This is a genomic window from Kitasatospora sp. UYEF31 (assembly GCF_057291755.1).
On the sequence record NZ_JBXAWK010000016.1, the window covers coordinates 57,672 to 109,813 of the forward strand.

General features: G+C 69.5%; 44 protein-coding genes and 2 pseudogenes (1 of these 46 only partly in view). 27 read left to right on the forward strand and 19 right to left on the reverse strand.

What is annotated here, in order from left to right; all coding sequences use genetic code 11:
* A protein-coding gene (locus tag AC0Z36_RS10805; RefSeq protein ID WP_485462555.1) for a PaaX family transcriptional regulator crosses the window boundary here: on the forward strand, positions 1–635 show its 3' portion. The gene continues 196 nt to the left of window position 1, outside the view; only the last 635 of its 831 coding nucleotides appear in the window; its start codon lies off the left edge, out of view; the stop codon is at positions 633–635.
* Here the strand turns inward: AC0Z36_RS10805 and AC0Z36_RS10810 are convergent.
* Positions 610–1,878, reverse strand: coding sequence for an ROK family transcriptional regulator (locus AC0Z36_RS10810; protein ID WP_485462556.1), 1,269 nt, complete (start codon positions 1,876–1,878; stop codon positions 610–612). The genes AC0Z36_RS10805 and AC0Z36_RS10810 overlap by 26 nt on opposite strands.
* A 449-nt stretch (positions 1,879–2,327) precedes the next feature.
* Between AC0Z36_RS10810 and AC0Z36_RS10815 the strand changes: the two genes are divergently transcribed.
* Positions 2,328–4,553 carry a carboxylesterase/lipase family protein gene (locus AC0Z36_RS10815; protein WP_485462557.1) on the forward strand — a complete coding sequence of 742 codons (2,226 nt, stop codon included), beginning with the start codon at positions 2,328–2,330 and terminating at the stop codon, positions 4,551–4,553.
* A gap of 223 nt (positions 4,554–4,776) precedes the next feature.
* Here AC0Z36_RS10815 and AC0Z36_RS10820 read toward each other — a convergent pair whose 3' ends face one another.
* The 3 genes and pseudogenes from AC0Z36_RS10820 to AC0Z36_RS10830 form a co-directional block, all read right to left on the reverse strand.
* Positions 4,777–4,980, reverse strand: a complete 204-nt coding sequence (locus tag AC0Z36_RS10820) for a hypothetical protein (protein ID WP_485462558.1) — start codon at positions 4,978–4,980, stop codon at positions 4,777–4,779.
* 35 nt (positions 4,981–5,015) lie between these two features.
* Positions 5,016–5,203 (reverse strand): annotated as a pseudogene (locus AC0Z36_RS10825) (hypothetical protein); the annotation flags it as partial.
* Between the two features lie 34 nt (positions 5,204–5,237).
* A complete protein-coding gene (locus AC0Z36_RS10830; protein ID WP_485462559.1) occupies positions 5,238–5,900 on the reverse strand; it encodes a GOLPH3/VPS74 family protein in 663 nt (220 codons plus the stop codon).
* A 107-nt stretch (positions 5,901–6,007) separates the two neighbouring features.
* On the opposite strand from AC0Z36_RS10830, the gene AC0Z36_RS10835 reads away from it, so the two are divergent.
* The gene (locus AC0Z36_RS10835) at positions 6,008–6,991 is read left to right on the forward strand and encodes a C-terminal binding protein (protein WP_485462560.1); all 984 of its coding nucleotides are present in this window, start codon (positions 6,008–6,010) and stop codon (positions 6,989–6,991) included.
* 20 nt (positions 6,992–7,011) lie between these two features.
* Here AC0Z36_RS10835 and AC0Z36_RS10840 read toward each other — a convergent pair.
* Positions 7,012–7,170 (reverse strand): annotated as a pseudogene (locus AC0Z36_RS10840) (hypothetical protein); the annotation flags it as partial.
* Positions 7,171–7,333: 163 nt separating this feature from the next.
* Here AC0Z36_RS10840 and AC0Z36_RS10845 point away from each other — a divergent pair.
* The 5 genes from AC0Z36_RS10845 (at position 7,334) to AC0Z36_RS10865 (ending at position 11,174) form a co-directional block, all read left to right on the forward strand.
* The gene (locus AC0Z36_RS10845; protein WP_485462561.1) at positions 7,334–7,942 is read left to right on the forward strand and encodes a sigma-70 family RNA polymerase sigma factor; all 609 of its coding nucleotides are present in this window, start codon (positions 7,334–7,336) and stop codon (positions 7,940–7,942) included.
* A complete protein-coding gene (locus tag AC0Z36_RS10850) occupies positions 7,939–8,799 on the forward strand; it encodes an anti-sigma factor family protein (RefSeq protein ID WP_485462562.1) in 861 nt (286 codons plus the stop codon). The genes AC0Z36_RS10845 and AC0Z36_RS10850 overlap by 4 nt, the downstream gene beginning before the upstream one ends.
* Before the next feature lie 384 nt (positions 8,800–9,183).
* Positions 9,184–9,654: a MarR family winged helix-turn-helix transcriptional regulator gene (locus tag AC0Z36_RS10855; RefSeq protein WP_485462563.1), complete on the forward strand. Its 471-nt coding sequence runs from the start codon at positions 9,184–9,186 to the stop codon at positions 9,652–9,654.
* Between the two features lie 8 nt (positions 9,655–9,662).
* Positions 9,663–10,034, forward strand: a complete 372-nt coding sequence (locus AC0Z36_RS10860; RefSeq protein WP_485462564.1) for a hypothetical protein — start codon at positions 9,663–9,665, stop codon at positions 10,032–10,034.
* A 42-nt stretch (positions 10,035–10,076) separates the two neighbouring features.
* The gene (locus AC0Z36_RS10865) at positions 10,077–11,174 is read left to right on the forward strand and encodes a TIGR03617 family F420-dependent LLM class oxidoreductase (protein ID WP_485462565.1); all 1,098 of its coding nucleotides are present in this window, start codon (positions 10,077–10,079) and stop codon (positions 11,172–11,174) included.
* 81 nt (positions 11,175–11,255) lie between these two features.
* On the opposite strand, the gene AC0Z36_RS10870 is transcribed toward AC0Z36_RS10865, so the two are convergent.
* The 4 genes from AC0Z36_RS10870 to AC0Z36_RS10885 are packed head-to-tail and all read right to left on the reverse strand — an operon-like array spanning position 11,256 to position 15,430.
* Complete coding sequence (locus AC0Z36_RS10870) at positions 11,256–11,921, reverse strand: response regulator (protein ID WP_485462566.1); 666 nt, start codon at positions 11,919–11,921, stop codon at positions 11,256–11,258.
* Positions 11,922–11,936: 15 nt separating this feature from the next.
* Positions 11,937–13,289, reverse strand: coding sequence for a sensor histidine kinase (locus AC0Z36_RS10875; RefSeq protein WP_485462567.1), 1,353 nt, complete (start codon positions 13,287–13,289; stop codon positions 11,937–11,939).
* Positions 13,290–13,299: 10 nt separating this feature from the next.
* Positions 13,300–14,433, reverse strand: a complete 1,134-nt coding sequence (locus tag AC0Z36_RS10880) for an acyltransferase family protein (protein WP_485462596.1) — start codon at positions 14,431–14,433, stop codon at positions 13,300–13,302.
* Between the two features lies 1 nt (position 14,434).
* The gene (locus AC0Z36_RS10885; protein WP_485462568.1) at positions 14,435–15,430 is read right to left on the reverse strand and encodes an alpha/beta hydrolase; all 996 of its coding nucleotides are present in this window, start codon (positions 15,428–15,430) and stop codon (positions 14,435–14,437) included.
* Positions 15,431–16,086: 656 nt separating this feature from the next.
* Between AC0Z36_RS10885 and AC0Z36_RS10890 the strand changes: the two genes are divergently transcribed.
* Entirely contained in the window at positions 16,087–17,730 is a 1,644-nt protein-coding gene (locus AC0Z36_RS10890) for an MFS transporter (protein WP_485462569.1), read from the forward strand.
* A gap of 205 nt (positions 17,731–17,935) precedes the next feature.
* On the opposite strand, the gene cysC is transcribed toward AC0Z36_RS10890, so the two are convergent.
* Complete coding sequence (gene cysC / locus AC0Z36_RS10895) at positions 17,936–18,514, reverse strand: adenylyl-sulfate kinase (RefSeq protein WP_485462570.1); 579 nt, start codon at positions 18,512–18,514, stop codon at positions 17,936–17,938.
* A 190-nt stretch (positions 18,515–18,704) separates the two neighbouring features.
* Between cysC and AC0Z36_RS10900 the strand changes: the two genes are divergently transcribed.
* Positions 18,705–19,856 (forward strand): LLM class flavin-dependent oxidoreductase, encoded by a 1,152-nt coding sequence (locus AC0Z36_RS10900; RefSeq protein ID WP_485462571.1) that lies wholly within the window; start codon positions 18,705–18,707, stop codon positions 19,854–19,856.
* A 662-nt stretch (positions 19,857–20,518) separates the two neighbouring features.
* On the opposite strand, the gene AC0Z36_RS10905 is transcribed toward AC0Z36_RS10900, so the two are convergent.
* The 4 genes from AC0Z36_RS10905 to AC0Z36_RS10920 form a co-directional block, all read right to left on the reverse strand.
* Positions 20,519–20,851: an AAA family ATPase gene (locus tag AC0Z36_RS10905; protein ID WP_485462572.1), complete on the reverse strand. Its 333-nt coding sequence runs from the start codon at positions 20,849–20,851 to the stop codon at positions 20,519–20,521.
* A 145-nt stretch (positions 20,852–20,996) separates the two neighbouring features.
* Complete coding sequence (locus AC0Z36_RS10910) at positions 20,997–22,445, reverse strand: MDR family MFS transporter (RefSeq protein WP_485462573.1); 1,449 nt, start codon at positions 22,443–22,445, stop codon at positions 20,997–20,999.
* 313 nt (positions 22,446–22,758) lie between these two features.
* Positions 22,759–23,079: a DUF2470 domain-containing protein gene (locus tag AC0Z36_RS10915; protein ID WP_485462574.1), complete on the reverse strand. Its 321-nt coding sequence runs from the start codon at positions 23,077–23,079 to the stop codon at positions 22,759–22,761.
* Positions 23,080–23,150: 71 nt separating this feature from the next.
* A complete protein-coding gene (locus AC0Z36_RS10920; RefSeq protein WP_485462575.1) occupies positions 23,151–23,810 on the reverse strand; it encodes a neocarzinostatin apoprotein domain-containing protein in 660 nt (219 codons plus the stop codon).
* 285 nt (positions 23,811–24,095) lie between these two features.
* Between AC0Z36_RS10920 and AC0Z36_RS10925 the strand changes: the two genes are divergently transcribed.
* From AC0Z36_RS10925 to AC0Z36_RS10945, 5 genes are all read left to right on the forward strand, one after another.
* Positions 24,096–24,827 (forward strand): biliverdin-producing heme oxygenase, encoded by a 732-nt coding sequence (locus AC0Z36_RS10925; protein WP_485462576.1) that lies wholly within the window; start codon positions 24,096–24,098, stop codon positions 24,825–24,827.
* 142 nt (positions 24,828–24,969) lie between these two features.
* Positions 24,970–25,932: an ABC transporter permease gene (locus tag AC0Z36_RS10930; protein WP_485462577.1), complete on the forward strand. Its 963-nt coding sequence runs from the start codon at positions 24,970–24,972 to the stop codon at positions 25,930–25,932.
* Entirely contained in the window at positions 25,929–26,894 is a 966-nt protein-coding gene (locus AC0Z36_RS10935; protein WP_485462578.1) for an ABC transporter permease, read from the forward strand. Before AC0Z36_RS10930 ends, AC0Z36_RS10935 begins: the two co-directional genes overlap by 4 nt.
* Entirely contained in the window at positions 26,891–28,435 is a 1,545-nt protein-coding gene (locus tag AC0Z36_RS10940) for an ABC transporter substrate-binding protein (protein ID WP_485462579.1), read from the forward strand. The genes AC0Z36_RS10935 and AC0Z36_RS10940 overlap by 4 nt, the downstream gene beginning before the upstream one ends.
* Positions 28,432–30,006, forward strand: coding sequence for an ATP-binding cassette domain-containing protein (locus AC0Z36_RS10945; protein WP_485462580.1), 1,575 nt, complete (start codon positions 28,432–28,434; stop codon positions 30,004–30,006). The genes AC0Z36_RS10940 and AC0Z36_RS10945 overlap by 4 nt, the downstream gene beginning before the upstream one ends.
* Positions 30,007–30,187: 181 nt before the next feature.
* Here AC0Z36_RS10945 and AC0Z36_RS10950 read toward each other — a convergent pair whose 3' ends face one another.
* Positions 30,188–30,610: a pyridoxamine 5'-phosphate oxidase family protein gene (locus AC0Z36_RS10950; RefSeq protein ID WP_485462581.1), complete on the reverse strand. Its 423-nt coding sequence runs from the start codon at positions 30,608–30,610 to the stop codon at positions 30,188–30,190.
* Positions 30,611–31,667: 1,057 nt separating this feature from the next.
* Between AC0Z36_RS10950 and hpnC the strand changes: the two genes are divergently transcribed.
* The 7 genes from hpnC to AC0Z36_RS10985 are packed head-to-tail and all read left to right on the forward strand — an operon-like array spanning position 31,668 to position 39,815.
* Positions 31,668–32,489, forward strand: a complete 822-nt coding sequence (gene hpnC, locus AC0Z36_RS10955; RefSeq protein ID WP_485462597.1) for a squalene synthase HpnC — start codon at positions 31,668–31,670, stop codon at positions 32,487–32,489.
* Between the two features lie 14 nt (positions 32,490–32,503).
* On the forward strand, positions 32,504–33,454 hold the full coding sequence (hpnD, locus tag AC0Z36_RS10960) for a presqualene diphosphate synthase HpnD (RefSeq protein WP_485462598.1): 951 nt from the start codon (positions 32,504–32,506) through the stop codon (positions 33,452–33,454).
* Between the two features lie 22 nt (positions 33,455–33,476).
* On the forward strand, positions 33,477–34,865 hold the full coding sequence (gene hpnE, locus AC0Z36_RS10965) for a hydroxysqualene dehydroxylase HpnE (RefSeq protein ID WP_485462582.1): 1,389 nt from the start codon (positions 33,477–33,479) through the stop codon (positions 34,863–34,865).
* Complete coding sequence (locus AC0Z36_RS10970; protein WP_485462583.1) at positions 34,862–35,920, forward strand: polyprenyl synthetase family protein; 1,059 nt, start codon at positions 34,862–34,864, stop codon at positions 35,918–35,920. The genes hpnE and AC0Z36_RS10970 overlap by 4 nt, the downstream gene beginning before the upstream one ends.
* A complete protein-coding gene (gene shc / locus AC0Z36_RS10975; RefSeq protein ID WP_485462584.1) occupies positions 35,921–37,846 on the forward strand; it encodes a squalene--hopene cyclase in 1,926 nt (641 codons plus the stop codon).
* Positions 37,846–38,439: a phosphorylase family protein gene (locus AC0Z36_RS10980; RefSeq protein ID WP_485462585.1), complete on the forward strand. Its 594-nt coding sequence runs from the start codon at positions 37,846–37,848 to the stop codon at positions 38,437–38,439. Before shc ends, AC0Z36_RS10980 begins: the two co-directional genes overlap by 1 nt.
* Complete coding sequence (locus AC0Z36_RS10985) at positions 38,439–39,815, forward strand: aspartate aminotransferase family protein (RefSeq protein ID WP_485462599.1); 1,377 nt, start codon at positions 38,439–38,441, stop codon at positions 39,813–39,815. Before AC0Z36_RS10980 ends, AC0Z36_RS10985 begins: the two co-directional genes overlap by 1 nt.
* A 62-nt stretch (positions 39,816–39,877) precedes the next feature.
* Here AC0Z36_RS10985 and AC0Z36_RS10990 read toward each other — a convergent pair whose 3' ends face one another.
* Positions 39,878–41,431, reverse strand: coding sequence for a DHA2 family efflux MFS transporter permease subunit (locus AC0Z36_RS10990; RefSeq protein WP_485462586.1), 1,554 nt, complete (start codon positions 41,429–41,431; stop codon positions 39,878–39,880).
* A 280-nt stretch (positions 41,432–41,711) separates the two neighbouring features.
* On the opposite strand from AC0Z36_RS10990, the gene AC0Z36_RS10995 reads away from it, so the two are divergent.
* Both AC0Z36_RS10995 and AC0Z36_RS11000 read left to right on the forward strand, forming a co-directional pair.
* Positions 41,712–42,572, forward strand: coding sequence for an amidohydrolase family protein (locus AC0Z36_RS10995; RefSeq protein ID WP_485462587.1), 861 nt, complete (start codon positions 41,712–41,714; stop codon positions 42,570–42,572).
* Positions 42,573–42,645: 73 nt separating this feature from the next.
* Positions 42,646–42,945 carry a hypothetical protein gene (locus AC0Z36_RS11000; protein ID WP_485462588.1) on the forward strand — a complete coding sequence of 100 codons (300 nt, stop codon included), beginning with the start codon at positions 42,646–42,648 and terminating at the stop codon, positions 42,943–42,945.
* A 77-nt stretch (positions 42,946–43,022) separates the two neighbouring features.
* Here the strand turns inward: AC0Z36_RS11000 and AC0Z36_RS11005 are convergent, their stop codons facing one another.
* Both AC0Z36_RS11005 and AC0Z36_RS11010 read right to left on the reverse strand, forming a co-directional pair.
* A complete protein-coding gene (locus AC0Z36_RS11005; RefSeq protein ID WP_485462589.1) occupies positions 43,023–43,526 on the reverse strand; it encodes a nitroreductase/quinone reductase family protein in 504 nt (167 codons plus the stop codon).
* A gap of 42 nt (positions 43,527–43,568) precedes the next feature.
* A complete protein-coding gene (locus tag AC0Z36_RS11010; protein WP_485462590.1) occupies positions 43,569–44,981 on the reverse strand; it encodes an acyl-CoA synthetase in 1,413 nt (470 codons plus the stop codon).
* A 169-nt stretch (positions 44,982–45,150) separates the two neighbouring features.
* Here AC0Z36_RS11010 and AC0Z36_RS11015 point away from each other — a divergent pair, with 169 nt between their 5' ends.
* Positions 45,151–45,960 carry a hypothetical protein gene (locus AC0Z36_RS11015; RefSeq protein WP_485462591.1) on the forward strand — a complete coding sequence of 270 codons (810 nt, stop codon included), beginning with the start codon at positions 45,151–45,153 and terminating at the stop codon, positions 45,958–45,960.
* Positions 45,961–46,108: 148 nt separating this feature from the next.
* On the opposite strand, the gene AC0Z36_RS11020 is transcribed toward AC0Z36_RS11015, so the two are convergent.
* Complete coding sequence (locus AC0Z36_RS11020; protein WP_485462592.1) at positions 46,109–46,753, reverse strand: sigma-70 family RNA polymerase sigma factor; 645 nt, start codon at positions 46,751–46,753, stop codon at positions 46,109–46,111.
* A gap of 242 nt (positions 46,754–46,995) precedes the next feature.
* Between AC0Z36_RS11020 and AC0Z36_RS11025 the strand changes: the two genes are divergently transcribed.
* Together AC0Z36_RS11025 and AC0Z36_RS11030 are read left to right on the forward strand one after the other, a co-directional pair.
* The gene (locus tag AC0Z36_RS11025) at positions 46,996–48,123 is read left to right on the forward strand and encodes a carboxylate-amine ligase (protein ID WP_485462593.1); all 1,128 of its coding nucleotides are present in this window, start codon (positions 46,996–46,998) and stop codon (positions 48,121–48,123) included.
* A 416-nt stretch (positions 48,124–48,539) separates the two neighbouring features.
* Positions 48,540–51,917, forward strand: coding sequence for a pyruvate carboxylase (locus AC0Z36_RS11030; RefSeq protein ID WP_485462594.1), 3,378 nt, complete (start codon positions 48,540–48,542; stop codon positions 51,915–51,917).
* Positions 51,918–52,142 lie beyond the last annotated feature (225 nt).

A 52,142-nucleotide genomic window follows, 5' to 3' on the forward strand; every position in this document is an offset into this window, starting at 1 on the left:
GCACCGGCTACCGGCTGAGCCCGTCCACGGAAGCCGTCTTCGACGTCGGCGACCGGCGCATCTTCGGTGCGCTGGAGCCCGCCCGGCTGGCGGACGGCTGGGTGATCGCGGTCTTCTCCGTCCCCGAATCCGAACGCGCCCACCGGCATCAACTGCGCTCCAAGCTGACCTGGCTCGGTTTCGGCAACGCTTCGCCCGGCGTGTGGATCGCGCCCGCCCGGCTCCTCGACGACGCCCGGCAGACCCTCACACACGCCGGGCTCGGCGACTACGTCCACCTTTTCACCGGCGACTACGCGGGTCTCGCCGACCTGCCGCCCACGGTGAGTTCGTGGTGGGACTTCGAGGCCATCGAGAAGCAGTACGCCGCGTTCACCGACACGTACGCGCCGATCGTGGAACAGGCCCGCCGGGAGACGGTCGTCGACCCCGACTGGGCCTTTCGCGCGTACGTCCCGATGCTGACCCAGTGGCGCCGGCTGCCCTACCTCGACCCGGGACTGCCCGCCGAACTCCTCCCGGACGACTGGAACGCGGTCGCCGCCCGCCGGGTCTTCCTCGACCTGCACGGGATGCTGGCCACGCCGGGACTGAAGCACGTGGAGAAGGTCACCGGCCTGGTGCCCGCGGGCTGACCGGGCTCTGCGGTTCCCCGGCGACGCCGGCCGGACAGCGGTCGCGCGCACTCAGCAGCGCCCCGCGCAGGGGCCCTTCCTCGCCGAGCCCGGCCGTGGTCACGTCGATCGTCGATGTGCGCAACCGGCTCACGTACAACGTGAGCCGGGCCCGGACCGCCTCAAGCAGCAGCGTCCCGGCACCAGCCAACGCCCCGCCGATCACGACGAGTTCGAGGTCCAGCGGGGTGGTGGCACCGGCGACCACTGTGCCGATCGCAGTTCCTGCGTCCCGTACGGCCGCCCTGCACCGCGGGTCCCCGGCCAGGGCGCCCGCGACGACATCACCGATCCCGCGCGGGCCGTTCTCAGGCCAGCCCAGCTCCAGCCGGTCCAGCTCAGGTCGGTCCAGCTCAGGTCGGCCCAGCTCCGCGAGCAGCGCCGCCTCGCCGATCAGGGTCTCCAGGCAGCCGTGGGCACCGCACCAGCAGGCCGCGCCGCCCGGGTCGACGACTGTGTGCCCGAACTCGCCGGCGACGCCCGTAGCCCCGCGGTAGACCACGCCGTCCAGGACGAGCGCACCGCCGACGTACGTGTCCGCGAGGAGGTACATGAAATCGCGGCTGCCCCGCGCGCTGCCCGCCCGGAGTTCCGCCAGGGCCGCCAGATTCGCGTCGTTGTCGACGTGCACCGGCACACCGAGCACGGCGGTCAGGTCGCGGGCCAGCGGCACGCTGCCCCAGCCCACGGCCTGGTGGTAACCCTGGCCGAGCAGCGCGCGGGCGGTGTCCTTCGTCGGCGTCCGTACGAGACCGGGGACCGAAACGACCGCCACGACGACGTCGGACAGCGGCAGTTCCCGCTCCGTGCGGACGACGCGGGCGAGTCGGCCGATCGTGTCGAGGGCCTGCGAGTACGAACAGGGGCTGGGGATCGGTGCCGTCCGGTCCCAGATTTCTCCGGTCGGTGACATGACGCCGACACTGATCGACGTCCGGCCGAGGTCGACACCCATGACCCACACGGAACGATGACCGCCGAGCCGGACGAGCTTGGCGCGACGGCCGTTCCTGACACCGGCCTCCAGGACCACTAACTGATCCTGCGTCAGGATCCTGACGAGGTTCGACACGGTGGCCTCGGAGAGCCCGGAGACGCCCGCCAGTTCGGTCTGCGACATGGGCTCGGTCCGCAGGCAGGCCAGCAGGTGCCGGAGATTCCCGGCCCGCAGTGACGCCTGGGTGCGGCCTCGGCTCTCGGTCATGCGGGTCATGCTGGGCAGCGGCGCGGGGCGGCGTCAAGCGCCGACCACGCCGCCTGGAATTCCCCCGGGTGACGCGATTCTGTCCCCTGCGGGGATTCCCGGCACCGGGCTTTCCGGAAATACACAGGACCAAAATCGGCCATCGTACGGTCATCGTGCGGTCGGCAGCCGGTCGATGGCTTTCCCCGATACGCCCCGAAAACCCTTCATGTCTTCAAGTGGCGGATGCTCCGCGCTGTGCTCAATGGTGCGTCAAAGTGTCGCTGAGCTGGACTGATGTCAGGGTGTGAAGATTCTCCCGGGTTCATCCGGTGGATTCAGTCTTTGAATTCAAGCATTCCTCAATAACGAACGTGTTTCGCAGTTCAGAATTCCGGGATCACCTCTTGTCCGGCGAGTGTGGAGTGGGGTAGCCATAGCACTCCGACCGCGAACCCGAGGAACTTCTCATGACCAACGTCGAACACGAACGCGCCCCAGTGGCGAAGCTGCCCGCAGGCACCCTGCGCGGGACGCATGAGGACGGGCTCGCAGTCTTCCGCGGCATCCCGTACGCGGAACCGCCCGTCGGTGACCTGCGCTGGCGTCCGGCCCGGCCGCACCCCGGCTGGGACGGCGTGCGCGACGCGTCCGGCTTCGGCCCGAGCGCGCCGCAGCCGTTCGGTCCGGACCCGGTCCTGGGCGGCCACGGCGCACCGCCGTTCGACGAGGACTGCCTCACGCTCAACGTGTGGACGCCCGGCCCCGACGACGCCCGCCGACCGGTCCTCGTGTGGATCCACGGCGGCGGATTCGTCAGCGGATCCAGCACCCTGCCGATCTACGCGGGGGACACCTTCGCCCGCGACGGCGACCTCGTCGTCGTGACGGTGACGTACCGGACCGGCGCGCTCGGGTACCTCTACCCCGGCCCGGACGGCCGTGCGGACGACAGAGCGGACGGCAATACCGAAGACGGCGTGGACGACGGCGCGGACGGCGGAACCGAAGGCGACCCGGGCACCGGCAACTTCTGGCTCACCCACCCACCCACCCACTCACTCACTCACCCACCCAGGAGGGACCCCGTGCACCAGCCCACCCCCCGCAGACCAAAACTCCTGCTCCTGATCGCCGCCGTACTCGCCCTGTCCACAGTCGGCGGCACCCAGGCTTCAGCCGCGGACGCGCGCGTTGAGAAGTCCAGCCCGGCCCCGGTCGTCAGCACCGCGGACGGCCGCCTCCGCGGCCACGCGCAGGACGGCGCCGAGGAGTTCCTCGGTGTCCCCTACGCCGCGCCGCCGACCCGGGACCTGCGCTTCCGCGCCCCGCAGCCGCCCGCCCGCTGGTCCGGGACCCGCGACGCCACCCGCCAGGCCCCGGCGTGTGTGCAGTTCGCACCCTTCGGCGTAGCCGACGAACAGGCCACCAGCGAGGACTGCCTGTACCTCGACGTCTACCGCCCGCGCAAGGCGCCCCGCAAAGCGAAACTCCCGGTCCTGTTCTGGATGCACGGCGGCGGCTACACCCAGGGCACCGGAACCCAGTACGGCGGCCGGACGATGGCCGACCTGACGGACTCGATCGTCGTGAGCGTCAACTACCGGCTCGGCGAGTTCGGCTACCTCGCGCTGCCCGCACTCGACGGCGAGACCCCGGCCAGTTCCGGCAACTGGGGCCTCCTCGACCAGATCGGCGCACTCGACTGGACCCGTGGCAACATCGGGTCGTTCGGCGGTGACCCGGACCGGATCGCCATCGACGGTCAGTCCGCCGGATCCGGATCGGTGTGCGCGATGCTCGCCTCGCCGCTGGCCAAGGGCAAGTTCGCGACCGCCGTCCTGCAGAGCGGACCGTGCGGCTTCCTGAACGGCACTCCCATGCAGCAGGCCGCGGCGGACGGCCGCGCCTTCGCCGCCGACGCCGGCTGCCCCGACCCCGCCGCCGCCCCGGCCTGCCTGCGCGCGGCCTGGGCCCCCGACCTGGTCGCCGCGGCGCGCAAGCACACCGCCGCAGGGCCGACCACCGGTGGTGGCGCGCTCCCGGTCCCCCCGGCCCAGGCCATCGCGTCAGGCAACTGGAACAAGGTCCCGGTCCTGATCGGCAGCACCCGGTCCGAGGGCAAGCTCTTCCTGGTCGGCCAGCAGGCGATGACGGCCGGGCAGTACGCGGGCGCCCTCAACGCGCAGTTCGGCCCGCTCGGCCCGCGGATCCTCGCGCGCTACCCGGCCGCTGACTACCCGGCACCCTTCTACGCCATGGCCCAGGTGCTCACCGACTCCACCTTCGGCTGCGGTACCTACCGCACCGCGGCCGACCTCGCGGGTCAGACCCCCACCTACGTCTATGAGTTCGACGACCCGCAGTCCCCGACCCTCAAGGGCGCCCAGCTGCCGGGCGTCGACATGTCCAACGCGCACAGCGCCGAACTCGCCTACCTCACCGACTTCACCATGGGCGACCGTCCGCTGACGCCGATTCAGCTCAACCTCGCGACACAGATGAAGCGTTACTGGGGAGCGTTCCTGCGCACCGGCGACCCGAACGTCCGGTTCCAGACCCCGTGGCCCCGCGCCGGAGCGGCGCACGAGCTGCTGACCCTCCGCCCGACCGGCCCCACGGTCGCACGCGACTACGCCGCCAAACACCAGTGTGACTTCTGGGCGGACCCGGCCGCGGACGCCACCCGGACCTGACTCTGAATCAGCTTGATCCAGTGACGGGTGATCGCGGAAAGCCGCGATCACCCGTCACTGGATCGAGCAGCCCCCGGGCTCCGCGCCGGCACCTGGCGCCCCCGCCCTGATCTTTGAAGGTTCTTCCATCGCGTCGGCCGGGCTCGCTGGATACGTACGCGCCATGACAGATTTGCCGGAGAAAACACGCAAAGACCTGTATGTCGGGGATATTCAATTCTTCTTAAAAAGGCGCATACGTGAGCGCCTCGCCCGCAGCGGTCCCGGCCAGGCTCATCGCCAGGGCGACCGCGGCCACGACTCTGGCCGGGCGGCGGTGCTTGCGAGGGACCGGCGGCGGGCTGCCCGACGGCTGACAGAACTCCGCATGCTCGTTAGAGCTCTTCAGCCCGGGGAAGTATTCACTGTTCCGCATCCTCGTATCCATGCATCGAACCATGCCCGACGAATCTGAGAATCACCTTAGGGTCCGTCAACAAAGTCGCCCGCAGACTCGTCCGCGAGGTACGGCGGAGCCGGCTCGCACGCGATGTAACGCCGCACTGCCCGCGAGTGGTCCCGCCGTGCAGCCGCCCGATCAGCCGCCCGATCAGCCGCCCGATCAGCCGCAACGCCAAATCGATGCCCGCGGAAACCCCCTGGCTGAAAACCGGGCCCGGGAGCCGGCCGCCGCCACACCTGGCATCAGGACGAACCGGCGGACCCGGCGGACCCCGCGGTGACGCTCGCGATGACCGCCGCGTTGACCACGGCCTGGGCGGCTGCGATGGCCTTCCGTACGGCGGCACCCGCCCACTCGCCCTCGGCGAGTTCCTTCAGCCGTGCCTTGACCTGCCTGCGGTCAGCCCGCGGGAACAGGTGTTTCTGCAAGTCGACGGACAGGACCAGACTCGCGAGGGCAGCGGTGCGGGCATCGGGTGTGGTGCGGTCGAGGACCGTCGACTCAAGCCGGGCGACCACGGCGTCGCGCACAGCGCGATCGGTCTGGACGTACCGCGTGCTGGAGAAGACCCCCAGGCGGGTGCGTCTGTCCACGCGCACGGTCCCGGCGAGCGTGCCCGCCACCGCCTTGCACCCGGCCGGACCGCGCAGTTTGCGCATCCAGTCGGCCGGCTTGCGCGGCTTCGACGCGGCGATCAGGCCAAGCGCGGTGTCCTGCGGCTCCGCGCCGGTCGGGAGCCCGTCGATGAGGACAAGTTTCCTCGCGTCGAAACCGATGCGCCCGGCAAAGGTCAGTTCGAGCATCGAGCCGCCGATCAGCCCGTAGTCCAGCTTGTCGCGCTTACTGACGTGCCCTTCGTCGTCGAGGGCGAGAAGGAACAACTCCTGCGCAATGGTGGGGTTCATACGGGTTCCCCTGCCCACTGCCCGGCGGATGCCACACCCGGCGCCGGATCAGCGGGAGCACCCGTACGGTGGGAGATCAACAGAAGAACACGACAGGGAGGCCGTCGGTGAGCCGGACAGTGCTGGTGACGGACTACTACTGGGCCGACCTGGACGTGGAGCGCCGCATCCTGGCCGACCCCGGCGTCGAACTCGTGACAGCGGCCCCGGACGAAGACCTCGCCCCGCTCGCGGCCCGCGCCGACGCGATCCTCACCTGCTGGCGGCCCGTGGACGCACGCGTCCTGGACGCCGCCGTGAACTGCACCCTCGTATCCCGCTACGGCGTCGGCGTCGACAACATCGATGTGGAACACGCGACATCCCTCGGGATGATGGTGGCCAACGTCCCCGACTACTGCACCGACGAAGTAGCGGACCACACGATCCTCCTGCTCCTGGCAGTCGTCCGCCGACTGGGTCCGCTGACGTCCGCCGCCCGGGGCGGCATCGGCACCGGGGGCAAAGACGTGCCCCCGCGCCTGCGCGGCATGACCCTGGGCCTGGTCGGCCTCGGCGCGATCGCCCGCGAAGTCGTCACCCGCGCCCAGGCCATGGGCCTGGAAGTCCTCGTCTACCGACGAGGCGGCCGTACGGATGACATGCCGTCAGGCGCGCGCGCCACCGGCGACCTGAAAGAACTCCTGGCCGGGTCCGACATCGTCTCCCTGCACTGCCCGCTCACGGCCGGGACCCACGGGCTCATCGGCGAAGCCGAACTGGCGCTCATGAAACCCGGCTCCTACCTCATCAACACCGCCCGGGGCGGCCTGGTCGACACCGACGCGCTCACCGCGGCACTCGAATCCGGGCACCTGGCCGGAGTCGGCCTCGACGTCACCGAACCGGAGCCGCTGCCTGCCGGCCATCCGCTGCGCCGCCACCCGGAGGCGCTGATCACCCCGCACGTGGCCTATCTGTCCGCGGGCGCGGCGGTGGAGATCCTGGAGAAGGCGGCCAGGAACGTGGCGGAGGTGCTGCGCGGACGCCTTCCGGCGGGGCTGGTCAACCGGGAAGTGCTGGACTCGGCCACGCTCCGAGCGCAGCGGTAACCCGGACGGTCCGCGTCACCCGGCTTGGCGTCCTTGTCGAAGCGGTAGAGCGTACGGCCGTCACTGTCGACCACGAACGGCCCGATGACGTTGGACGCCTGACCGACGAAGCAGCCGAGCACCGTCTCCCCGACAATGCGTCGGTATTCGTCCCTTGTCGTACACCTACAGATACGCACCCGGCCCGTGTGCGGGTTCAGCTCCGGCCGATGATTTTTCCAAGCTGTACGGGACCGCAGGTCGCGGTGCTGATCCCCAGCAGACCTTTGCCTCAGGACTCACCGGGCGGCCGCACGGCGGCTACGCTCAGGAACCTCAGGCCGAGCGTTCGGGGAGGTGGCGATGCTCAAATCGGTGTTCCGGCGCGGCTCGTCCACAGTCGGACAGGGACCGCAGTCCGCTGAACCGTCGGACGCCACGCCGCCCGCACCTCCCACCGACGCGGACGAACTCGCCTACCGGCTCTACCGGGAATACCACGGACTCCTCCTTTCCTACGTGCTGCGGCAGACCGGCGGGGACCGGCACTGGGCCGAGGACATCGTCCAGGAGACCCTCCTGCGCGCCTGGCGCAACGCGGACCGCATCGACCAGCAGGCCCAGTCGCTCATGCCCTGGCTGGCCACCGTCGCCCGACGTATCGTCATAGATGAGAGGCGCAGCCGCGCGGTCCGTCCCCATGAAGTCGGCGAGGAGCCCCTGCACACCGCCCCCGGCGCGGTCACCGGCGACGGCGTGGACGAACTCCTGCACAGCATGGAAGTCGCAAAGGCACTGCTGACGCTGAGTCCGGCCCACCGCGAGATTCTGGTGGAGACGCTGCTGCGGGACCGGACGGTCAACCAGGCCGCCGAGGTGCTGGGCATCCCGGTCGGCACGGTGAAGTCCCGGGTGTACTACGCGGTCCGCGCGCTGCGAACGGCGTTGGAGGACAGGGGCGTGACGGCATGACCAGCACACCGGTGGAGCACACGGATGTCGGCGCGTACGCCCTCGGTCTCCTGACGGACGGGGACCGCGCGGCCTTCGAGGAGCACCTGCGGTCCTGCCCGGCCTGCCGGGCCGAGGTCGCGGAGTTCTCCGGCATCGGGGCCGCGCTGCGCGGTCTCGACCCGGCGGAGTTCGGCTCCGGCGGTTTCGACATCCTCGCGGATTCGACGGTCGTGCCCGTCCGCTTCGGCAGCAACGGCCGCAACGGCAGTGGCGACACCGGTGTCGCCGCGCTGCCGCCGGTCAGCCCCGGGCGGGCAGATGAGCAGACGGTTGAGCCGACGGGCACGGCCGGGGACGGTGTGCTCCTCGACTTGCTGCGGCACCGGGCCGAACGCGAACGGCGGCGAAAGACCGGCCGTGCGCTCACGGCGGTCGCCGCCGCGGCGGCCCTCGTCGGGATGAGTTTCGGGATCGGCTCGGTGGTGTTCGGCGCCGAGGACACGAAGTCGGCCTCCGCTTACGACCCGATGTATCCGGGCGCCGCCCCGGGGCAGCCGGGGGAGTACTTCTCCGCGGGCAACACCACGACCGGGGCCTCGGCGAAGGTCCTGCTCGAATCGAAGGGCTGGGGCACACACCTCGGCCTCGACCTGTCGGGTGTGACGGGCCCCCTGACCTGCCGCCTGATCGCGGTCGGCAAGGACGGCAAGGAGGAGGTCGCGTCCGGCTGGACGGTCCCGCCGAAGGGCTACGGCGTCTCCGGGCAGCCCAATCCCCTGACCGTGCACGGCGCGGTGCCGACCCAGCGGGCGGACATCAGACAACTCGACGTACGGACCGACGACGGCCGGACGTTGCTCAGTGTCCCGGTGTGAAACAGATCCGTGCTCAGCGTCGCGGTGTGAAACAGATCCGTGCTCAGCGTCGCGGTGTGAAACAGATCCGTGCTCAGTGGGTGGAAAACCCCGTCGTGCGGACGCCCGCTGTGGAACTGGTCCGGACCCATTGGCGCCATCAGCCCGTTGGCCATTGTGTGGGCGCGGTCACACTGTCATAGTCGCAGCTGTCCGCTCCGGTCCCGGTCCTCCGTCGGGACCGGGGTGGTCGCACACCTTCGCGCGCACTGTCGCGATTCGGAGTGGAACCCCCGCCGGGAGTAGGCTTCCTGAAGAACCGGCCTGCTCATCCGTCTTAACAATCTCCGGCATTTGTACTTGAACGATAAAATTGACGGAGTCAAGCACTGGTATCATGTTCCGGTGAACTCCACCGAGAACGTCGATACGATCCAGCGGGCGCTGGAGACCCTCCTGCGGCGGCACGCCAGCCGCCGGGTGTACGCCCGCCAGGCGGAAGCGGCCGGTGCCGGCATCTCCCAGCCGGCCTATGTGCTGATGCGCAGGATCAAGAAGTCCGGGCCGATGCCGATGGGCGAGCTCGCCCGCCGCACCAACATGGACCCCGGCGCCACCGCCCGGCAGATCGGCCAGCTCGAGCGCGACGGCTACGTCCGGCGCACGCCCAGCCCCGACGACGGCCGCGTCAGCGTAGTGTCGCTCACCTCGCGCGGCGACGCCGTCCGCCGCAAGGTCGCCGCCGTCCTCGACCAGCACCTCAATGAGATGCTGGGCAAGTGGGAGGAGTCCGAACGTGAGGACTTCGCCCGCCTGCTGACCAAGTTCGTCGAGGACATGGCGCAGAACGACCTGCACCCCACCTCGGAGGATTAGGCGGGGAAGTGGCCGGAACACTGCTCCGGACTGACTTCGCCGGCGGCGTCGCCGCCCTCACGCCCGACCGCCCCGACCGGCTCAACGTCTTCTCCGCGGCCATGGGCCGGGCGATGGGCGAGGCCTACGCCCGGCTCGACGCGCATTCACACTGGACCCTTCCCCGTACGGTGAGCAGGGCGGTCGCCGCTGACCTGCTGCTCAACGGGCGGACCTCCAGCGGCCGTGAGGCCGTCGAACTGGGCGTCGCCTCACGCTCGTTGCCCGCTGACGAAGTCCTCCCCGCCGCGCTGGTCACTGCCGCCGAGAACGCCAACGCCAACACCAACGCCAACACCAACGCCGGCGAAGGCGAAGGCGAAGGTGCCACAGCCACCTGAGGCGTCACAGCTTCCGGAGGGAAATTCACAAAGGGGCTCCGGATGACAGCGCTGCCGAAACTTGACGTGATGGCCGCCGGCGCCGACCTGCGCACGATGCAGGAGATCGCCCGCACCGCCGAACGCGTCGGCTTCGACGGACTGTGGCTGACGGAAGGTGGCCGGACCGCCTACGGTGCGGCCACCGCCGCCGCGCTCGCCACCGGCGGAGGCACCAACGGACCCACGGCCGGGCCTGGCGGCGGGCTCACCGTCGGCACCGGCATCGCCGTCGCCTTCGCCCGTAGCCCCATGGTCAGCGCGCAGGCCGCCTGGGAACTCTCCGAAGCCACCGGCGGCCGGTTCATCCTCGGCCTGGGCACACAGGTGCGCGCACACGTCGAGCGCCGGTACAGTGCCGAGTTCGACCGCCCCGGGCCCAGGCTCCGGGAGTACGTCGCCGCTGTCCGCGCCATCTGGCGGGCCTTCCGCGGCGCGGAACGCCTGCGCTTCGACGGGGACTTCTACAAGTTCTCGCTGCTCACTCCGGAATGGTCGCCCGGCCCGTCCGCGCACGCCGACCCGCCCGTCTACCTCGCCGGGGTCAACCCGTGGATGCTGCGGATGGCCGGCGAGGTCGCCGACGGCCTGCACGTCCACCCGCTGCACAGCATTTCCTACCTGAACGATGTCGTACGGCCTGAACTGGCGGAAGGCGCCCGCAAAGCCGGGCGCGCGGTCGAGGACATCACCCTCGTCTGCCCCGTCATGACGGCGGTCGGGGACACCGACGAGGAGATCGCCCGGCAACGGGACAAGGCCAGGCTGCGGATCGCCTTCTACGCGTCGACCCCCGGGTACACGAAAGTCCTGTCCCAGCACGGCTGGGAGGGCATCCAGCCCACGCTGGCCCGGCTGTTCGCCACCAAGGACACGGCCGGCATGGCGGCGCAGATCACCGACCCGATGCTCGACGAGTTCCTGCTGTCGGCCACCTGGGACGAACTGCCGGAGCTCTTGGCCGACCGCTACCGGGGCACGGCCGGTCGCGTCGTGTGTTACTCGGCGGTGGGGGACTGGCGGGCGGCCGACGGTTCGGTCTCCGCGCCCGCCGTGGAGCGCTGGGCGCAGGTTGCCGACACGTACAGAAGACTCGCGTAGGTAAGATCACGATGACCGAAATCATGCTTATGGAGCGCGAATAACCAGGATTTCGGTCATCGTGATCTTCGTGTCGCCCCGTTACGCAGAACTTGGCCGGACGAGGCCCGACTCGTACGCGTACACCGCCGCCTGGGTGCGGTCCCGCAACCCCAGCTTCACCAGGATCCGGCTGACATGGGTCTTCACGGTCTGCTCAGCGAGCACCAGATGGCCGCCGATCTCCGCGTTGGAGAACCCCTGTGCGATGAGGGTGAGGACTTCGGTCTCCCGTTCGGTGAGGCTGCCGACGCGGTCCTTCGCGGGCGCCCGTGGGGCGCCCATCCGGGAGAACTCGGCGATGAGACGCTTGGTGATGTTGGGGGCGAGCAGGGCGTCACCGGCCGCCACGACCCGTACGGCTTCGGCCAGTTGGTCGGCTGACGCGTCCTTGAGCAGGAAGCCGGAGGCCCCCGCGCGCAACGCCTCATAGACGTAGTCGTCGAGGTCGAACGTGGTCAGCACCAGGACCTTGACCGTCGAATCCGGGTCTGCGGAGATGCGGCGGGTGGCCTCGATGCCGTCGAGCTCCGGCATCCGGATGTCCATGAGGATGACATCAGGCCGGAGTTCGGCGACCCGGGCGACCGCTTCGAGGCCGTCCACCGCCTGCCCGACGACCTCGATGTCGGGCTGCACGTTCAACAGCACGGTGAAGCCCTGACGGACCATCATCTGATCGTCGGCGATCACTACCCGGATGGTCATGTGTCCTTGCCCTCCTCAGGGATTTCCGCTTGACCTGCCGCTCGGCCTCCCGCCTGGCACCTGGCCTCCCGCCTGGCCTGCAACCGGCAGGAATGCAGTCACTTCGAACCCGCCGCCGGGAGTGGGCCCGGCGGCCAGTTCGCCGCCCAGCATGGCAGCGCGCTCACGCATGCCGAGCAGCCCGTGCCCCGCGCCCGGCGACAGCGGCGCCGCCTTCTCCGGCGGGGTGTTCACCACCCGGATCTGAACACTGCGCTCCGCATACTGGATCCACACCCGGACCGACGAACCCGGCGCGTGGCGAAGCGCGTTGCTCAACGCCTCCTGCACGATCCGGAAGGCGGACAGTTCGACACCGGGCGGCAACGGCTCCGCCGGACCGGTGCTTTCGACCGTCACCGGGACCCCGGCGGCGCGGACGTTCTCCACCAGCCCGTCGAGCCGGGCGAGGGTCGGCTGCGGGGCCGTGGGAGCGCTCTCCTCCGCCCGCAGCAGCCCGAGCACGTTGCGCAGCTCCGCGAGGGCTTCGAGCGCGTTCCCGCGGATGCCCGCGAGGTTCTCCTTCAGCTCCTCGGACGGATTGTCGACCAGGTGCACGGCGACCTGCGCCTGGATCGAGATCACCGACATGTGGTGCGCGACCACGTCGTGCAGCTCCCGGGCGATCCGGCCGCGTTCCTCCAGGAGAGTGCGCCGCCCCCGCTCCTCGGCGGTCAGGACCTCCTGCTCCGTGAGCAGGTTCTCGGCCTCGCGCCGGCTGCGCAGCGAAGAACCGACGACCACCACGACGGTGAACAGGATGAAGGCGATCAGCGCGCTCGAAGCGTAGCCGCGCCCTCCCCACAACACGGCGACGACCGTCCACAGCACGTTCAGCAGCAGAGCTTCGACGGCGACTCTGGTCCGCACCCGCAGAGTGAGGAGGAAGAGCACGGCGACGTGGCTCCAGATCCCGGCGCTGGTCCAGGGCCAGGTGTCCTGCTGGGGCACGTGCGGGAGCGCCGGCTGCGCGGTCACGGCCGTGGTCGCTGTCGCCATCGCCTGCGCGGTCACGACCATGGTCGCGGTCGACAGCCACCAGGCGGCCGCCGGCCGGCGCAGGGCTATGAGGAGGGCCAGCGCGCTCGCGGTGGCCAGCGGCTGGCTCAGCGCGCCGCCGATGCCGTAACTGGAGTACAGATCATCCTCACTCACGCGGAGCAGGATGAGGGCGTAGAGGACGATCAGGGTGTGCGGCAGCCAGTTGACCCACCGCGGCCCGGTCTTCATCCGCGGCAGCGGCAGGGAGCTGAAGTCGGTCAGGTCTTCCCACGCCGTGCTGAAGGCCGGGCCGACGGCCCGGAGCGGGTTCCTGCGTGTCCTCTGCACAAGATCAACCTTAAACACGGCTGCCGGCCGCGGCCTTGACAGGGCGTCGGTTCCGGGATTGTTCGAACGTACGGAAGGCTCCCCAGCACACGCCCAGCGCCAGGGCGAACACCGGCAGCCAGCAGAGCCTGGCGGCAACCCATCCGTACCCGTCGGGTGTGGTGTGCAGTCCGGGCAGCGTCCCGAAGCGCAGGCCGGTGGTGGTCACCGCCATCATCGCGGTCTGGTGCCACAGGAAGACGGTCATCGCGGACAGGTTCACCACCGCGACCGCAGCCCAGGCCGCCGGCCGCCGCAGCACCCGGCGCAGCGGGCCGAGCAGCAGTAGCGCGAGCCCGCACTGGGCCAGCCCGAAGGTGACCGCTGCGAGCGTCGGCGGGTTGAGGTTGGACACCGCCGCGCCGGGCACCCCGACCATACTCGCCGGGTAGCCGCCCAAGCGGACGAGGGTGACCGTCGCGATGACTCCACCGGCCAGCAGCGCTAAGGCAGTTGACTTCCTGATGTCTCTGCGCGCCCAGGCCGCGCCGAGGCAGTAGGGGACCAGCCAGCCCGCGAACACATTGACCCAGCCCAGCTGTTCGGGTCCGTCGAGGCCGAAGCGGACCAGGTCCACGGCACCCACCACGGCCAGCGGCCACACCGGGTTCAGCCGGGTGACCAGCGGGGTCAGCGCCGTCAACGCGGTGAAGACCAGCAGGAACCACAGCGGGGACAGAACCAACGTCAACAGCGTTCGTACGGTTTGCAAGCCGACGCCTGTCACCAGCAGGCCCGCGGTGACCACGGCCCACAGGCCGAGCACCGCCGCGACCGGTTTGAACAGCCGCAGGAGCCGCGCGCCGAGCCACCTGCGGTAGCCCGTCCCGCGGGCCCGTGCCGTGGCATAGCCCTTCGCCCCGACGTGCCCGCCCACCAGGAAGAAGTCGGCCAGGGTCTGGAACACCCAGGAAACCGGCGTCAGTTCGGGCAGGAGCCGCAGGGGACTCGTGGCCCGCAGTCCGCCGTCCTCGTTGACCGTGATGGCGGTGACCAGCCAGTGGCCGAGGACGACCCCGAGGATCGCGAAGGCCCGCAGGGCGTCCACCGCGCGGTCCCGGTCCGGCGGGGTCGAAGCTTCTATCGTCCGTACGAGGGAACGCATTTCAGCCATGGGAGGCCTCCGGAGCGCGGCCCAGCGCGATGCGGGCGAGGTTGTGCAGAGACAGGGAGCCGGGCTTGAGGTAGTCGCTGTGGCCGCCGTCACCGGCCGCGAAGGGCAGGGCCCCGAAGTCCGCGGACGCCGGGTCGGCGCCGAGGCCGAGGGTCACGCCGAAGAGGCTCAGGCGCACGTGCGGGATGTCCGCGATCCAGTCGCCACCGCCCCGGCCGACCAGGACGCGGGCCGGTGTCCGGAGGTCGTTGACAGTGTTCACGCCGGCGCCTGGACTTCCGTACAGAACGATGTCGTCCACGGTCAGACCGGGCGCGGCGCGCCCGCAGACCACCGAACCGTACGAATGGCACAACAGTGCGATGCCGGCCCCCGGCGTCGCGGCATGCAGCTCCTGGACGAGTTTCCGCAGGTCCGGAGCCGCATGGTCGGCTGACCCGACGCTCAGGACGTCGGTGCTGACCGTGTCCGGGGTCGTGTACCCGAGCCAGGTGACCACGGCGACCGACGCCGCCGGGTCCTGGCGGCGCAGCTCATCGCGCAGTGCGACGGCACCGCCGCCCAGCCGCTTGTACGAGCCGCCGCCGTCGTAGGTGTCCAGATTTGTGTCCGAACCCGGAACGAGCACGGCCACCCTGCGGGCTGACGCCAGGTCACCGAGGACCTCCACGACCCGCCCGCCGCCCCGCCCGTCGAAGGACAGGAACTGCCGCCCCGGCTCCGTGAGCGCCCAAAGCCGTTCGGCCCGGCCGCTGGCACCGTCCGCCGCGGCCATCCGGGCCGCCTCGGCGATGTTGTCCCGGTTCGCGGTGTACCGCGCGCCGAGGGAGTCGGCGGAGACCGGCGCGAGCCGCGCCGGTGCCGGTGCCGGGACCGCGGGCCTGGCCGCCGCCGAGACCGGCACGACGACTGCGGTGCTGACCAGCGCGGCGAGCAGCCCGCGGCGCAGCCGGGTGAGGGAGATGAGGGAGGCGAGGGGGGCCTTCACGGCGGATCCTTCCGTTCCAGGTGGTGTGGCGTCCTGGGACGAAGCTATGGATCACGCTTTGTGGTCGGCGTCCCGCTGGGGAGGGCACCTGCGGCGTAGCCCGCAGGTATGACGGGGGTGACCGGGCGCTGTACCACCCGGCGCGGGTAGCGCGCGTTTCCGGACGGGAGAGCAGTCGTCGGTCCGCTGTCGGTCCGCCACGGAGTCCCCGGTGCCGATTGTGATCGGCGTCGTGCCCCGCGATTCACCTTCCGCAGCGAAAAGCCGTCATACATCCGCTTGCTGACGTTCTGTCATACGTGGCGGCGATCACAACTGATCACGAGATGGGCATGGGCGATCAGTGGCGCGCGAATTCTCTTCCCAAGCGCCGAGGTGATCTGTTAAACACTGTCAAGCAGTTCGGCCCGGCACGTCGGCCTCCGACGACGTGCGGCAGACGGTGCAGCGCTCATGAGGCGCCCCGTATCCGCTGGACCGTTTCCGCCCTCCTCAAAACCGCACCCACCGCATGACTGCGTGTCAGCAGACGACACGTGTCCGATGCGGCAGGTGTGGGACCCGGCGCCCCCTGCGCGCCGGGGAGATCCCGTCACCCCGCACTCAGCGCATCGCCCTGATGCGCCTCCGTACGAGCTCGAAAGGTCCGACGAACCATGTCTGAGACCCTCAGTAAATCCGGAAAGCCACCCGAGTCGGCTTCGGAGGACGTCACCGGCCGCCTCGAAGGTGCTTCGAAGGGCAAGCTGATCGCCGTACTGGCGACCATCGTGATGTTCGCCGAGGTTGTTCCGCTGCAGTACGCGATGGTGTCCACGGCCACCCGCGATATCGCCCCGTCGTTCCCCACGGCCGGTGACAACATCACCTGGATGACCGTGATGATCGCCCTGGTCGGCGGCGCGATCAGCCCGCTTCTGGGACGGGCCTCCGACCTCTACGGCAAAAAGAAGATCCTGCTCGGCTGCAGCTTCTCCTTCCTGGCCGGCACCCTGGTCTGCGCGCTCACCGAGAGCTGGGGCATGTTCCTGCTCGGCCGCGGCCTGCAGGGCGTGGCGTTCGCCATGACCGTCATGGTCTTCGGTCTGATCCGCGACCTGATGCCGCGTAAGTTCGTGCCGGTCGCCATCGGCATCTCCGCCACCGGCCTCGGCCTCTCCGCCGCCGTCGCACCGATCGTGGGCGGCCTGCTGACGGACCACTACAGCTGGCGTTCGCTGTTCTGGTTCCTGCTCATCTACATGATCGTGCTGATCCCGCCGCTGATCTTCCTGGTGCCGGAGACCCGGCTGCGGGTCAAGCAGAAGCTCGACTGGATCGGCTCCGTCCTGCTGGGCGGCGGCGTGGCGATGCTCCTGTGGTACGTCTCCAACGGTCAGCACTGGGGCTGGGGCAAGCCCACGTCGATCGCGTACGGGATCGGCGGTGCCGCCATGGTCGCCGCCTTCGCCCTGTGGGAGAAGAACACCAAGGACCCGATCATGGACCTGAAGCTGCTGACCAACCCCAAGGTCCTGGTGGTCGTCGCGATCGGCTTCCTGGCCAACATCCTCGTCGGTGTGCAGAACTACGCAACGTCCTTCATGGGGCTGACGCCCAAGGCCGCCGAGATGAAGCAGTTGGTCGTCATGGGTTCGGCGGCTGAGGCGGCCAAGCTGCAGGGATTGCCGGACCAGGCGATCCCGGCGATCGCCCAGCAGATGGGCCCGATGGCGGTCTTCAACGACCCGCTGTCCTACTCGCTCGGCTTCACCCTGCTGGCGCTGGCACTGCACCTGATGGTCTGGCAGTCGCTCGGCAGCATGGTCGCCGGTCCGCTGACCGGATACTGGTCGCAGAAGTCCGGCCTCCGGCTGCCGCTGATGGTGTCCCTCACCCTGATGACCACCGCCATGGTGATGTACGTCTTCATGCACGGCTCGTGGGTCCAACTCCTCATCTGTGGAGCGGTCTTCGGCATCGCCTTCGGCATGTACTACGCCGCCGCGCCCAACCTGATGATCGAAGCGGTGCCGCAGGACCAGCAGGGGGTCAGCTCCGGCATGCTGGTCGTCGGCCAGGCGTTCGGCGCGGCCGTGGGCACCGCCCTCGCCGGTGTGGTCCTGGCGGCGAACAAGTTCACCGTGACCTTCCCGCTCCCCACCGGTGGCACCAAGACCAGCCCGATCCCGGAGACCTACACCGAGGACGGTTTTGTCACCGGCTTCTGGATGCTGGCCGCCGTCGGTCTGGTCGCCATGGTGCTGGCCTTCTTCATGAAGCACGGCCGCAAGCCGGCCACGGGCGGTCTGGGTCACTGACGGTCGAGCTGACCGACGGTCGGCCTGACCGACGGTCGATCAGACTGACCGTCAACCTGACTGACGGTCAACAAGCAGTGGGGTCCCGGTTGTCCGGGGCCCCGCTGTTTTTGTCCGGTATGGATTCCGCCGCGTCGGACATGCACATCACGCCCATGAGGAGATCATTCAGGGGGATCTGTGCACATGACTGACGTGCGTGGGTTCAGATCTTCTCCAGCGCGGCAAGGACAAGAGCCGCCTGCTGTACGGGATCACCGTCGGCCGGGGTGAGCCGCAGCTCCGGGGCCTGCGGCGCTTCGTACGGTGCGGAGATCCCGGTGAAGTCGGAGATCTCCCCGGCCCGCGCCTTCACGTACAGCCCCTTGGGGTCGCGCTTCTCGCACTCCTCGATCGGTGTGTCGACGAACACTTCCAGGAACGGGAGTCCGCTGTCGCGGTGGAGTCCGCGTACGCGATCACGGTCGGCCCGGTAGGGGCTGATGACCGGGACGATCGCGACCAGCCCGGCGTCCGCGAACAGCCGGGCCACCTCGCCGACGCGGCGGATGTTCTCCGTACGGTCGGCTTCGCTGAAACCGAGGTCCGCGTTGAGCCCGTGGCGCAGATTGTCGCCGTCGAGCCGGTAGGCGGAAATGCCACGTTCCGTCAGCAGTCCTTCAAACGCCACCGCGACGGTGGACTTGCCCGATCCCGACAGTCCGGTGAACCAGACGGTGGCCCCGCGGGTGGCCCGATCCGCGCGGCTGATGCCGCCCTCATGCCATACGACGTTCTCGCTCATAGTGCCCAACGGTAGTGCGAAACACCGCTTGCACACGTGTCACCTGCACAAATGCACGCTGTAGTGACCGGCGTCACCACGGCGGGCCCTCCGAAAGTCATTGACCCTGTCTAGTTGTCTTCCTAGCCTGTGGACACACTCCGACGGACCGTGACAGAGATGTCACCGGCATAGGCAATGGAGATATTTCGTGGAATTCGGCGTTTTCATCCAGGGGTACGTCCCCAAGTTCCGGCGCGAGGGCAACCCCAACGCCGAACATGAAGCGATCATGAACGAGCTGGCGTACTGCGTCGCGGCGGACAAGGCGGGCTTCAAGTACGCCTGGGTGACCGAGCACCACTTCCTCGACGAGTACTCGCACATCTCCGCGAACGATGTGCTGCTCGGCTACCTCGCGCACGCCACGAAGAACATCCACATCGGCTCGGGCATCTTCAACCCGCTGCCGCAGGTGAACCACCCGGCCAAGGTCGCCGAGCGGGTCACCACGCTCGACCAGATCACCCAGGGCCGCTTCGAGTTCGGTACGGGCCGCGGCGCCGGCTCGCACGAGATCCTCGGCTTCCTGCCCGGCATGGAGGACATGTCCGGGACCAAGGAGATCTGGGAAGACGTCATCCGGGAGTTCCCGAAGATGTTCATGCAGGACGAATACCAGGGCTACAAGGGCAAGTTCTGGGAGCTGCCGCCCCGCAAGATCCTCCCGAAGCCGTACGGCGGCTCGCACCCGGCCATGTGGTACGCCGCCGGTTCGCCGCAGTCGTACGAGATGGCGGCCCGCTACGGGCTCGGGTGTCTCGGCTTCTCGGTGGGCGACGCGGAGCAGGCCGAGAAGGCCGTGAAGCTCTACAAGGACAACATCCAGTACGCCGAGCCCATCGGTGACTTCGTGAACGACAACGTGATGATCTGCTCCACCGGTTTCGTGTCGGAGACGACGGAAGAGGCCGTGCAGAAGGCGGTCAAGTCCCGCCCGATGTACCTCACCTCGAACGTGTTCCGCTACCACGACACGTTCCCGCACCCCGAGGGCATCCCGTACTGGCCCGAGCTGATCGAGGACGTCAACGCGGACATGGTCCGCGCGGCGGCCGACATGGGCGCGTTCATCTGCGGCGACCCCGACACCGCGATGAAGGCCATCCGGGAGTTCGAGGCGGCCGGCGTCGACCAGTTGGTCCTCGGCCTGGGTGTCGACGACCTCGAGGGCACGATGGAGACCATCCGGCTCTTCGGCGAGCACATCATCCCGAAGTTCGACAAGGACCCGGAGCACCGCACCACGAAGTTCCGCAAGGCGGCGGCGGCCCGCAACGCGGCAGCGGCGGGCAACGCCTGATCGTCCGTACCGCATACGGGGCTGGGCCCACTCCGTTCGGAGTGGGCCCAGCCCCGTATGCGACGGCGGGCAGCGGTTGCGCTCGACCAGGATGCACAGGTCGCCGCAGCCGACCCGGGCAGTGGCGTGGTCGATGAGGGTCGAGCCGCTGTCGGCGCCGGTGGTGACCACGTCGCCGAGATCGGAGGTACTGAGTGCGATGCGGTCGATGTCGTGGTCGGCCAGTCCGCTTAGCAGATCAAGGAGACGGCCGAACCCCGGGTGGCCCTGCCGCGCCATCCTGGCCACGACCGCGGACACGTTCTCGCCGGTGCGGCGCAGATTCACATCGCGGTGTGGGACGTACTGACGCATCAGATGCGGGACAGGATCGAGATGGAAGGTCCCGCGCAAGGCTGACAGCATCAGTTCCGCGGCGGTCAGTACGTCTTTCTCACCGACTCTTTTGCCTGGCACACGTAGTGGAAGCTGGGAGGTCACCAGACGGGATGAGCGCAAAGACGTGTATGGACCGGGTCCCTTACGGCCGTCAAACCAGCTGACCGGAAGCTCACTGTGGCTTCCGTCGGGAGCCTCCACGTCGAGAAGGACCTTGCCTCCTCGCCCGGTCGGCCCGGTCAGCCGCTCATGGACGATCTGCACCTCCGGTGTCACCCTGACCGTCACGTCCAGCCTGATCGGTCCCCGCTCCGAGCCGACCGTACAGCCGAGGGTGAATTGGTCCATCCCTGCGGAACGCAGCCTTCGAGCCCGCCACGGATCGGGCCGGCGGCACCTTGTCGGGAGTTCAGAGCGTCCCGGATGTCATCCCCCCGGGCCAGCCGTGACAGCACCTCAAGCCCGTCCAGCGTGTTGGACTTGCCGCTGCTGTTCCGGCCGATGAGCAGCGTCAGCGGGGACAGTGGCAGGACCTCGTCGTGGAACGACTTGAACGCCGTGAGCCGCAACTCCTGGACGACGGCCTGATCGGATGCTTGGCGCATCGCTTCGGACACAGTCATCAATTTACCCACAGGGCGGCGGGGAGCCGGGGAACGACGGGTGCCGCCGACCTGCTGATGCCGGGGACACCCGATTTTCCGGACGTACGGAAGGCTCCGTGCGAAAACGCGCCGGGCCTTCCGTACGGCTGAACTCTTGCTATGCGGAAGCCGCGACCGGTTCCGCGCCGGTGGTCCCAGCCGCGGGCTCGGTCTTCTTGGCCTTGCCCATCGTCGCCTCGGCGTCCTTGTCGTTGATCAGCAACGACAGACCGGCACCGACAAGTGAGGCGATCGCGGCGGCCCAGAACCCGGTGCGGTAGGCGTCCAGGTTGGCGACCGGACCGGCGGACGACGTCGTGAACGCGCCGACGGCGGAGATGACCGTACCGACGATCGCGACACCGAGCGCCGAACCCAGCTGGCGCTGGGTGTTGAACAGGGTCGACGCGCGGCCGTTGTCCTCCGGCGCCACCTTCGCGAACGCCGCGGCCTGCATCGGCGTCCACACGTTGGACATGCAGAAACCGGTGAAGAACAGCATCGCGAGGATCGCGGCGGTCGGGGTGTCCTGGTCCATCGTGCTCAGCAGCACCGCGCAGACGGCCACACCCAGCATGCCGGCGAACATCGGCCGCTTCGGGCCCAGCTTCGGGTAGATCCGGGACGCCAGCTGCGTTCCGGCCATCACGCCGAAGGCCTCGGGGAAGGTGTGCAGGCCGGTCTTGAGCGCCGACCAGTGGAAGGCCTGCTGGCACAGGAGCGGGAACACGTACAGCACCGCCATGAAGGCGATACCGCCCAGCATCGACACGAGGTTGGCGGAGACGAACAGCTTGTCCTTGAACAGGCGCAGCTTCAGCATCGGTTCGGGGATGCGCAGTTCGACCACGACCATGGCGGTGAGCAGCAGCACACCGGCGACGCCGGTGGAGATGATCAGCGGGCTGTCCCAGCCCTTGCCCGCGCCCTCGCTCAGCGAGTACATGAGTGCCGCGAAGCCCGTGCCGGCCAGCAGGAAGCCGCGGATGTCGAAGCGGCCCGGGGCCTGGTGGTGGTGCTCCTTGAGGAACACCGCGCCGAAGACGAGCGCGGCCAGGCCGATGGGGACGTTGATGTAGAAGACCCAGCGCCACGAGGCGTTGTCCACCAGCAGGCCGCCCAGGACGGGCCCGGACGCGGGGGAGATCGCCGTCGGGATGATCAGGATCCGGGAGACGCGGACCCGCTCCTCCTGCGGATAGACCCGGAACAGCATGGCCATGCCGACCGGCATCATCATGCCGCCGCCGACGCCCTGCAGGATCCGGAAGAGGACCAGCTGATCCAGGCTCTGCGCCGCGCCGCACAGCGTCGAGGCGACGGTGAACAGGGCCAGGGCGAAGAGGAAGACCCGCTTGGTACCGAACCGGTCGCCGACCCAGCCGGAGGCCGGGATGACCACGGCCTGGCTGACCAGGTAGCCCACCGCGATCATGCCGAAGTCCTCGGACGACGCGTGGAACTGCTTGCCGATGGACGGCAGGGCGACGTTGAGGATGGTCACGTCGAGGATGGCGACGAACATGGCCGCGACGAAGACGATCGCGACGACGACCTTCTGCGACATGCGCGGAGGGGGTGCGGCTGACTCCTTGTCAGTACTTTCCACGGGTATGGATTGCGGCGACATAAAGCGGGTCTCCGGGGTTCTGAACGGCCGTGGCCAATGTTCCTCAGTGGTGGAGGGCGACCCGCCATTATCTCCGTAAAAACCTAGTAGTCACTAGGTTTTTAATGTTCAGTGCGGCACAGCGCTGTGCGGCACAACCTGGCACAGTGCGGCACGGCACAGTAAGGCGCGGCACGGTCAATGACAACGGCGACGGCCCGGGAGAGTGCTCCTCCCGGGCCGCCGCTGCGTCCGAGGACTCAGTACGTGATCAGTGCTGCGCGTCCGGGTCCCGGCCCGGCAGGCCCAGGCTCGCGCACGCCTCGTCGTACTGGCGCACGACCTCGGCGCGGACCTCGCGGCGTTCGGTCAGCTCGGTGAGCCACGGCACCCGCACGGTCTCCCGGGTGCCGTCGGCGGCGGTGACCAGGTAGTCGGCACCGAGCGCGTCGAGGTCCGTCATCGTCGCGCCGACGGCGGCCGGCCGGCCGCCCAGGCCGCGCACGATGACCAGGCAGTCCTCGGGATGGTCACCGTTCATGTGGGCGCTGATCGCGGTGACGACGTCGGGGCCGAACGTGCTGTCGCTCATGGGAACCTCAGGTCTGCTTCGGGCGGGGTGGGGCTGGTGTGCCGCTCAGAAACCGCGGCGACGGCGCGGAATCACACCGTGTTGCGCCGCTGCGACAGCTTCATCAGGACACTCGCCACGCAGAGGAACACTGCGACGCCGAGGATGATCCAGCCGAGCGTCGCGGCGGTCGGGCCGTCGTCCGACTTCTTCTCAGCGGTGTGCTCGGCCGCGGCCCCGCTGTCGTGCCCGGAAGCAGCGGGTGCGCCGGCCGGCGGTGCGGCGGCCATGTCGGGCAGCCCCGCGGCGATGCCGCCGGTGAAGCCGACCGGCAGCAGGGCCTCCTGGCTGCGGTCCCGCGGATTGTCGCTGCGGCTCGTCGCCACCGTGCACTTGGTGGTGAGGCAGTCGGTGGTGCCGAACTTCGCGACCGCCTTCAGCTCGACGGTGAACGCGCCGGACACGTCCGCGGTGGCCGCCTTGTAGTTGGCCATGTCACACGCGCGGCCCGGCCCCTTGCTCATGTCGCACACGGTGACGAACAGCGGAGTGCCCGCCGCGTAGCCCGAACCCTTGACGGTGAGCGTCTCACCCTCCGGGTTCAGGCCGGTCGGCTTCGCGGCGGCCAGCGCCGGCTTGCCGCCTTCGGCGAAGGCCTTGTCCTGGCTGCCCAGGACCAGCCACGACAGGAGCAGGGTCAGCACGGCGGCGGCGCCCGCGAAGGTGCGTCGCGGGGAGTGCGCAGAAGTCATGGTCGTCCTTCGAGCAGCAAATGAGCCAGGTGAGGCTATCCTAATCTGGAGGCGATGCGAGGTGGCCGTCGACCCCCGCCGATATCGTGCCGACAGAATGTCGGTAACTTCTTGACTCCACCGTATGGAGCAACGCAGACTGCGGTCAGACCGCACATTCACGCCGCCGTCGTGCGCGGCGGAGCCACCCGTGCGCGTTGTTCCGACACACCGCCATGCCCCGGCAGAGCCGCAGACCCCACTGCGCCTGAGGGCTGCATCGCCTGAAACGAGGGGGAACCCCTGATGACGACCCAGCCTGAAGCCGTCGAGCCCGAAGCCACCGAGGGTACGACCGGGCCGGAAGCCCCCAAGGGCTTCCACCAGGTCCTGCGCGAGCGCTCCTGGGCGCACCACCAGAGCGCCGAGGGGTCCGGGTTCCTTGACCTGCTGCTCAAGGGCGAGCTCAACCGCGACGCCTACACAGAGATGACCGCCCAGCACTACTGGATGTACGAAGTCCTCGAAGAGGCCGCAGCGGTGCTGCGGGAGAACGAGATCGCCGCCCCGTTCAACCCGGTCGAGCTGACCCGCCTCCCGGCGCTTGAGCGTGACATGCGTTTCCTCGCCGGTGCCGACTGGAAGACCAGGCACCCGGCCAACCCGGCCAACGTCCGCTACCGCGAGCGCATGCGGGAGATGTGTTTCGACTGGCCCGGCGGCTTCGTCGCGCACCACTACACCCGCTACCTCGGCGACATGTCCGGCGGTCGGTTCATCGCCAAGCGCATGCGCAAGCTCTACGACCTCCCCGCGGTCCAGGGCAGCGAGTTCTACATCTTCGACGCGCTCGGCGACCTCGACGAGTTCAAGACCGGCTACCGCGCCGCCATGGACAACGCCCCGTGGGACGCCGAAGAGCAGGAGCGGGTCATCCTCGAGGTCCTGTGGGCCTACGAGATCAACGGCGCCGTGCTCAGCGACTGCGGCGCGGACATGGACAAGTTCCGCACCGGAGTCGTCAAGAAGACCGCCTGAGCTGCTGTACGGAACCACCTGAACGGAAAAGCGACAGGCGGGGCGTACGGTACTGACCGGACGACTCGCGGCCCTGGACCGCAGACACCCCTACCCGGGGTCTGCGGTCCACGGCGTGTAAGAAACAGGAGAGGGCTGGTCGATGGCGGTCTACGCGCTGCGCCGCATCCTGGGCGTGGTCGTGGTGATGTCCGCGGTCGTCACGGGGATGTTCTTCCTCCTGCACGCCTCCCCGGCCAGCCCGGTCAACCAGCTCAGCCCGCAGGTCGCCGCCGACCCGGCCGCCCGCGCGGCGGTCGAACACCGGATGGGACTCGACAAGCCGCTGCCGCACCAGTTCACCGACTATGCCGCCGGACTCCTGCGCGGCGACTTCGGCAACTCCCTGTACGACGGCTCGGCGGTGGGCGCGCAGATCGGCAAGGCACTGCCGGTGTCCCTCGAACTCGGCCTGCTCGCAGCCCTGCTCGCCCTGGTCCCGGCAGCGCTCGCCGGGACCTGGTCGGCGCTGCGCCGTGGCCGGTCCGCCGACCGGGCGATCGGTGTGCTCACGGTCGCCGCACTGTCGGTCCCCGGCTACTGGCTCGCGGTGGTGTGCCTGGTCCTCGTCGGGCAGGACCACCCCGACCTGCTGCCCAACGCGGGCGGATTCATCGCCTTCGGCACCGACCCGGCTGCCAACCTGCGGGTGCTGCTCCTGCCGTCGGGCGTGCTCGCCCTGGCCGCTTTCGCGATGCTCACCCGTTCGGTGCGCGGCGGGTTGTCCGAGGCGATGGACAGTGACCACGTACGGTTCGCCCGCGCGATGGGCGGCTCTCCCCTGTTGGTGCTGCGCCGGGTGGCGCTGCGTGGTGCGCTCGCACCCACCCTCGCGGTGGCCGGGGTGCTGATCGGCGGCCTGTTGTCCGGCACCGTCCTGGTCGAGAGCGTGTTCCAGATCCCCGGGATCGGCCAGTTGATGACAACCGCGTTCCAACGCCAGGACTACCCCCTCGCGCTCGGCGGCTGCGTGGCCACCGCGGTGGTCTTCCTGTCGCTGAACCTCTTTGTCGATCTGGTCACGATGCTCGTCGACCCCCGGGTCAGGCAGGGGGAGACAACGTGAAAAGCAGGCTCACTCTGTGGGTCGGCGGAGCCTGCGTCCTGCTCTACCTCACGGTCGCCACATTCGGCCGCCTGCACGGCAGCCCGACCGCACTGGTCGCCCCGGGACCCGAAGCACCTTCCGGCGCACACCCCTTCGGCACCGACCACCTCGGGCGCGACCTGCTCGCCCGGACCGCCGAAGGTGCCTGGACCTCCCTGCTCATCTCCTTCGGCGCGATCGCTCTGGCGGTCCTGGCCGGCACGGCGATCGGTGTCCTGGCCGGATTCCGGCACGGCGGACGCCTCGACACGCTGCTGATGCGTACGGTCGAAACCGTGCAGGCACTGCCCCAGTTCATCTTCGTCATGTTCGCCATCGGCCTGACGGGCACCAAGGACATCGACCTCGGACCCTGCACCGTCGGCAACGGACTGCGCGTGGCACTGGCCATCGGCGTCGGATTCATCCCGTACTTCGCCCGGATCGCCCGCGCGGCCACCGTCGTGGAGATGCAGGAGGACTACGTCGCGGGCCTGCGCGGGCTCGGCGTGCCCCGCCGGGAGATCCTGTTCGGGGAAGTCCTGGTCAACGTGTGGCCGCCGGTCCTCGGTCAGGCCCTGCCCGCGATCGCCGTCGCGGTGTTCGCCGAAGGCGGCCTGAGCTTCCTCGGCCTCGGCGTCGCCCCGCCGCACGCGACCCTGGGCAACCTGATCGCCGACGCCGGCGGCCAACTGCTGGGCGGCGACTGGTGGTACGCCGTACTGCCCGGCACCGTCCTGATCCTGGGCATCCTCGGTTTCAACCTGCTCGGCGACGGGCTGCGCACCGGCCCGGCACCGGGGAGAAACACGCCGGGGAGAAACACGCCGGGGAGAAACACGCCGGGGAAAAACGCGGCGGCAAAAAGCGGAGCAGTGGACAGCGCGGAAGTGGAAAGCACAGTCGCGACACCTGAAAGCGTGAAGGAGAACATCCAGTGACCGGTCTCGACCGCCGTGGTTTCCTCGGCCTCGCGGCGCTCGCCGCAGGCGGGCTGATCACCGGCTGCGCCGGCTCCTCCGACTCCGGTTCCCGCGTCACCGACCGGCACAAGGACGGCATCCTGCGCATCGGTGTCGCGTCCGCGCCGAGCAACCTGAACCCGCTGGACTCCGGCTCCGAGATCACCCGGTGGATCGCCGAACCGGTCATGGAGTCGCTCTACGCCTATGACGACAAACTGACTTCCGTGCCGCTGCTCGCCGTCGGCGAGCCCGAGGTCTCCGCGGACAAGCTCGCCTGGACCATCCGGCTCAAGCCCGGCGTGACCTGGCACAACGGCGACACCTTCGGCGCCGACGACGTGGTCGCCACCCTCGGGCACATGATGGACATGTCGTCGGGCAGTGAGTGGATCACGTACATGATCGGTTACGTCCAGAGCTTCGAGAAGGTCGACGACCTCACTGTCCGCATCAAGCTCTCCAAGCCGTACGGACTGCTCCGCTCACACCTGACGAACCTGCCCGTCACCCACAAGGCGTTCGCGTCCCGCAAGGACACGATGATGGGCACCGGACCGTACAAGCTCGACAAGTTCACCGCCGGGCAGAGCTTCACCATGTCGAAGTTCGACCGCTACCACGGGGGACCAGGCTCAGCGTTCAAGGGCATCGAGTACACGGTCTTCACCGACCCGAACACCCGCGTCGTCGCGCTGCGCCAGGGCAAGGTCGACCTGATCACCGACCCGGCGAACGCCACCTTCGACACGATCACGAAGGACAGCTCGCTGAAGCTGGTCCTCGCCGAGGCACCGCTCGACGTCCTGACCTACGTCAACGTGAAGCGCCCGCCTTTCAGCGACCCGAAGTTCCGCAAGGCCGTCGCGGTGTCGATGGACCGGCAGGGCGTCCTCGACCGGGTGTACGGCGGGAACGGCCTGCCGGGGCAGGGGCCGATCGGCCCCGGCGAACTCGGCTACACGAAGACCGACGTCTATACCCCGGCTCCGGACCTCACCCAGGCCCGCGCGCTGCTCGCCGAGGTCACCGGGCCGAAGTCGTTCACCCTCACCGCCGGCGCGAACCAGACCGTGCGGGACATCGCCCAGGTCCTCGCCGCGGGCTGGGAGAAGGCCGGCATCAAGGTCACCATCGAGCAGTTGCCCGGCGGACCCTGGTCGCAGAAGTGGATGTCGCGCGACTACGACATGCTCATGAACACGTTCTCCTCCGGCTTCACCTCGGGCCCGGCCAACTACCTGACACTCGCCCCGGCGTCCTCCACCAACATCCTCAGCTGCGGATATGTGAACCCGGAAGTCGACAGGCTGATCGACACGGTCTGGCAGACCTCCGACGAGGCCGAACGGACCGCCGCGCTGACGAAGGTGGACGGCATCCTCGCCCGGGACGCGGTGATCTTCCCGCCCGTCTACCCGAAGCTGGCCGTCGCCCAGCGCGCGGAGCTCAGCCCCGTCGACCAGGGACAGCTGCGGATCAGCCGACTGGCGCCGCAGCGGCTGAGCTTCACGTCATGACCGGGCGGCAGCCCCTGCTGCGGGTCGAGGACCTCTCAGTCACCTACGCCGGTGACGTGCGGGCCGTCCGCGGAATCTCCTTCGAGATCGCGCCGGGTGAAGTGTTCGGCCTGGTCGGCGAGTCGGGGAGCGGTAAATCGACGGTGTGCGCCGCGCTGCTCGGCCTGCTCCCGGACGGGGCCGCGCGCACGGCGGAGCGGCTCGACTTCGAGGGCCGGTCGCTGACCGGCCTGGGCGACCGCGAACTCCAGCGGATCCGCGGGCACCGGATCGCGTACGTCCCGCAGCAGCCGATGACCGCACTGTCGCCCACCACCGCCGTCAGCCGCCAGCTGCGCTGGTACCTCGGCGCGAAACTGGACGACCCCGCGACGCGGGAACTCCTGTACGACATCGGCCTGGGCCCGGTCCTCGACCGGCCGCGCGACCTGCCCGCGAAGTTCTCCGGCGGCCAACTGCAGCGGGTCGTCATCGCGATCGCCGCACTCTCGTACGAGCCGACCCTGCTGCTCGCCGACGAGCCGACCACCGCCCTGGACCCGACCGTCCAGGCCGACGTCCTGAAGATGCTGCTCGACCTGCGGTCCCGGCTGGGCCTCGCGGTCCTCTACGTCTCGCACGACCTGGGCGTCATCGCGCAGGTCTGCGACCGCGTGGGTGTGATGACCGGCGGGGAGCTGGTGGAGACCGCACCCGTGCGGGAACTCTTCGGCGCACCGGAGCACCCGTACACCCGAGGACTGCTGGCCGCCACGGCCGTCGCCGGGCCCCGCCCCGCCACCGTCCCCGCTGACGTGTTGCTGAGTGCCGGGAATCTCGTACGGGACTTCGCCGCGGGCACCTGGCGCTCCAAGAAGACCGTGCACGCCGTCGCGGACGTCTCCTTCACCGTGGGGGAGGGGGAGGTGCTCGCACTCGTCGGCGAGTCAGGCTCCGGCAAGACCACCGTCGGCCGGCTGCTCGCCGGGCTGCTCGAACCCACATCCGGTGCGCTGGTCCTGGACGGCGTGAGCCTGCCCGCGCTGCGCACCCCCGGGCAGCGGCGCCTGGTCCAGTTGGTGACCCAGAACCCCCGCTCCGCGTTCAACCGGCGCCGCACCCTCCGGCACGCCCTGGACCAGCCGCTGCGGGTCCACAACCTGGCGGACACCGGGGCCGGACGGGACAAGCTGGTCGTCGGGATGGTGGACCGGGTCGGGCTCAGCCCTGGACTCCTGGACCGGCTGCCGCGTGACCTCAGCGGCGGTGAACTGGCCCGGATGGCGCTGGCCAGGGCCCTGCTCGTCCGGCCCCGCCTGCTGGTGCTCGACGAGCCGACGGCGGCGCTCGACGCGAGCGTGAAGGTCACAGTGCTGGACCTGCTCGCGGAGCTGCGGGACGCCTACGGCCTGGGGATCGTGCTGATCACCCACGAAATCGACGTCGCCACGCGGCTGGCCGACAAGGTCGCGGTGATGTACGGCGGGCGACTGGTGGAGTCAGGCCCGGCGGAGGATGTCCTGCTCCGCCCGGCGCACGAGTACACCCGTACGCTCCTGGGCAGTGCTCAGGCGGCCCGCGTCGCGGGCTGACCTGACCGGACCGCGGCGACCGCCTGGTGTTGGTGTCCGGTGGCCTGACCGGACCGCGGCGGCCTTCTGGTGGCCTGACCGGACCGCGGCGACCGCCTGGTGTTGGTGTCCGGTGGCCTGACCGGACCGCGGCGGCCTTCTGGTGGCCTGACCGGACCGCGGCGGCCCTCCGGTGGTCGGCTCAGACCGCGGCGGCCTGGCGCAGCCGCCGCCCGGTGACCAGTGTGGGGCGGATCCGGAAGTAGGCCGTGTCGCCGCCCCGGCTCCAGGCCGGCGGCAGGATCTGCTCGGCGCGCTCGATGTCGCACGGGTCGTCCAGCGACACCGCCCGCCCGGTGACGGTGACGTTCCAGGCAGTGCGCGCGGCCATGTCGTACTCGTCGGTCTGGAGCGCGACCACATTCTCCCGCAGGGCGTGGACCGCCCTGGTCTCCGCGACGACGCGGATGACCACGGTGTCGTCCGGTTCGAAGGCGAAGGCGACCGGGCGGATGACCGGCAGGGCGTCGAGTGTGAAGACGACACGACCCAGCGGTGCCCGGGACATCAGCCGCAGTGCTTCGCCGACTGTCAGCTCCTCGACCGTCTGTGTGTGCGTTTCCATGTGTAGATCCTCTCACCGCTGCCCTGCGTAAACCCGGGGCGAAGGTCCCGTGTGACAGGTACGCGGGGGAGGTTCTTTTCCGGTCTTGGTGTCCTGCGGACCGCTTCACGGAACAAACGGGCGCCGGCTGTGACCGCTCGTCCGGCCCAGGCGTCCGGCGGCGCTTCCCGAACGGCTTACCGGTGGTGACCGGGTTACAGATCTGCCGCATACCGGTCCGGTGTTTACCGACAAACCATCATTTGCTATCGATATTTCGCATGTGCATGCATTGCCAGCGGCCGCTCCGGGGCGTTCCCGTAGAATGTATCCGGATTGATATACCCGCTGCTCAAATGAACGGAATGATGAATTCCGGTTATCCCGATGCGGCCCGGCACCCCGCGTACCACCTGGATCAAGACGGCCGACGCGCCCGGGAACGTCGGGGCAAGAACCCGTGAATCGGGTGAAACCGACAACGCTCGCCGTGCGTCCTGACGGGAATAGACCGTCACTTCGGTTCCCCGCGCCGGTACGGGAGGGCGAACGGACGATAACGGAACTGTTTCGTGACGGAAAAATACCCGCCACAAGAGGACACACGTCTTTACGGTGCTTGATCGGCGTCATGCGCATCGGGCAAGCTGAACCGGCACAACCGACCGGGAAGGCGATGGGGTCCTGGCTGTTTGTCGTCTCGGAGCCGTCCTGCCAGCGTGTGCGACCGCATGCGTGAGGGACTGCTCCCTGCGAACCCGGGAGATTCAAAATGGCACACGAACCCCACGCTGCCCGCAGTGACCGGACCGCCGGAAGCGTCGGCCGGGTGGACTGCGAACCGGCCCGGCCCGGCCTGAGCGGGCCCGGCCCGGCACTGTCCGGCCCGGTACTGCCGGACTCCGTAGTGCCCGACCCCGTAGTGCCCGACTCCGCAGTGCCGGACCGGACAGTGTTGGATCAGACAGTGCATGATCCGAATTCGATTGATCCGACCGTTCTTGAGCCGACCGTTCTTGAGCCGACCGTTCTTGAGCCGACCGTCTTTGATCCGAACATTCTTGATCCGAACGTGGTCATGGCCCAGGCCGGCACCGAGAACTTCCCCGTCGCCCTGCGCCTCCTCGCCCCCGGCCACCGCCGCCACCTGCTCGCCGTCTACGGCTACGCCCGGCTCGTCGACGACATCGGCGACGAAGCCGCCGGCGACCGCACCGCCCAGCTGGACGCACTCGAAGCCGAACTGCTGAAGCTGTACGACGACCCGGACGTGTACGCGGAAGGCGGGCAGCTGGCAGTCCTGCGCCGCCTCGCACCCACCGTGCGCGAGGTCCCGCTGCCGGTCCGGCCGCTCCTGGACCTCATCGAGGCCAACCGGCAGGACCAGACCGTCCTGCGCTACGCCACCTACGACGACCTCGCGCAGTACTGCGCGCTCTCCGCCAACCCCGTCGGCCGCATCGTCCTGCACATCTTCGACGCGGCCACCCCCGACCGCATCGCGTACTCCGACGACATCTGCACCGCCCTGCAGATCGCCGAACACCTCCAGGACGTCGCCGAGGACTACGGCAACGGCCGCGTCTACCTGCCCCAGGAGGACCTCGCCCGGTTCGGCGTCGCCGAGACCGACCTGGCCGCCGCGCGGGCCGGGCTGCCACTGCGCCGCCTGGTCGCCTTCGAAGCACTGCGCGCCCGCCGCCTCCTCGACCGGGGGGCACCACTGGTCGCAACCGTCTCCGGACGCGAAAGACTGGCCCTGGCGGGTTTCACCGCCGGCGGCCGGGCCGCCCTCGACTCCGTCGAAGCGGCCGGCAACGACATCCTGGGACTACACCCACGCCCCACCAAGGGGCGGCTGCTCGCCCATGTGGTGCGCGTGCTGGTAAAGAAGAAGTGAGGGACGCAACGATGATGGACGTGGACGCCGCGTACGCCTACTGCGAACGGCTGACCCGCAATCAGGCCCGCAACTTCTCCTACGGCATCAGACTGCTGCCCGAGCCGAAGCGTCGTGCCCTGAGCGCGGTCTACGCCTTCGCCCGGCAGATCGACGACGCCGGCGACGAAGAGCACCTGACCGCCGACGAGAAGACCGCCGAGCTGGTCCGGCTGCGCAAGCAGGTCGACGACCTGCCCGCGCTCGACGACCAGGCCAACCGGCGCGACCCGGTGACCGTCGCGCTGGCCGACGCCGCGGGCACGTACCCGATCCCGTTCGGGGCGCTCACCGAGCTCATCGACGGCGTCGAGATGGACCTCGACGGCCGCCGTTACGCGACGTTCGACGAACTGACGCTCTACTGCCGCCGGGTCGCCGGCACCGTGGGCCGCCTCTCCCTGGGCATCTTCGGATCCACCGACCCGGTCGCCGCCCCGGGGCTGGCCGACACCCTCGGGGTCGCCCTCCAGATCACCAACATCCTGCGTGACATCCAGGAGGACAAGGACAACGGGCGCGTCTACCTCCCGTACGAGGACCTGGCCAAATTCGGCCTCGAAGCCGCCTGGGAACTGGACGGAGCCTTCGTGGCCGGGCCCGCCTTCGACGACCTCGTCCGCTTCGAAGCCGAACGCGCCCGCCGGCTGTTCGACGACGGCATGCTGCTGATGCCGCTGCTCGACCGGCAGTCCAAAGCCTGCGTGGCGGCCATGGCCGGTATCTACCGCCGCCTGCTCACCCGCATCACCGAGGACCCCGCGGCCGTCCTGCGCGAACGGGTCTCCCTGCCCACGTGGGAGAAGGCCGAGATCGCCGCCCGAGCGGTGTCCGGCATCCCCGTCGGGGAAAGATCCGCCTTCGGCGGCATCGCCGCGAAACTCGGCGGTTCCGCAGCTTCCCGGCGGGGGAGTGAGCAAGCGTGATCCTAAAGAAACGTGATCCACGATGAACGGCCGGCCGACGGACCTCATCGTCATCGGCGGCGGCCTCGCGGGCATCGCCGCGGCCCTGGAGGCCGCCGCGGCCGGGCTGCGGGTCACCCTCCTGGAGGGCAGGCCACGCCTCGGCGGAGCCACGTTCTCCTTCCGCCGTGACGGCCACTGGCTGGACAACGGTCAGCACGTATACATGCGCTGCTGTACGGAATACCTGAAGTTCCTGGACCGCATCGGCACCGCCGACCAGGTCTACCTGCAGCCGCGCCTGGACGTGCCCGTCCTCAGCCCCTGGGGGCGTACGGGCCGCATCACCCGCACCGACCTGCCCGTCCCCCTCCACCTCTCCGCCGCGCTCGCGCGGTACCCCTTCCTCACCACCCTCGGCCGACTGCGCGCGGTCCGCGCCGTCCAGGCCCTCAAGCACCTCGACCCGCAGGACCCGGCGCACGACGAGGTCACCTTCGGCTCCTGGCTGGACCGCTACGGCATCACCGTCCGCGAACGCGCCGCCCTGTGGGACCTGTTCGGCATCGCCACACTCAACCTCGGCGCCGCCCACGTCTCCCTCGCGATGGCCGTCAAGGTGTTCCGCACCGGACTCCTCGACACCAACAGCGGCGCCGACATCGGCTGGAGCCGCGTGCCCCTGCAACAGCTGCACGGCGACGCCTCGGCGAAGGCACTGGCCGCCGCCGGCGTGGACGTCCACCTCCGCTGCCGCGTCCACGACGTCAAGCCGGGGCGGAGCGGGCACACCGGGCAGGGCGGGCACACCGGGCGGACCGGGGACGCCGGCTTCACCGTGACGAGCGACGGTGAGCACCTCGAAGCCGCCCAGGTCATCCTCGCCGTACCGCACACCGACGCCGCCGCGCTCCTCCCCGACGGCGCACTGCCCTTCCCCGTACAGGACCTCGAAGGTCTGGGCCACTCACCCATCGTCAACCTGCACGTCGTCTACGACCGCCCGGTCACCGACTTCACGTTCGCGGCCGGCATCGCCTCACCCGTCCAGTTCCTCTTCGACCGCAGCGACAACCTCGACCTCGAAGCGGGCCGCTACCTCGCCGTGTCGGTCTCCGCCGCGGACGCCGACATCGACCTGACCCGCGACCAGCTCAAAGACAAGTACCTGCCGGAACTCGACCGGTTGCTCCCGGCGGCCCGGCAGGCCCGCGCCGAGGAATTCGTCGTGACCAAGGAACGCCACGCCACCTTCCGGGCCGTCCCCGGCACCGGGCGTCTGCGCCCCGGGCCCGTCACCGGGGTCCCGGGTCTGTACCTGGCCGGAGCCTGGACCGGCACCGGCTGGCCCGCCACCATGGAGGGCGCTGTCCGCAGCGGCCTCGCCGCCGCCCACCAGGCGCGGTCCTTCCGGGAGAGGACGAGCCCATGACCGAAGCGAAAGTCTCCCCCGTGCCCGGCCCACCGCACACCGCCGCCGGACCGCCCGCCGTGCTCGACCGGGCCCGCCGGATGACGGTCCCCGCACTGCGCACCGCGGTGTCCCGCCTCCAGCCACCGCTGGCCAAAGTGTCCGCCTACCACCTCGGCTGGACCGACGAGCACGGCAACGAGCGCGGCGGCAACGGCGGCAAGGCGCTGCGCCCGGCGCTGGCCGTACTGTCCGCCGAAGCGGTCGGCGCCGACGTCAAGGCCGGCATCCCGGGCGCGGTGGCCGTCGAGCTGGTGCACAACTTCTCGCTGCTGCACGACGATCTGATGGACGGCGACGAGGAGCGCCGCCACCGGCCGACCGCGTGGAAGGTGTTCGGCCCGGGGCTCGCCGTCCTGGCCGGTGACGCGCTCCTCGTGCTGGCCGAGCAGATCCTCATGGAGACCACCGACGGCTACGGCGACCGGGCGGCCCAGCTCATCACCGACGCCACCGCGAAACTGATCGACGGTCAGTCGCAGGACCTGGAGTACGAGTCGCGGATGGACGTGACCGTCGAGCAGTGCCTGACCATGGAGGGCAACAAGACCGGCGCGCTCCTGGCCGCCGCCTCGGGCATCGGCGCGGCCCTGGCCGGGGCCGATGAGGAGATCGTCGGAAAACTCTGTGGTTTCGGCCACCATCTGGGCGTAGCGTTCCAGGCTGTGGACGATCTTCTGGGGATCTGGGGCAGGCCCGCTGTCACCGGCAAGCCCGCGTACAACGACCTCCGCCAGCGCAAGAAGTCCGTGCCCGTCGTCGCAGCCCTCTCCGGCGGCACCACGCAGGGGCGGCAGCTGGCCGAGCTCTACTCGACCGGCGGAGACTTCACCGAAGAGCAACTGGCCCTGGCCGCCCACCTGGTCGAGACCGCCGGGGGGAGGACACGCACCGAGGCCGAGGCGGAACGCCACCTGCGACTGGCCCTGTCCAGTCTCGACGGCCTCGACCTGCCCCCACGTGTGCGCGCGGACCTCATCTCCCTCGCGGAATTCACTACCACTCGGGAGCTGTGAATGACCGTCACCATCACCACGACATCAGTCGAAGACCCGGTCCGGGAGACCCTGGACCGGGCCGTGGCCCATCTGCTCAGTCTGCAGAGCCCCGAAGGGTGGTGGAAGGGCGAGCTCGAGACCAACGTGACCATGGACGCCGAGGACCTGCTCTTCCGGGAGTTCCTCGGCATCCGCACCGCCGAACAGACGGCGCAGTCAGCCGCGTACATCCGCTCCAAGCAACTCGACGACGGCACGTGGGCCATCTTCCACGGCGGCCCGCCCGAACTGTCGACGACCATCGAGGCGTACGTAGCCCTCAAGCTCGCCGGGGACGACCCGCAGGCCGGGCACATGATGAGCGCGGCCGCGTACATCCGCGCGCACGGCGGCATCCCCAGCGCCCGGGTGTTCACCCGCTTCTGGCTGGCCTTCTTCGGCTGGTGGTCCTGGGACGACCTGCCCGAGATGCCGCCCGAGTTGATCCTGCTGCCTTCCTGGTTCCCGCTGAACGTCTACGACTTCGGCTGCTGGGCCCGGCAGACGATCGTCCCGCTGACGATCGTCAGCTCCATGCGGCCGGTGCGCCCGCAGCCGTTCCCGCTCGACGAACTGGCCACCGGCGTACCACCGCAGCCGCGCAAGCAGACCGACGACGTCTGGTCCAAGCTCTTCAACGGACTCGACAAGGTGCTGCACGCCTACCACCGGCGTCCCGTCCGGGTCCTGCGCCGCATCGCGATGAAGCGCGCCGCACAGTGGATCATCGAGCGGCAGGAGGCCGACGGCGGCTGGGGCGGCATCCAGCCCCCGTGGGTCTACTCGCTGATCGCCCTGCACCTGATGGGCTACCCGCTCAACCACCCGGTGATGGCCCAGGGCATCAAAGGCCTCGACGGCTTCACCATCATCGAACCCACGGCCGACGGTACGGTCCAGCGCCGCTTCGAGGCCTGCCAGTCGCCCGTCTGGGACACCGGCCTCGCCGTCGTCGCGCTGCGCGACGCGGCGGTGCCCGCCGACCACCCGCAGGTGGCCGCCGCCGCCGACTGGCTGGTCGCCGAAGAGGTCCGCGAACCGCGCGGCGACTGGGCGGTCCGCCGGCCGGCCCTCGAACCGGGCGGCTGGGCCTTCGAGTTCGCCAATGACTACTACCCGGACATCGACGACACCGCCGAGATCGTGATGGCCCTGCGCTACTCCGGCGCGTCCGACCCCGCGCGCCTCCGGGCAGCCCTGGAACGCGCCGAGAACTGGACCGCCGGGATGCGCAGCGCCGACGGCGGCTGGGGCGCGTTCGACGCCGACAACACCGGCACTCTGCCGCTCAGGCTGCCGTTCTGCGACTTCGGCGAAGTCATCGACCCGCCGTCCTCCGACGTAACCGCCCACGTGGTTGAGATGTTCGCCGACTCGGTCGGCCCGTTAGGGGAATCCACCTACCGGGACCAGGTCCGCACCGGGGTCAAGTGGCTGCTGGAGAACCAGGAGGCCGACGGCTCGTGGTTCGGCCGCTGGGGCGCCAACTTCATCTACGGCACCGGCTGCGCGGTCCCCGCGCTGACGGCGGCCGGAGTCGACCCGGGGCACCCCGCGATCCGCCGGGCCGTGCGGTGGCTGACGGAGCGGCAGAACCTGGACGGCGGCTGGGGCGAGGACCTGCGCAGCTACGCCGACCCGGCGGTGTGGAGCGGCCGGGGCGACTCCACGGCTTCGCAGAGCGCGTGGGCGCTGCTCGCGATGATCGCGGCGGGGGAGCGGGAGACCGCTTCCGTACGGCGTGGGGTCGACTGGCTGACGGAGACTCAGAACAGTGAAGGCAGCTGGGACGAACCGCAGTTCACCGGCACAGGGTTCCCCGGCGACTTCTACATCAAGTACCACATGTACCGCCTGGTGTTCCCGGTGATGGCGCTCGGGCGCTACATGGAGGAGCAGCACTGATGCCACGACTGCTCGTCGCCACGCCCCTGCGGGCCGAGGAACTGGCCGTGCGTTCCGCACTGCGCGGCCGTCCGGGAGTGGTGGCGCGCAGCGGCATGGGGCCGCAACGGGCGAAGAACTGGCCGGTCCCCGCCTCCGAGGTGTTCGCCGTGGCCGGTTTCTGCGGCGGTCTCGACCCCGCGATGCGACCCGGCGACATCGTGGTCGCGACCGACGTGCACGGCCCCGACGGCGCGGTGCACGACTGTGTGGGTGCGCTCGCCGGACTCCTGCGGGCGGTGGGGATGACCGTCCACTGCGGCAGCGTCGCCACCGTGGACACGGTCGTCCGCGGCGGGGAACGGCACCTGCTGTCCGACGCCGGATTCCTCGCCGTGGACATGGAGTCCGCCCACCTGCTGCGCTGCGCGGCCCGGCCCTCCGCGGTGCTGCGGGTGGTCACCGACGCCCCCGGCCACGAACTCCTGCGCCCCGCGCTTGTTCCCAACGGCATCCGCGCCTACCGGAACCTGCGCCGGGCCGCGGCGGAACTCCCGGCCTGGGCAGCTTCCCTGACAGTCGAAGAACTTCTCAGAAATCCGGACGGTGGATGATGACGTTCGACCTGGACGAGACCCTGCGGACGTACGCCGGTCAAGGCTTCGACCTCACGTCCCGGCATTTGAACCCACAGCTTCCGCGGGTGCTCAGGACGCTGGGTTTCGACCGGGACTACGTACGGGCCGAAGGTCCGTACCTCTACGACGCGCATGGCGACGAATACCTCGACTTCCTGTCGGGCTTCGGCACGTACGGCGTCGGCCGGCACCACCCCGTCGTGCGCAAGGCGCTCCAGGACCTCATCGCGATGGACCTGCCGGACATCGTGCACTTCGCGACGCCCGTGCTCGCCGCCGCGCTCGCCGACAAGCTCCTCGCGCGGTCGTCGCACCTGGAGCGCGCGTACTTCTGCAACAGCGGCACCGAAGCAGTCGAAGCGGCGCTGAAGTTCGCCAGGTTCGCGACGGGCCGCAAGCGGATCGTCTACGTCGACCACGCCTTCCACGGTCTGACCGCCGGGGCGCTGTCCGTCAACGGGGCCAAGGAGTTCCGCAAGGGCTTCGACCCGCTGTTCCCGGACGTCGCCATCCAGCTCGGCGATCTCGCGGCGCTGGAGCGGGAGTTGAAGAAGGGCGACGTCGCGGCCTTCATCGTCGAGCCGGTCCAGGGCAAGGGCGTCGTCATCCCGCCGCCCGGGTTCCTGCTGGCCGCCCAGACGCTGCTGCGGGCCCACGGCGCGCTCCTCATCTGCGACGAAGTCCAGACAGGGCTCGGGCGTACGGGGAAGTTCTACGCGTACGAATGGGAGCCGGGCGTCGAACCGGACATCGTCACCGTCGCCAAGGCCCTCTCCGGCGGTTATATCCCCGTCGGCGCGACGCTGACCCGCGACTGGGTGTTCAAGAAGGTCTACTCCACGATGGACCGCGTCCTGGTCCACGATTCGACCTTCGGCGGCAACAACCAGGCGATGGTGGCCGGTCTGGCGACGCTGTCCGTCATCGAAGAGGAAGACCTCGTCGGCAACTGCGCCCGGATGGGTCAGGCCTTCACCGACGCGCTGACACCGCTGATTGACAAGTACGAACTCTTCGCCGAGGTGCGTGGGCGTGGCCTGCTCATCGGCCTGGAGTTCGGCAAGCCGAAGTCCCTGAAGCTGCGCGCCGGTTGGAGCGCGCTTCAGGCGGCCAGGACCGGCCTGTTCGCCCAGATGGTGGTCGTCCCGTTGTTCCAGCGCCACCGGATGCTCACCCAGGTCGCCGGGGACCACATGGACGTCATCAAGCTGCTGCCCCCGTACGTCATCACCCAACGCGACGTGGACAGCTTCACGGCGGGCTTCGTCGACGTCATGGACGACGCCCACAAGGGCACCGGCCTGATGTGGGACTTCGGCCGTACGCTGATCAAGAACGCGGTCACCCGCTGACGCACGGCTGAACACGAAGGCCCGGCACCCCTTCCGGGTGCCGGGCCCGCACTTTTTTGTCCTCAGTGCACGGCGACCTTCGGTGCCTCGTCGCTTTCCGCGACGACCACATCGCCCGCCTTCACCCGGATCACCGTCAGCGCGACCACGGCCGCGAGCAGCAGCAGCACCGCCGACGCCGTCATCGCCTGGGTGTAACCGGCGGTGAGCACGTCGCGGTTCGCCGCTTCGAACACACTGGGGTCGGCCATCGACGCGCCCTTGGCGGCCTTCTGCTTGACCGTTTCGTCGTCGGCCGCGGTCTTGGCGACGGTGACCAGCGCCGACAGGCCGATCGTTCCGCCGACCATCTGGGTCACGTTGAGCATCGCCGACGCGATGCCGGAGTCCTTCGGATCCACACCGTTGGTGGCCGTGGTCATCATCGCGACGAACACAAAACCCATACCGAAGCCGAGGGCGATCATCGTGGGTAGGAGCCCCACCGCGTAACCGGAGTCAGCCTTGAGGAAGTGCAGGTAGAACAGCCCGGACCCGGCGAGCGTGGTGCCGAACGTCAGCAGGACTCGCGGCCCCACCCGCGGCAGGACCGCACTGCAGATCTGCGCGGCGATGATGACGGCGACCGACAGTGGCATGTAGGCCAGCCCGGACTTCAACGCCTTGTAGCCCAGGACGTTTTGCATGTAGAGCGTGATGAAGTAGAACGACGACATCATGCCGCCGCCAGCCAACGCCATGATGGCGTAGCCGCCGCTGCGGTTTTTGTTCTTGAACAGCCGCAACGGCATCAGCGGCTGGTTGGTGCGTATCTCGATGGTGAGGAACGCGCCGAGCAGTGCCACGGCGGCGACCAGTGAGACGACGGTGATCCCGTTGCCCCAGCCCTTCTCCGCCGCCCGGATGACGCCGTACACCAGCGCGGCGAGGCCGACCGTGGAGGTCAGCGCACCCGGGATGTCGAACTTCCGCCCGCCCAGGGCGCTTTCGCCCGACGGGAGGTCCGCGGGGATGATCCTCGGCACCGCAGCGCCCAGGAGGACACCGATCGGCACGTTGACGAACAGCACCCAGCGCCACGACACCCACTGGGTGAGCAGGCCGCCCATCAGGAGGCCGATCGCGGCGCCGGTCCCGGAGACCGCCGCGTAGACGCCCAACGCCTTGTTGCGCGGGGGGCCTTCGGCGAAGGTAGTGGTCAGCAGTGACAGGATCGCCGGGGCCATCACCGCGCCGCCGACGCCCTGGAGGGCGCGCGCCGAGAGCAGCATGATCTCGTTCTGGGCGAACCCGCCGAGCAGGCTGGCCAGAGTGAACAGGGAGAGGCCGTACAGGAACATCTTCCGGCGGCCGAGCAGGTCGCCGAGCCGGCCGCCGAGCAGCAGCAGGCCACCGAAGGCCAGGGTGTAGGCGTTCATGACCCAGCTCAGCGACGTGTCACTGAAGTGCAGAGCGTCCTTGATGCTTTTCAGTGCGATGTTCACGATCGTGGAGTCCAGCACGATCATGAGCTGGGCCCCGGCCAGGACGGCCAGGGCCAGTCCGGTGCGTGTGACTTGGGTATGACTGGGTGTCGGTTCGGCGGATCGCGCCGTTTCCGGCGTGGTCGAGGTCACCGTTCTCCTCGCGGGGGGCTTTTGAGTGGTTGGCTAACTACCGTGCGTAGAACGCAAGTTGCGCTGCGGAACAGCTGTCCGGTCGTGGCGCGGAGCGGTCTGATTGTCCGACACTAAGGCAACCCTCTGACACTCGCCTGCCATTTTTCCGCCGATGGAAGCGGAGGGTCGGATGTGAGGGTAAGCCCTCGACCATCCGGTCGTTCGCAGTGCCGGATCCTCCTGTCCGGCGGCTCCGCCAAAAGCTTGATTTTGTCTAATAAATGGCTAGCGTGGGGTCATGCCTGGATTCCCCGAACAGCCCCGCGCGGTCGACCTGATGATCGGCTTCCCCAGGGCCGAAGCGGCCCGTACGTACGACTTCCTCGCCCCGCAGCTCCGCGACGCGGAGAGCAAGCGCATGGAGTTCCCCGCCGAGTACATGTTCAAAGGCGTGCCGGACCGCCTCGTCGAGGACGTCGACCCGGTGGCTGTGACGATCGATCAGATGGACGCCTGCGGAGTCGAAACCGGCCTCGTGGGCCTGAGTGAGACCGCGCTGCGCGCGGTCAAGGAACACCCGGGGCGCTTCCGCCTCAGCGTCGAAGTCGATCCCAACGAGATAACGACGGCCGTACGGAAGATCAGGCAGGCGCACGCCGACCATTCCATCGTCGCGGTCACGACCTTCCCGGCCGGTTGCAACCCGCAGGTCCCCGTCAGCGACCGGCGCTACTACCCCGTCTACCAGACCTGCGTGGACCTCGGCATCCCGATCGTCGTCAACGCCGGGATAGCCGGGCCGCGGGTGCCGTCGGCCTGCCAGGACGTCATGCACTTCGACCAGGTCTGCTACGACTTCCCCGAGCTGCGGATCGTGATGCGCCACGGCGCCGAACCGTGGTGCGACCTGGCCGTCAAGCTCATGCTCAAGTGGCCCGGCCTCTACTACATGACCTCCGCCTTCGCGCCGAAGTACTACCCGCGGGAGATCGTCTCCTATGCCAACACCCGTGGCGCCGACAAGATTCTTTATGCCGGGTACTACCCGATGGGCCTTTCGCTGGACCGCATCTTCCGTGAGCTGCCCGACGTCCCGTTCAAGGCGGAGGTGTGGCCGAAGTTCCTCCGGGAGAACGCCGTACGGGTCTTCGGGCTCTGAGTTTTATTGAACATGTTCAAAAAATCCGGAGCCGGTGTTCCGGACACAGCGGGGCAGGTTCACTGTCCTGGCCATGAGCGCTGACCAACACGCGCGGCGGGTCCGCGTCTGGTTGTGGATTTTCCCGGTCTGCCTGCTGCTGAGCGGCCTGACCGCCTTCCCTCTGGAGACTGAGACGGGCTGGCTGGCCGACATCGTCCACCGCTCCTGGGTGCCCGCGCCCGAAGCCCTGGTGCACTGGATCGACCGCACCCACGAGGGCATCGTCGTGACCAACGACGACTACCCGTTCCTCGTCTACCGGCACATCAGGGCGATGGAGGCCTGGGCGGAGCGGACTTCCGTGCCTGCCTGCGAGTGTCCGGCGACGTGAAGACCACGATGACCGGAATCCTGATCGCCGACGCTTGATGATCAGGATTCCGGTCGTCGCGGTCTCGGGTGTGCGACTCAGCCGCGGCGTGCGACCAAGCTGGTCTGGGTGAGGCGCACGAGCGGGATCCGGCGCTCGCAGCGCTTCTGGTAGTTCGCGTAGTAGTCCCGGTCGGCGACCAGCAGCTTCCAGTGCTCCGCGTACTCCTCGCCTTCGAGGACCTCGGGGACACTCCAGTACGTCGCGCCCTGGACCCGGACGAGCACCTGCGGGTTGGCCGTCGGATCGGTCAGGTTCACGTACCACGAGGGGTTTTTCGCAGCGCCCGCGAACGAGGCGACGACGACGCGCCCGCCGGCCGGGTCCGTCCAGAACGGCAGCGCGACCTTGTGCACGTTGCCCGTCCTGCGGCCGACCGTGTGCAGCAGGACGTGGTTCATCCCGGCGAGCAGCCAGGTGGAGTCGTCGTCGCTGGCTTCGAGGTACTTCACATGCTCTTTGGTGAAGCCCACGATCTCGTCGGGGGTGGGTTCGGCGAAATCGTCGTTCTTCTGGCTTGAGTTCTGCTGATCCTCCGTCATGGACCGGGAGACTACGGCCCGCTGATGCAGGTCACAATGAGGTCAGCCGGAGACGAGCAGCTTCTTCTGGACCTTGCCGAGTGCGTTCCGGGGGAGTTCCCCGACGAAGAGGACGCGGCGTGGGCGCTTGTGTGCGTTCAGGTGCTGCGCGACGAAGTCGATCAGCTCGGCAGCCGTCACGTCAGTAGACGTGACAACGTAAGCGACGAGCTCCTGGCCCAGGTCAGCGTGCGGGACGCCGACGACTGCGGCCTCCCGTACGGCCGGGTGGGACAACAGCGCGCCTTCGACCTCGCCGGCGCCGATGCGGAACCCGGCGCACTTGATGAGGTCCGTCGAGGCCCGGCCGACGATGCGGTGCCGGCCGTCACCGTCGATCGCGGCGACGTCGCCCGTACGGAACCACCCGTCGGCGGTGAACGAACCGGCCGTGGCTTCCGGCAGGTTGAGGTAGCCGTGGAACAACGACGGTGACCGCACCTGGAGTTCGCCGACCGATTCGCCGTCGTGCGGCAGCAGCGCGCCGGAGTCGTCGGCGATCCGGGTGCGCACCCCCGCGAGCGGCAGGCCCACGGACCCCGGGTGGCGCTCGCCGTCGGCGCGGGTGCTGAGGGTGATGAGGGTCTCGGTCATGCCGTACCGCTCGACAGCGCTGTGCCCGGTCAGCGCGCGCAGCTTCTCGAACACCGGGACGGGCAACGGCGCGCTGCCGGAGACCAGGAGCCGCGCACCGCGCAGAGCCCCGGCCGCGGTGGGGTCCTCGGCGATCCTCGACCACACCGTGGGCACTCCGAAGAACATCGTGCCGCCGTGTTCCGCGGCTGCGGACCCGTACGCCGCCGGGGTCGGTTTTCCGGTGTGGACCAGCTTGGAACCCGCGCGCAGTGCGCCGAGCACGCCCAGGACGAGGCCGTGGACGTGGAACAGCGGGAGTCCGTGGACGAGCACGTCGTCCGCCGTCCACGCCCAGGCCCCGGCCAGCGCGTCGAGGTCGGCGGCGATCGCGCCGTGGGACAGGAGGACGCCCTTGGGCGCACCGGTCGTGCCGCTGGTGTAGAGGATCAGGGCGGTGCTGTCTTCGGACGGCACGGCGTACGGGGTGCTCGACCGTGCCGCGAGGTCCACCGGGACCGACCCGGAGTCCCACGCGCCCTCGGAGTCCAGGAGGACCGTGGCCCCGCTGTCACCGAGGATGTGTCCGCGCTCCGTCGGCCCGGAGTCCGGCGGCACCGGCACGACCGGCACCCCGGCGATCAGCCCGCCCAGGACGGCGGCCACCGTCTCCAGCGTCGCGGTGGCGCGCACGGCCGCGGCGGGTTCCCCCGTGATCCTGTCGGCCACAGCGGTCGCCGCGCTGACGAGGTCGGCGCGGCTCATCGCCCGCCCGGCGACGACCACCGCGTCCGCGCGGTCGGTGGCAGGGGCGGTGAGAGCGGTCACGAGTGGGCGCACCACAGGCCTCCAGGAAGTACGGAGCTGATCTCCCCTGATGCTAACCGGGCGTCCGGCGTCTTCGGACAGGGCCGGTGGCGGGGTCCGCGGGAGCGTACGGTGCCAGTAGTGCGCCAGTGGTCTGATCTACGGTCAGCAGGTGAATGCGGCGGGAACGCCCAGTGGAGGGAACATGCCAGTGGTACGGGGGAGTTCAGCCGGCGCGGTCGCCGCCGTGGCGGTCGCGGCGGCGCTGCTGACCGGTTGCGGTCAGGAGAGCGGGGGCCCGCTGTCGATCGTCAAGTCGGCTTCCGGGCAGCCGTCGTCGTCCGCCCCGGTGCAGGTCTCGAACACGGACCTGCCGGTGGCCACACTGATCAGCCGGGCGAAAGAGGCTTCCGGCAAGCTCAAGACGGTCCATCTGGTCGCCGACCTCCGGGACAAGGCCAAGCCCTTGAAGATGGACGTACGGGTTGACCGCGCGACGCGGAACTTCACCGGGTTCATCGTCTCCGACGGGCAGCGGATCGACCTGCTGCGCAACGGCAAGGACCTCTACGTCAAAGGCGACGAGGCGTTCATGACCAACGCCGTCGGCAACGCCGAGGTGGCCAGGCTGCTCACCGGGAAGTATCTCCGGACCGCCTCGGACGACCCGCGGTTCGGCGACCTGTCGAAGATCGTGGACGTGACCGATCCGGCGCTGGCGCTCAAGGACTTCCCGGAGAACGGGGTCAAGAAGCCGGTCAAGGAGGTCAGCGGCCGCCCGATGATCCCGGTCACCGGCCCGCCGGGTGAGGACGACGGGACGGTCTACTTCGAGGCGGAGGGCACGCCGTACCCGGTCCTGGTGGTCTCGGACAGCGCCGACGAAGGGGGTTCGATGAGCTACGGGGACTTCGACCTGCCGCTGGACATCACCACGCCGCCGGCCGGGGAGATCATCGACACGACAAAACTGCCGGCGGCGGCGACGGCGAGTCCGACGCCGGGCGGGGCGTAGACCTGCTTTTGAGCCGGGCGGGTCAGGCTGGAGGCAGGCGGCTGGCAGGGAAACCAGGCGGCTGGAAGGGAATCAGGCGGGGACCAAGGCTGCGGGCGGGAATTGCAGGCGGGCAATGCAGGTGGGGATCACGGCTGCACGCGGGGAATCAGGCCGGGATGAGGCCGTGGCCGCGGGCGTAGTCGCCGAGCAGGACGCGCAGCCGCTTGCGGCCCCGGTGCAGCCTGGACATCACGGTGCCCACCGGCACGTCGGTGATCCGGGCTATCTCCTTGTACGGGAACCCCTCGACGTCGGCCAGGTACACGGCGATGCGGAACTCCTCCGGGACGGCCTGCAGGGCGTCCTTCACCGCGGAGTCGGGCAGCCTGTCCAGCGCCTGGGCCTCGGCCGAGGGCAGCCCGACGGCCGCGTGCGACGCGGCGCGGGACAGCTGCCAGTCCTGGACTTCCTCGGTGTGCGCCTCAAGGGGCTGGCGCTGCTTCTTGCGGTAGGTGTTGATGAAGGTGTTGGTGAGGATCCGGTACAGCCAGGCCTTCAGGTTGGTGCCCTGCTTGAACTGGTGGAAGGAGCCGTACGCCTTGGCGAACGTCTCCTGCACAAGATCCTCGGCGTCGGCCGGGTTGCGGGTCATCCGCAGGGCAGCCGGGTAGAGCTGGTCCAGGTACGGCAGCGCGTCCCGCTGGAAACGGCGGTCGAGCCCACTGCGTCCGGCCCCGGTGGCCGCGGCAGGTTCAGTCGTGCTCGACACGGGGGCCTCCACGGGGATCGGCAAGGTCGCAACCGGGCTCATACAGCCGCCTTCCTGCGTCCGCGACGCGATGTACGGGGAGCGGGCCCGCCCAACCGGCGGGCCGCCTCAGAGAAGTATGTGCCCCCGGTCCGGAGCTTCAGCACGGGACTTTCGTCCTCTTCATTCCCGGCTTAAGGCCCCGGTCGGTGCGGTTTTCCGGCGTGCGCCGACGGTGACGCGGCAGCAGAAAACGGCTGGCATCAGCTGTTTCCCGGGCGCACACCGGCCTTACCCTGGCGACTATGGGCTACGGGGAGTGCACGGTCACAGTCGGTGTCGAAGAGGAGTTCCACCTCATCGACCTCAAGTCCAGACAACTGATCCCGGCGGCGGCGGCCGTCCTGGAGCAGTTACCGGGGAAGGGGTTCACCGCCGAGCTCCAGAGCTGCGTGGTGGAGACGAACAGCGAGCCCCACACGTCACTTGAGCACCTGCGCCAGGACCTCGCGGGCTCGCGGGCGGTCCTCGCCGCCGCAGCCGGGCGCATGGGCCTGGGCATCGCGGCCTCCGGGACCGCACCGCTGGCGAGGGTGGACGACATCCCGCCCACCGCGGAGCCGCGCTACCTGGCGATGACCGACGAGTACCGCCTGGCCGCCCGCGAACAGCTGATCTGCGGAGCCCAGGTGCACGTCGGCGTCGACGACCGGGACCTGGCCGTAGCGGTCCTCCCGTACCTCGCCCCGCACCTGCCCACCCTCCTCGCGCTGTCCGCGAGCAGCCCGTACTGGCTGGGCCGGGACACCGGCTACGCCAGCTGGCGCACCCAGATCTGGCAGCGCTGGCCAACCGCTGGCCCCGCCGGGATCTTCGCCTCGGCCGCCGAATACGACGACACCATCGCCGGGCTCGTGCGCTCCGGCGTGATCGGCGACACCGGGATGGTCTACTACGACGTCCGCCCCTCCCGGCACCTGCCGACCCTCGAACTGCGCATCTGCGACGCGTGCCCCGAACTGGACGACGTCCTCGCACTGGCCGCGCTGTTCCGCGCCCTGGTCGTGCGGGCCTGCGAGGACGCGACGCAGGGCATCCGTCCGACCGTCGTCCGCTCGGAGTGGCTGCGGGCGGCCACCTGGCGGGCCGCCAGGTCCGGGCTTGAAGGCGACCTCGTGGACCCCGAACACATGATCCCCGCGCCCGCGGCGGACGTCGTACGGGGTCTGTTGCGCGCACTGCGCCCCACCCTGCGGTCGGCCGGCGACTGGGACACGGTCTCGGCCGCCGTCGAACAGTCCCTGGCCCGCGGCAGCTCGGCGTTCCGCCAGCGCGAGGCCGTACGCCGCTGCGGCGGACGACTCCCGGCGGCGGTGGATCTGGTCGTGGAGCGGACCCGGGCCGTCGACGGAGACGCTCGTCACGTCGGCTGACACGCACCTCCAGGTGCGTTTGACCTGATCAGGGCATATGTCCCTGACGGAGTGTAAACACCTGTCCGGAATGCGAAACCGCAGTGCGGGGTACCCGCACACGTGCCCTAAAGTCGGCGTCAAAACCAGACCCACGGGAACAACGACACCCACGACACAGCAGTCGCCGGGCCCGTCGTCGTCCTGTGGCACCCAAACAGTCTGCGACGGCGCGAAGCGTCCGGAGCGCGGCGAAAGCACCGGCGGAGCGATGGGCGCGAAGCGTCCCGAGCGCGGCCGGAGGCCGCAGTTGGTCCGGGCGACGCGCTGAGGCAGGGAGGACACGTGAGCGAAGCGCTGCGAACCACAGCTGCTCCGCAGCGGGTGGCCGCCCCCTCAGTGCTTGGAGCCCGGCTTAGAGAAAAGGTAGGTAGCTCGTGATCCGCAAGCTCCTTGTGGCCAACCGGGGCGAGATCGCCATCCGGGCCCTGCGCGCCGCGTCCGAACTGGGCATCACCACTGTCGCGGTGTACGCGTACGAGGACCGGCACTCCCTGCACCGCCAGAAGGCGGACGAGAGTTACGAGATCGGCGAGCACGGTCACCCGCTGCGCGCCTACCTCGATGTCGACGTCATCGTGAACGCGGCCGTCGCCTGCGGCGCCGACGCCGTGTACCCCGGCTACGGTTTCCTGTCGGAGAACCCGCAGCTCGCCGAGGCGCTGGCCGCCGTCGGCATCACCTTCGTCGGCCCGCCGGCCGAGGTCCTGACGCTGGCCGGCAACAAGGTCCGCGCCCTGGAGGCCGCCACCGCCGCCAGGATGCCGGTCCTGAACACCGTGTCGCCGATGGACGACATCGACGCACTGGTCGCCGCTGCGGAGACCGTCGGCTTCCCGATCTTCGTCAAGGCCGCCGCCGGCGGCGGCGGACGCGGTCTGCGCAAGGTCGACCGCCGCGAAGACCTCCGCGCGGCGATCGACTCGGCCATGCGCGAGGCGCAGACCGCCTTCGGTGACTCCACGGTCTTCCTCGAAGAAGCCGTGATCAACCCGAGGCACATCGAGGTCCAGATCCTCGCCGACGCCGACGGCAACGTCGTCCACCTGTACGAGCGCGACTGCTCCGTACAGCGCCGGCACCAGAAGGTCATCGAGATCGCCCCCGCGCCCAACCTCGACCCGGAGATCCGGGCCAGCATGTGCGCCGACGCGGTCCGCTTCGCGCAGAGCATCGGCTACCGCAACGCGGGCACCGTCGAATTCCTCCTCGACGAGCGCGGCCGGTACGTCTTCATCGAGATGAACCCCCGCATCCAGGTCGAGCACACGGTCACCGAAGAGGTCACCGGGATCGACCTCGTGCAGTCCCAGCTGCGCATCGCCTCCGGCGAGACCTTCGCGGACCTCGGACTGCGCCAGGAGGACATCCGCGTCCAGGGCGCCGCCCTCCAGTGCCGCATCACCACCGAGGACCCGTCCGCCGACTTCCGCCCCGACACCGGCACGGTCTCGGCCTACCGGTCCCCGGGCGGCGCGGGCATCCGCCTCGACGGCGGGACCTTCAGCGGCGCGGAAGTACTCCCGTACTTCGACTCCATGCTGGTCAAGCTGACCTGCCGGGGCCGCACCTTCGCCGACGCGGTATCCCGCGCCCGGCGCGCCACCGCCGAGTTCCGCATCCGCGGCGTCGCCACCAACATCCCGTTCCTGCAAGCCGTACTCGACGACCCGGCCTTCCGCGACGGACACGTGACGACCTCGTTCATCGGCGACCGCCCCGACCTGCTGAAGAACCGGGCCGGCGCGGACCGCGGCACCCGGCTGCTCGCCTACCTGGCCGACGTCACGGTCAACCGGCCCAACGGCACGGCCTCAGCCAACATCGAGCCGCGCAGCAAGCTCCCGGCGCTCGACCTCACCGAAGACGCCCCGAACGGCACCCGCCAGCAGCTGCTCGACCTCGGCGCCAAGGGCTTCGCCGAAGCCCTGCGGGCCCAGACCGCGCTGGCCGTCACCGACACCACGTTCCGCGACGCCCACCAGTCGCTGCTCGCCACCCGCGTCCGCACCGACGACCTCGCCGCCGCCGCGCCCTTTGTCGCCCGGATGACGCCGGAGCTGTTCAGCGTCGAGGCGTGGGGCGGCGCCACCTACGACGTCGCCCTCCGGTTCCTCAAGGAAGACCCGTGGGAGCGGCTCGCCAAGCTGCGCACGGGCCTGCCGAACGTCAACCTCCAGATGCTCCTGCGCGGACGCAACACCGTCGGGTACACCCCGTACCCGGACAAGGTCTGCGTGAAGTTCGTCGAGGAGGCCGCGCGCACCGGCATCGACGTGTTCCGCATCTTCGACGCGCTGAACAACGTCGACGCGATGCGCCCGGCCATCGAGGCGACACTCGGCACGCACGCCGTCGCCGAGGGCACACTCTGCTACACGTCCGACCTGTCCAACCCGGCCGAGAAGCTCTACACGCTCGACTACTACCTGCGGCTCGCCGAGCAGCTGGTCGAAGCCGGTGTGCACGTGTTGTGCGTCAAGGACATGGCCGGCCTGCTGCGCGCGCCCGCCGCCCGCACCCTGGTCACCGCCCTGCGGCAGAACTTCGACCTCCCGGTGCACCTGCACACCCACGACACGGCGGGCGGCCAGCTGGCCACCTACCTGGCCGCGATCGAAGCCGGTGCCGACGCCGTCGACGGCGCTTCGGCGGCACTGTCCGGGACCACTTCGCAGCCCTCGCTCTCGGCGATCGTCGCGGCGACGGACTTCACCGAGCGGCAGACAGGACTGTCCCTCGGCGCGCTCAACGACCTGGAGCCCTACTGGGCCTCGGTCCGCGAGCTGTACGCGCCGTTCGAGGCGGGCCTGCCCGCCCCCACCGGCCGCGTCTACTCGCACGAGATCCCCGGCGGCCAGCTGTCCAACCTGCGCACCCAGGCCATAGCGCTGGGCCTGGGCGACCGCTTCGAGCAGATCGAGGACGCGTACGCCGCCTCGAACCGCATCCTCGGCGACATCGTCAAGGTCACCCCGTCCTCCAAGGTCGTCGGCGACCTGGCCCTGCACCTGGCCGCCGTCGGCGCCGACCCGGTCAAGTTCGAGGCCGACCCGGCCTCGTACGACATCCCGGACAGCGTCATCGGCTTCCTCCAGGGCGAGCTGGGCACGCCGCCCGGCGGCTGGCCCGAGCCGTTCCGCACGAAGGCCCTGGCCGGCCGCTCCGCCTCCGCCCCGCGCACGGTGGAACTCACCGCCGAGCAGGATGCGGCGCTGGACGGCGACGACGTCCGTACGGTCCTCAACCGGTTGCTGTTCGCCGGTCCGGCGCGGGACTTCGAAGAAGCCGTGCGCCTGTACGGAGACCTGTCGGTCATGCCGACCAACGCGTACTTCTACGGCCTCAAGCCGGGGGAGGAGCTGACCGTCGGCCTCGGCAAGGGCGTGTCGCTGTTCCTCGCCGTCGAAGCAGTCAGCGAGGCCGACGAGCGCGGATTCCGTACGGTCTACTGCCGGATGAACGGCCAGCCGCGGGTGCTCTCCGTACGCGACCGTTCGGTGACCCCCGCCAAGCCGGCCGCCGAGCGCGCCAACCCGGAGAACGCGCAGCACGTCGCCGCGCCGTTCAGTGGCGTCGTGACCCTCCAGGTGGAAGTCGGCTCGGTCGTGGAGGCCGGTCAGACGGTCGCCACCATCGAGGCGATGAAGATGGAGGCCTCCATCACGACCTCCGTCGGCGGCACGGTGGAGCGTCTGGCCATCGGGCCGGTCGCGTCCGTGGAAGCGGGAGACCTGCTGCTCACTGTTTCTTAGCGGGCTCCAAGCGCGGGCGTTCTCCTCCCTACGCCTTCGCTCCGCTCAGTCTCCGGTCGGCGCCCGCGCGTCGCCCGAGGGGCTGCGACACTCCGGTCGCGCTCGGGACGCTTCGCGCCCGTCGCTTCGCGCGGGCTCCAAGCGCGGGCGTTCTCCTCCCTACGCCTTCGCTCCGCTCAGTCTCCGGTCGGCGCCCGCGCGTCGCCCGAGGGGCTGCGACACTCC

Bases quoted from the DNA above. Each gene is read 5' to 3' on its own strand.
- AC0Z36_RS10930 (WP_485462577.1), top strand. From the start codon at position 24,970: ATGGCGGTCTACGCGCTGCGCCGCATCCTGGGCGTGGTCGTGGTGATG.
- hpnE (WP_485462582.1), top strand. From the start codon at position 33,477: ATGAACGGCCGGCCGACGGACCTCATCGTCATCGGCGGCGGCCTCGCG.
- AC0Z36_RS11000 (WP_485462588.1), top strand. From the start codon at position 42,646: ATGAGCGCTGACCAACACGCGCGGCGGGTCCGCGTCTGGTTGTGGATT.
- AC0Z36_RS11020 (WP_485462592.1), bottom strand. From the start codon at position 46,753: ATGAGCCCGGTTGCGACCTTGCCGATCCCCGTGGAGGCCCCCGTGTCG.
- AC0Z36_RS10915 (WP_485462574.1), bottom strand. From the start codon at position 23,079: ATGAGCGACAGCACGTTCGGCCCCGACGTCGTCACCGCGATCAGCGCC.
- AC0Z36_RS10910 (WP_485462573.1), bottom strand. From the start codon at position 22,445: ATGTCGCAGAAGGTCGTCGTCGCGATCGTCTTCGTCGCGGCCATGTTC.
- AC0Z36_RS11025 (WP_485462593.1), top strand. From the start codon at position 46,996: ATGGGCTACGGGGAGTGCACGGTCACAGTCGGTGTCGAAGAGGAGTTC.
- cysC (WP_485462570.1), bottom strand. From the start codon at position 18,514: ATGAGCGAGAACGTCGTATGGCATGAGGGCGGCATCAGCCGCGCGGAT.
- AC0Z36_RS10995 (WP_485462587.1), top strand. From the start codon at position 41,712: ATGCCTGGATTCCCCGAACAGCCCCGCGCGGTCGACCTGATGATCGGC.
- AC0Z36_RS10920 (WP_485462575.1), bottom strand. From the start codon at position 23,810: ATGACTTCTGCGCACTCCCCGCGACGCACCTTCGCGGGCGCCGCCGCC.
- shc (WP_485462584.1), top strand. From the start codon at position 35,921: ATGACCGTCACCATCACCACGACATCAGTCGAAGACCCGGTCCGGGAG.
- AC0Z36_RS10820 (WP_485462558.1), bottom strand. From the start codon at position 4,980: ATGGATACGAGGATGCGGAACAGTGAATACTTCCCCGGGCTGAAGAGC.
- AC0Z36_RS10985 (WP_485462599.1), top strand. From the start codon at position 38,439: ATGACGTTCGACCTGGACGAGACCCTGCGGACGTACGCCGGTCAAGGC.
- AC0Z36_RS10870 (WP_485462566.1), bottom strand. From the start codon at position 11,921: ATGACCATCCGGGTAGTGATCGCCGACGATCAGATGATGGTCCGTCAG.
- AC0Z36_RS10850 (WP_485462562.1), top strand. From the start codon at position 7,939: ATGACCAGCACACCGGTGGAGCACACGGATGTCGGCGCGTACGCCCTC.
- AC0Z36_RS10950 (WP_485462581.1), bottom strand. From the start codon at position 30,610: ATGGAAACGCACACACAGACGGTCGAGGAGCTGACAGTCGGCGAAGCA.
- AC0Z36_RS10845 (WP_485462561.1), top strand. From the start codon at position 7,334: ATGCTCAAATCGGTGTTCCGGCGCGGCTCGTCCACAGTCGGACAGGGA.
- AC0Z36_RS10970 (WP_485462583.1), top strand. From the start codon at position 34,862: ATGACCGAAGCGAAAGTCTCCCCCGTGCCCGGCCCACCGCACACCGCC.
- AC0Z36_RS10810 (WP_485462556.1), bottom strand. From the start codon at position 1,878: ATGACCGAGAGCCGAGGCCGCACCCAGGCGTCACTGCGGGCCGGGAAT.
- AC0Z36_RS10865 (WP_485462565.1), top strand. From the start codon at position 10,077: ATGACAGCGCTGCCGAAACTTGACGTGATGGCCGCCGGCGCCGACCTG.
- AC0Z36_RS10945 (WP_485462580.1), top strand. From the start codon at position 28,432: ATGACCGGGCGGCAGCCCCTGCTGCGGGTCGAGGACCTCTCAGTCACC.
- AC0Z36_RS10980 (WP_485462585.1), top strand. From the start codon at position 37,846: ATGCCACGACTGCTCGTCGCCACGCCCCTGCGGGCCGAGGAACTGGCC.
- hpnC (WP_485462597.1), top strand. From the start codon at position 31,668: ATGGCCCAGGCCGGCACCGAGAACTTCCCCGTCGCCCTGCGCCTCCTC.
- AC0Z36_RS10830 (WP_485462559.1), bottom strand. From the start codon at position 5,900: ATGAACCCCACCATTGCGCAGGAGTTGTTCCTTCTCGCCCTCGACGAC.
- AC0Z36_RS10925 (WP_485462576.1), top strand. From the start codon at position 24,096: ATGACGACCCAGCCTGAAGCCGTCGAGCCCGAAGCCACCGAGGGTACG.
- AC0Z36_RS10890 (WP_485462569.1), top strand. From the start codon at position 16,087: ATGTCTGAGACCCTCAGTAAATCCGGAAAGCCACCCGAGTCGGCTTCG.
- AC0Z36_RS10815 (WP_485462557.1), top strand. From the start codon at position 2,328: ATGACCAACGTCGAACACGAACGCGCCCCAGTGGCGAAGCTGCCCGCA.
- hpnD (WP_485462598.1), top strand. From the start codon at position 32,504: ATGGACGTGGACGCCGCGTACGCCTACTGCGAACGGCTGACCCGCAAT.
- AC0Z36_RS11015 (WP_485462591.1), top strand. From the start codon at position 45,151: ATGCCAGTGGTACGGGGGAGTTCAGCCGGCGCGGTCGCCGCCGTGGCG.
- AC0Z36_RS10880 (WP_485462596.1), bottom strand. From the start codon at position 14,433: ATGCGTTCCCTCGTACGGACGATAGAAGCTTCGACCCCGCCGGACCGG.
- AC0Z36_RS11005 (WP_485462589.1), bottom strand. From the start codon at position 43,526: ATGACGGAGGATCAGCAGAACTCAAGCCAGAAGAACGACGATTTCGCC.